General features: G+C 40.1%; 59 protein-coding genes and 2 riboswitches (2 of these 61 only partly in view). Of the genes, 22 read left to right on the top strand and 37 right to left on the bottom strand.

Annotated elements, in window-relative coordinates:
- The 4 genes from rocF to pruA all read right to left on the bottom strand — a co-directional run.
- Window positions 1–635 carry the 5' portion of an arginase gene (rocF, locus tag CR194_RS18145; protein WP_233254422.1) on the bottom strand. It extends 235 nt beyond the left edge of the window, so 635 of the gene's 870 nt are visible here — the first part of the coding sequence; the start codon lies at window positions 633–635; its stop codon lies off the left edge, out of view.
- A 123-nt stretch (window positions 636–758) separates the two neighbouring features.
- Window positions 759–1,670, bottom strand: a complete 912-nt coding sequence (locus CR194_RS18140; protein ID WP_332888683.1) for a proline dehydrogenase — start codon at window positions 1,668–1,670, stop codon at window positions 759–761.
- Window positions 1,671–1,865: 195 nt separating this feature from the next.
- Window positions 1,866–3,056, bottom strand: a complete 1,191-nt coding sequence (locus CR194_RS18135; protein WP_110611679.1) for an ornithine--oxo-acid transaminase — start codon at window positions 3,054–3,056, stop codon at window positions 1,866–1,868.
- Between the two features lie 31 nt (window positions 3,057–3,087).
- A complete protein-coding gene (pruA, locus tag CR194_RS18130; RefSeq protein ID WP_110611677.1) occupies window positions 3,088–4,638 on the bottom strand; it encodes an L-glutamate gamma-semialdehyde dehydrogenase in 1,551 nt (516 codons plus the stop codon).
- 229 nt (window positions 4,639–4,867) lie between these two features.
- Here pruA and CR194_RS18120 point away from each other — a divergent pair, with 229 nt between their 5' ends.
- Window positions 4,868–6,274 carry a sigma-54 interaction domain-containing protein gene (locus tag CR194_RS18120; protein ID WP_269845730.1) on the top strand — a complete coding sequence of 469 codons (1,407 nt, stop codon included), beginning with the start codon at window positions 4,868–4,870 and terminating at the stop codon, window positions 6,272–6,274.
- 215 nt (window positions 6,275–6,489) lie between these two features.
- Here the strand turns inward: CR194_RS18120 and CR194_RS18115 are convergent, their stop codons facing one another.
- The 3 genes from CR194_RS18115 to CR194_RS18105 form a co-directional block, all read right to left on the bottom strand.
- Window positions 6,490–7,806, bottom strand: a complete 1,317-nt coding sequence (locus CR194_RS18115) for a hypothetical protein (RefSeq protein WP_110611673.1) — start codon at window positions 7,804–7,806, stop codon at window positions 6,490–6,492.
- Window positions 7,803–8,351, bottom strand: a complete 549-nt coding sequence (gene sigX / locus CR194_RS18110) for an RNA polymerase sigma factor SigX (protein ID WP_110611671.1) — start codon at window positions 8,349–8,351, stop codon at window positions 7,803–7,805. Before sigX ends, CR194_RS18115 begins: the two co-directional genes overlap by 4 nt.
- Before the next feature lie 318 nt (window positions 8,352–8,669).
- A complete protein-coding gene (locus tag CR194_RS18105; protein ID WP_110611669.1) occupies window positions 8,670–9,245 on the bottom strand; it encodes a GbsR/MarR family transcriptional regulator in 576 nt (191 codons plus the stop codon).
- A 316-nt stretch (window positions 9,246–9,561) separates the two neighbouring features.
- On the opposite strand from CR194_RS18105, the gene CR194_RS18100 reads away from it, so the two are divergent.
- The 6 genes from CR194_RS18100 (at window position 9,562) to thiO (ending at window position 15,805) form a co-directional block, all read left to right on the top strand.
- Complete coding sequence (locus CR194_RS18100; protein WP_110611667.1) at window positions 9,562–10,761, top strand: quaternary amine ABC transporter ATP-binding protein; 1,200 nt, start codon at window positions 9,562–9,564, stop codon at window positions 10,759–10,761.
- A complete protein-coding gene (locus CR194_RS18095; RefSeq protein WP_110611665.1) occupies window positions 10,754–11,593 on the top strand; it encodes an ABC transporter permease in 840 nt (279 codons plus the stop codon). The genes CR194_RS18100 and CR194_RS18095 overlap by 8 nt, the downstream gene beginning before the upstream one ends.
- Window positions 11,594–11,667: 74 nt before the next feature.
- Window positions 11,668–12,612, top strand: coding sequence for a glycine betaine ABC transporter substrate-binding protein (locus CR194_RS18090; RefSeq protein ID WP_110611663.1), 945 nt, complete (start codon window positions 11,668–11,670; stop codon window positions 12,610–12,612).
- Between the two features lie 149 nt (window positions 12,613–12,761).
- Window positions 12,762–12,870, top strand: a riboswitch (TPP riboswitch).
- A gap of 143 nt (window positions 12,871–13,013) precedes the next feature.
- Window positions 13,014–13,838, top strand: coding sequence for a thiamine phosphate synthase (thiE, locus tag CR194_RS18085; protein WP_110611661.1), 825 nt, complete (start codon window positions 13,014–13,016; stop codon window positions 13,836–13,838).
- Window positions 13,839–13,842: 4 nt separating this feature from the next.
- Window positions 13,843–14,625 carry a thiazole synthase gene (locus CR194_RS18080; protein WP_110611659.1) on the top strand — a complete coding sequence of 261 codons (783 nt, stop codon included), beginning with the start codon at window positions 13,843–13,845 and terminating at the stop codon, window positions 14,623–14,625.
- 67 nt (window positions 14,626–14,692) lie between these two features.
- Window positions 14,693–15,805 carry a glycine oxidase ThiO gene (gene thiO / locus CR194_RS18075; RefSeq protein ID WP_110611658.1) on the top strand — a complete coding sequence of 371 codons (1,113 nt, stop codon included), beginning with the start codon at window positions 14,693–14,695 and terminating at the stop codon, window positions 15,803–15,805.
- 152 nt (window positions 15,806–15,957) lie between these two features.
- Here the strand turns inward: thiO and CR194_RS18070 are convergent, their stop codons facing one another.
- Complete coding sequence (locus CR194_RS18070) at window positions 15,958–17,085, bottom strand: DUF4097 family beta strand repeat-containing protein (protein WP_110611656.1); 1,128 nt, start codon at window positions 17,083–17,085, stop codon at window positions 15,958–15,960.
- Window positions 17,086–17,196: 111 nt separating this feature from the next.
- Window positions 17,197–17,850, bottom strand: coding sequence for a hypothetical protein (locus CR194_RS18065; RefSeq protein ID WP_199228201.1), 654 nt, complete (start codon window positions 17,848–17,850; stop codon window positions 17,197–17,199).
- A gap of 249 nt (window positions 17,851–18,099) precedes the next feature.
- Between CR194_RS18065 and CR194_RS18060 the strand changes: the two genes are divergently transcribed.
- Both CR194_RS18060 and CR194_RS18055 read left to right on the top strand, forming a co-directional pair.
- The gene (locus CR194_RS18060) at window positions 18,100–18,939 is read left to right on the top strand and encodes a GerMN domain-containing protein (RefSeq protein ID WP_158282309.1); all 840 of its coding nucleotides are present in this window, start codon (window positions 18,100–18,102) and stop codon (window positions 18,937–18,939) included.
- 259 nt (window positions 18,940–19,198) lie between these two features.
- Window positions 19,199–19,756, top strand: coding sequence for a flavin reductase family protein (locus CR194_RS18055; protein ID WP_110611652.1), 558 nt, complete (start codon window positions 19,199–19,201; stop codon window positions 19,754–19,756).
- Between the two features lie 57 nt (window positions 19,757–19,813).
- Here CR194_RS18055 and CR194_RS18050 read toward each other — a convergent pair whose 3' ends face one another.
- The 3 genes from CR194_RS18050 to CR194_RS18040 all read right to left on the bottom strand — a co-directional run bounded on the left by CR194_RS18050 (window position 19,814) and on the right by CR194_RS18040 (window position 23,126).
- Window positions 19,814–21,961 (bottom strand): heavy metal translocating P-type ATPase, encoded by a 2,148-nt coding sequence (locus tag CR194_RS18050; RefSeq protein ID WP_110611650.1) that lies wholly within the window; start codon window positions 21,959–21,961, stop codon window positions 19,814–19,816.
- Complete coding sequence (locus CR194_RS18045) at window positions 21,933–22,298, bottom strand: ArsR/SmtB family transcription factor (RefSeq protein ID WP_110611648.1); 366 nt, start codon at window positions 22,296–22,298, stop codon at window positions 21,933–21,935. The genes CR194_RS18050 and CR194_RS18045 overlap by 29 nt, the downstream gene beginning before the upstream one ends.
- Before the next feature lie 210 nt (window positions 22,299–22,508).
- Window positions 22,509–23,126: a hypothetical protein gene (locus CR194_RS18040; protein ID WP_110611645.1), complete on the bottom strand. Its 618-nt coding sequence runs from the start codon at window positions 23,124–23,126 to the stop codon at window positions 22,509–22,511.
- A 117-nt stretch (window positions 23,127–23,243) separates the two neighbouring features.
- Here CR194_RS18040 and CR194_RS18035 point away from each other — a divergent pair, with 117 nt between their 5' ends.
- Entirely contained in the window at window positions 23,244–24,155 is a 912-nt protein-coding gene (locus CR194_RS18035) for a DUF2628 domain-containing protein (RefSeq protein WP_110611644.1), read from the top strand.
- 43 nt (window positions 24,156–24,198) lie between these two features.
- On the opposite strand, the gene csaA is transcribed toward CR194_RS18035, so the two are convergent.
- Window positions 24,199–24,531 carry a chaperone CsaA gene (gene csaA, locus CR194_RS18030; protein WP_110611642.1) on the bottom strand — a complete coding sequence of 111 codons (333 nt, stop codon included), beginning with the start codon at window positions 24,529–24,531 and terminating at the stop codon, window positions 24,199–24,201.
- A 156-nt stretch (window positions 24,532–24,687) separates the two neighbouring features.
- Between csaA and CR194_RS18025 the strand changes: the two genes are divergently transcribed.
- Both CR194_RS18025 and CR194_RS18020 read left to right on the top strand, forming a co-directional pair.
- Window positions 24,688–25,251, top strand: a complete 564-nt coding sequence (locus CR194_RS18025; protein WP_110611640.1) for an NADPH-dependent FMN reductase — start codon at window positions 24,688–24,690, stop codon at window positions 25,249–25,251.
- Between the two features lie 171 nt (window positions 25,252–25,422).
- The gene (locus CR194_RS18020; protein WP_110611768.1) at window positions 25,423–27,366 is read left to right on the top strand and encodes a BCCT family transporter; all 1,944 of its coding nucleotides are present in this window, start codon (window positions 25,423–25,425) and stop codon (window positions 27,364–27,366) included.
- Window positions 27,367–27,531: 165 nt separating this feature from the next.
- Here CR194_RS18020 and crcB read toward each other — a convergent pair whose 3' ends face one another.
- Together crcB and CR194_RS18010 are read right to left on the bottom strand one after the other, a co-directional pair.
- Window positions 27,532–27,912, bottom strand: a complete 381-nt coding sequence (gene crcB, locus CR194_RS18015; protein WP_110611633.1) for a fluoride efflux transporter CrcB — start codon at window positions 27,910–27,912, stop codon at window positions 27,532–27,534.
- A complete protein-coding gene (locus tag CR194_RS18010; RefSeq protein ID WP_110611631.1) occupies window positions 27,909–28,316 on the bottom strand; it encodes a fluoride efflux transporter FluC in 408 nt (135 codons plus the stop codon). The genes crcB and CR194_RS18010 overlap by 4 nt, the downstream gene beginning before the upstream one ends.
- A 218-nt stretch (window positions 28,317–28,534) precedes the next feature.
- Window positions 28,535–28,622: riboswitch (cyclic di-GMP riboswitch) on the top strand.
- A 145-nt stretch (window positions 28,623–28,767) separates the two neighbouring features.
- Between CR194_RS18010 and CR194_RS18005 the strand changes: the two genes are divergently transcribed.
- Window positions 28,768–28,998, top strand: coding sequence for a hypothetical protein (locus CR194_RS18005; RefSeq protein WP_110611629.1), 231 nt, complete (start codon window positions 28,768–28,770; stop codon window positions 28,996–28,998).
- Between the two features lie 123 nt (window positions 28,999–29,121).
- Here CR194_RS18005 and CR194_RS18000 read toward each other — a convergent pair whose 3' ends face one another.
- The 8 genes from CR194_RS18000 to CR194_RS17965 form a co-directional block, all read right to left on the bottom strand.
- Window positions 29,122–30,537, bottom strand: a complete 1,416-nt coding sequence (locus CR194_RS18000) for a sucrose-specific PTS transporter subunit IIBC (protein ID WP_110611628.1) — start codon at window positions 30,535–30,537, stop codon at window positions 29,122–29,124.
- Between the two features lie 131 nt (window positions 30,538–30,668).
- Complete coding sequence (locus CR194_RS17995) at window positions 30,669–31,661, bottom strand: LacI family DNA-binding transcriptional regulator (protein WP_110611626.1); 993 nt, start codon at window positions 31,659–31,661, stop codon at window positions 30,669–30,671.
- A 271-nt stretch (window positions 31,662–31,932) separates the two neighbouring features.
- Complete coding sequence (gene cspD, locus CR194_RS17990) at window positions 31,933–32,133, bottom strand: cold-shock protein CspD (protein ID WP_233254418.1); 201 nt, start codon at window positions 32,131–32,133, stop codon at window positions 31,933–31,935.
- Window positions 32,134–32,327: 194 nt separating this feature from the next.
- Entirely contained in the window at window positions 32,328–32,786 is a 459-nt protein-coding gene (locus tag CR194_RS17985) for a hypothetical protein (RefSeq protein WP_110611622.1), read from the bottom strand.
- Between the two features lie 144 nt (window positions 32,787–32,930).
- Window positions 32,931–33,668, bottom strand: a complete 738-nt coding sequence (nagB, locus tag CR194_RS17980; protein WP_110611620.1) for a glucosamine-6-phosphate deaminase — start codon at window positions 33,666–33,668, stop codon at window positions 32,931–32,933.
- Between the two features lie 14 nt (window positions 33,669–33,682).
- Entirely contained in the window at window positions 33,683–34,843 is a 1,161-nt protein-coding gene (gene nagA / locus CR194_RS17975) for an N-acetylglucosamine-6-phosphate deacetylase (protein WP_110611618.1), read from the bottom strand.
- Window positions 34,844–34,867: 24 nt separating this feature from the next.
- Window positions 34,868–35,599 carry an SIS domain-containing protein gene (locus CR194_RS17970; RefSeq protein WP_110611616.1) on the bottom strand — a complete coding sequence of 244 codons (732 nt, stop codon included), beginning with the start codon at window positions 35,597–35,599 and terminating at the stop codon, window positions 34,868–34,870.
- Between the two features lie 94 nt (window positions 35,600–35,693).
- Window positions 35,694–36,482, bottom strand: coding sequence for an HAD family hydrolase (locus CR194_RS17965; RefSeq protein WP_110611614.1), 789 nt, complete (start codon window positions 36,480–36,482; stop codon window positions 35,694–35,696).
- A gap of 430 nt (window positions 36,483–36,912) precedes the next feature.
- On the opposite strand from CR194_RS17965, the gene CR194_RS17960 reads away from it, so the two are divergent.
- The gene (locus tag CR194_RS17960) at window positions 36,913–38,376 is read left to right on the top strand and encodes a SulP family inorganic anion transporter (protein ID WP_110611612.1); all 1,464 of its coding nucleotides are present in this window, start codon (window positions 36,913–36,915) and stop codon (window positions 38,374–38,376) included.
- A gap of 17 nt (window positions 38,377–38,393) precedes the next feature.
- Window positions 38,394–38,819, top strand: coding sequence for a universal stress protein (locus CR194_RS17955; RefSeq protein ID WP_110611610.1), 426 nt, complete (start codon window positions 38,394–38,396; stop codon window positions 38,817–38,819).
- Window positions 38,820–38,973: 154 nt separating this feature from the next.
- Here CR194_RS17955 and CR194_RS17950 read toward each other — a convergent pair whose 3' ends face one another.
- From CR194_RS17950 to CR194_RS17930, 5 genes are all read right to left on the bottom strand, one after another.
- Window positions 38,974–40,377 (bottom strand): MATE family efflux transporter, encoded by a 1,404-nt coding sequence (locus CR194_RS17950; protein WP_110611608.1) that lies wholly within the window; start codon window positions 40,375–40,377, stop codon window positions 38,974–38,976.
- Window positions 40,378–40,379: 2 nt separating this feature from the next.
- On the bottom strand, window positions 40,380–40,856 hold the full coding sequence (locus CR194_RS17945) for a MarR family winged helix-turn-helix transcriptional regulator (protein ID WP_110611606.1): 477 nt from the start codon (window positions 40,854–40,856) through the stop codon (window positions 40,380–40,382).
- A gap of 211 nt (window positions 40,857–41,067) precedes the next feature.
- Window positions 41,068–41,406, bottom strand: a complete 339-nt coding sequence (locus tag CR194_RS17940) for a hypothetical protein (RefSeq protein ID WP_110611603.1) — start codon at window positions 41,404–41,406, stop codon at window positions 41,068–41,070.
- Window positions 41,407–41,621: 215 nt separating this feature from the next.
- Window positions 41,622–43,088 (bottom strand): catalase, encoded by a 1,467-nt coding sequence (locus CR194_RS17935; RefSeq protein ID WP_110611601.1) that lies wholly within the window; start codon window positions 43,086–43,088, stop codon window positions 41,622–41,624.
- Window positions 43,089–43,765: 677 nt separating this feature from the next.
- Window positions 43,766–44,389 (bottom strand): YczE/YyaS/YitT family protein, encoded by a 624-nt coding sequence (locus CR194_RS17930; protein ID WP_110611599.1) that lies wholly within the window; start codon window positions 44,387–44,389, stop codon window positions 43,766–43,768.
- 194 nt (window positions 44,390–44,583) lie between these two features.
- On the opposite strand from CR194_RS17930, the gene CR194_RS17925 reads away from it, so the two are divergent.
- Entirely contained in the window at window positions 44,584–44,967 is a 384-nt protein-coding gene (locus CR194_RS17925; protein ID WP_110611597.1) for a hypothetical protein, read from the top strand.
- Between the two features lie 60 nt (window positions 44,968–45,027).
- Here CR194_RS17925 and CR194_RS17920 read toward each other — a convergent pair whose 3' ends face one another.
- The 5 genes from CR194_RS17920 to CR194_RS17900 all read right to left on the bottom strand — a co-directional run bounded on the left by CR194_RS17920 (window position 45,028) and on the right by CR194_RS17900 (window position 50,955).
- On the bottom strand, window positions 45,028–45,789 hold the full coding sequence (locus tag CR194_RS17920) for a PAS domain-containing protein (protein WP_110611595.1): 762 nt from the start codon (window positions 45,787–45,789) through the stop codon (window positions 45,028–45,030).
- Window positions 45,790–45,984: 195 nt separating this feature from the next.
- A complete protein-coding gene (locus tag CR194_RS17915; protein WP_110611593.1) occupies window positions 45,985–47,205 on the bottom strand; it encodes an ROK family transcriptional regulator in 1,221 nt (406 codons plus the stop codon).
- 29 nt (window positions 47,206–47,234) lie between these two features.
- Window positions 47,235–48,752, bottom strand: a complete 1,518-nt coding sequence (gene galT, locus CR194_RS17910; protein WP_110611591.1) for a UDP-glucose--hexose-1-phosphate uridylyltransferase — start codon at window positions 48,750–48,752, stop codon at window positions 47,235–47,237.
- A 19-nt stretch (window positions 48,753–48,771) separates the two neighbouring features.
- Window positions 48,772–49,761: a UDP-glucose 4-epimerase GalE gene (gene galE / locus CR194_RS17905; protein ID WP_110611589.1), complete on the bottom strand. Its 990-nt coding sequence runs from the start codon at window positions 49,759–49,761 to the stop codon at window positions 48,772–48,774.
- A 6-nt stretch (window positions 49,762–49,767) separates the two neighbouring features.
- Complete coding sequence (locus CR194_RS17900) at window positions 49,768–50,955, bottom strand: galactokinase (protein WP_110611587.1); 1,188 nt, start codon at window positions 50,953–50,955, stop codon at window positions 49,768–49,770.
- 441 nt (window positions 50,956–51,396) lie between these two features.
- On the opposite strand from CR194_RS17900, the gene CR194_RS17895 reads away from it, so the two are divergent.
- From CR194_RS17895 to CR194_RS17880, 4 genes are all read left to right on the top strand, one after another.
- On the top strand, window positions 51,397–51,864 hold the full coding sequence (locus tag CR194_RS17895; RefSeq protein WP_110611585.1) for a metal-dependent hydrolase: 468 nt from the start codon (window positions 51,397–51,399) through the stop codon (window positions 51,862–51,864).
- Between the two features lie 87 nt (window positions 51,865–51,951).
- Window positions 51,952–52,389, top strand: coding sequence for a MarR family winged helix-turn-helix transcriptional regulator (locus CR194_RS17890; protein ID WP_110611583.1), 438 nt, complete (start codon window positions 51,952–51,954; stop codon window positions 52,387–52,389).
- Window positions 52,390–52,483: 94 nt separating this feature from the next.
- Window positions 52,484–53,110: an FMN-dependent NADH-azoreductase gene (locus CR194_RS17885; protein ID WP_110611582.1), complete on the top strand. Its 627-nt coding sequence runs from the start codon at window positions 52,484–52,486 to the stop codon at window positions 53,108–53,110.
- Between the two features lie 27 nt (window positions 53,111–53,137).
- Window positions 53,138–54,007, top strand: a complete 870-nt coding sequence (locus CR194_RS17880) for a pirin family protein (protein WP_233254413.1) — start codon at window positions 53,138–53,140, stop codon at window positions 54,005–54,007.
- Between the two features lie 43 nt (window positions 54,008–54,050).
- Here CR194_RS17880 and CR194_RS17875 read toward each other — a convergent pair whose 3' ends face one another.
- Window positions 54,051–54,566: a hypothetical protein gene (locus tag CR194_RS17875; RefSeq protein ID WP_110611580.1), complete on the bottom strand. Its 516-nt coding sequence runs from the start codon at window positions 54,564–54,566 to the stop codon at window positions 54,051–54,053.
- Between the two features lie 250 nt (window positions 54,567–54,816).
- Here CR194_RS17875 and CR194_RS17870 point away from each other — a divergent pair, with 250 nt between their 5' ends.
- Window positions 54,817–55,248 carry a ferritin-like domain-containing protein gene (locus tag CR194_RS17870; RefSeq protein ID WP_110611764.1) on the top strand — a complete coding sequence of 144 codons (432 nt, stop codon included), beginning with the start codon at window positions 54,817–54,819 and terminating at the stop codon, window positions 55,246–55,248.
- 317 nt (window positions 55,249–55,565) lie between these two features.
- Window positions 55,566–56,039 (top strand): GNAT family N-acetyltransferase, encoded by a 474-nt coding sequence (locus tag CR194_RS17865; RefSeq protein WP_110611578.1) that lies wholly within the window; start codon window positions 55,566–55,568, stop codon window positions 56,037–56,039.
- Between the two features lie 89 nt (window positions 56,040–56,128).
- On the opposite strand, the gene arsD is transcribed toward CR194_RS17865, so the two are convergent.
- From arsD to murB, 3 genes are all read right to left on the bottom strand, one after another.
- The gene (gene arsD, locus CR194_RS17860; RefSeq protein ID WP_110611576.1) at window positions 56,129–56,491 is read right to left on the bottom strand and encodes an arsenite efflux transporter metallochaperone ArsD; all 363 of its coding nucleotides are present in this window, start codon (window positions 56,489–56,491) and stop codon (window positions 56,129–56,131) included.
- A 19-nt stretch (window positions 56,492–56,510) separates the two neighbouring features.
- The gene (locus CR194_RS17855) at window positions 56,511–56,873 is read right to left on the bottom strand and encodes an ArsR/SmtB family transcription factor (RefSeq protein ID WP_110611574.1); all 363 of its coding nucleotides are present in this window, start codon (window positions 56,871–56,873) and stop codon (window positions 56,511–56,513) included.
- A gap of 463 nt (window positions 56,874–57,336) precedes the next feature.
- Window positions 57,337–57,671: the final stretch of a UDP-N-acetylmuramate dehydrogenase gene (gene murB / locus CR194_RS17850; protein ID WP_110611572.1), read on the bottom strand. 589 nt of this gene lie beyond the right edge of the window; 335 of the gene's 924 nt are visible here — the last part of the coding sequence; the start codon falls outside the window, past its right edge; it ends in the stop codon at window positions 57,337–57,339.

Genomic DNA, 57,671 nt, shown 5'->3' with positions numbered 1-57,671 from the left:
TGAACGCCATCAGTATTTTTAGATACATGTTCAATGGCTTCTTCCATGACTTGGCTCATCCCCATACGATCTATCTCGTGCATCGTATAGACTTTGATTCCTTTTTCTTTAATCAGCTTACGTTCGCCTTCATCTAATGAACGGGCACCTACAATGACGATGTTTTCAGGTTTAATTTTCGGAGCATATCCGCCAATTTCCGTTAAACTTGGGTGTCCTATTCCTAGACTAACTGATAAAGGCATCCCATGAATGTTCCCTGAAGGAGACGTTTCACCTGTGTTTAAATCGCCGTGTGCATCGTACCATATCACACCGAGGTTCTCGTACTTATCGGCAACGCCAGCAAGAGTACCAATAGCAATACTATGGTCACCGCCAAGGACTAGTGGGAAGTTACCCTCGTTCATTACATCTGTAAGACCATCTGCAAGGTCTTGATTCGCCTTAACAACAACGTCCAAATCTTTTAAATTATCTTCATTTTTCACGTCTAACTCAGACGGCCGTCCAATTTCGATATCACCGCGATCTTCTACTTCATAACCAATATTTTTCAGGCGTTCTACAACTCCAGCATAGCGAATAACACTTGGGCCCATATCTACTCCACGACGAGTTTGACCTAAGTCCATAGGAACGCCAATAATTGATATTTTTTTATTCAATGACTCCACCTCAACCTTTTTCTAAAAGTTTATGACTATCTAATCTTTGCATCATATGAAGCTTTTGACAAGCTTTCTTGCTAGATCGAATTATTTAGAGAGAAGCCCGCGCAAGGCAAATGTGACATTTTGAGGGCGTTCCGCAAGCCGGCGCATGAAATAACCATACCAGTCTTCTCCAAAGGGAATGTAGACTCTCATTTTATATCCCTCTTTAGCAATTTCTGTTTGAAGCTCACTTCTAAACCCATACAGCATTTGAAATTCAAATTTATCTTTTGTAATATTATGCTCTTTAGCAAACGCTTTCACTTCATCTATGATTCGGTGGTCGTGAGTGGCTACCGCCGCATAACTGCCATTTAGCATATGGGATTTTATAATATTTAAATAATTCCGGTCAACTTCTTCTTGTTTTTGATAGGCGACCTCTGGAGATTCCTTATACGCCCCTTTGATCAATCGCAAGTTTACTCCTTCAAGTTGACGAATATCCTTTTCAGCCCTGTATAAATAACCTTGAATAGCTGTTCCCACCCGGTCAAAGCGCTGCCGTAATTCATGCAAAAGTTCCAAGGTTGCGTCTAAATGAGAATAATCCTCCATATCAATCCGGACGAAATTATCATACTTTTCAGCTGTCTCTAGAATGCGCACCATATTATCACGACATAAGTTACGATCCACATCTAGACCAAGCTGAGTCAACTTCAAAGATAAATTACAATCCACTTTCGCTTCAGCAATAGCGTCCAACGTTCTAATGCAGAAATCTGCTGACTCTATTGCCTCATCACGACTATAAACGAACTCTCCTAAATGATCCACGGTACCACTAAGTCCTTGTTCGTTTAATTGTCGCACTGTTTCCATCGCTTCATCAATTGTTTCACCAGCGATAACCGACTTAGCGCCAAGCTTAGGTCCCCATTTTGTTGCTTTTGCTTTCACAAATTTATTTTGGGATAAAAACAGGAAAAAATTTCTTGTGATCATCTCCATTCAACCCCTTTCTTTTTCATGACGCGGCTACGCAGCTCCCCTTCACCTTCGAGTCATGTTTAGTACAAAGCTTTCGCTTTTTCTTCGATTCTCTAAAAAACGAAAAGAGGATTCCCCGTATAAAACGAAGTCTCCTCTTTCCTCGAGATGTCTTCTCTTTACAGGGTACATTCTAATGATGCTGAGAAGGATTCTTTATGAAAGAACGCTTTTTATTTGTTCGATGGCCCAGTCTAAATCTTCTTGTGAAATAACTAATGGCGGAGCAAATCGAATCACATTTTCATGAGTTTCTTTACATAATAAGCCCTTTTTCTTTAATTCTTCACAGTATGATCTTGCTGGCTCTGTCAATTCGACACCAATAAACAAGCCTCTTCCTCTTACTTCTTTAATCTTAGGATTATCAATTTTCTTAAGCTGATCCGATAAATATTGACCCATTTTCAACGATCTTTCTACTAGCTTTTCGTCTTCAATGACGTCTAAAGCTGCCATGGACACTGCACAAGATAACGGATTCCCTCCAAATGTGGAGCCATGAGAGCCTGGTTCAAAAACACCTAGAATCTCTTCATTTGCACAGACGACAGAAATCGGCATCACTCCGCCACCAAGTGCTTTTCCAAGAATAAGCATATCTGGTTCTACATTCTCCCAATCACATGCGAACATTTTTCCTGACCTTGCTAGACCACATTGAATTTCGTCAGCGACATATAAGACATTGTTTTCTTTACAAATGTCATACGCTTCTTTTAAAAATCCTTCGGGAGGAAGGTTAATCCCTGCTTCTCCTTGAATCGGCTCAAATAGAAACGCCGCTGTATTAGGAGTTATTGCTGCTTTCAGTGCTTCGGCGTCCCCAAATGGAATCACTTTAATCCCTGGAAGCATCGGTCCGAAATCATTTTTATATGCGTCATTGGATGATAAAGACACGGCTGTCATTGTTCTACCATGGAAGTTCTCTTCGCATACAATGATCTCAGCACGATCTTTCTCAACTCCTTTAACACGATAGGCCCAGCGGCGAACAGCTTTTACAGCTGTCTCAACCGCTTCAGCACCTGTATTCATGGGAAGGACCATATCTTTGTTTGTCAGTTTTGAAACTTTTTCATAAAAAGGTCCAAGCTGATCATTATGAAAAGCACGAGATGTCAAGGTAATCCGATCAGCCTGATTTTTTAAAGCTTCTATGATTTTAGGATGACGATGGCCTTGGTTAACCGCTGAATACGCACTTAGCATATCGATATACCGGTTTCCTTCAGGATCTTCCACCCATACTCCTTCAGCTTTAGCAATAACAATTGGAAGAGGATTGTAGTTACGTGCCCCGTACTTCTCAGTTACATCAATAATTTCTGCTGTTTTAGTCATGAAGTAGCTCCCTTCTGTGAGTCACACCGGATTAGTACATATCGGAAACGGTTTTAGGCTGCAAGAAGTGAAGCAAGTAATCTGGTCCACCTGCTTTTGAATCTGTTCCAGACATATTGAATCCACCAAATGGATGGTAGCCTACGATTGCCGCAGTGCATCCTCGGTTAAAGTAAAGGTTTCCTACGTGGAAGTCTTCTCGAGCTTGCTCTAAATGATCACGATTATTGGAAATGACCGCTCCTGTTAACCCGTATTCTGTGTTATTTGCAATCTCAATTAATTCATCAAAGTCTTTTGCTTTAGAAAAAGCTACGACTGGACCGAAAATTTCTTCCTGCATAATGCGAGCTTTCGGATCTACGTCAGCAAATACGGTTGGTTGAACGAAATACCCCTCTGAGTTATCGCCTTCACCACCGGTCATCAATTTGCCTTCTTTTTTACCTATTTCAACGTAATCAAGGACTTTATCGAATGCCGCTTGGTCGTTTACAGGACCCATGAAGTTTGAATTATCTTTGTATGTTGGACCAACTGTTAATTCTTTTGTTTGTGCAACGACCTTTTCGAGAACTTCGTCATAAACATCTTGGTGAATGACCGCTCTTGAACAAGCAGAGCACTTCTGTCCAGAGAATCCGAACGCAGAATAGACGATGGATTCTGCAGCTAAATCTAAATCTGCATCATTGTCGACAATGATCGTATCTTTACCGCCCATTTCAGAAATCATGCGCTTCATCCAAATTTGCCCTTCTTGGACTTTCGCAGCTCTTTCGGCAATATGAAGACCGACGGCTTTTGAACCAGTGAAATTGATGAAACGAGTTCTTGGGTGATCAACAACGTAGTCTCCCATCTCTGCACTGCTTCCTGGAATATAGTTAACAACGCCTTTAGGAAGACCCGCTTCCAATAAGACTTCCATAAATTTGTAAGCAATAACTGGTGTTGTTTTTGCTGGCTTTAGAACAATCGTATTACCTGCAACCATAGGGCCTACTGTCGTTCCAGCCATGATCGCGAATGCAAAGTTCCAAGGTGAAATTGTTACCCCTACGCCTAATGGGATATAGTTAAAACGGTTGAATTCACCGTCTCTTGAATTGATCTCAATGCCGTCTTTTAAACGAAGCATTTGTCGTGCATAGTATTCAAGGAAATCAATTGCTTCAGCTGTGTCTGCATCCGCTTCTTTCCATGGCTTTCCTGCTTCATAAGTGAGCCATGCAGAGAACTCATGTTTTCTGCGGCGAATCATTGCTGAGGCGCGAAACAAAATATTTGCTCGTGCAGCTGGATCCCACTTTTTCCACGTTTTAAATGCTTCGTCTGCCGCTTGCATTGCTTTCTCTGCAAGTTCTTGACTACATTTCGATACGTACCCGACAATCTCTTTCTTATTAGCAGGGTTTTCCGAAACTGTTTTATCATCTGTAAAAACTTTTTCTCCATTAATAATGAGAGGGTACTCTTGTCCCAATTGACCCTTCACATAGTCCAATGCTTCTTGATACTCTTTACGGTTCTCTTCCACCGTAAAATCAGTAAACGGTTCATGTCTGTAAGGTACTACCATGGATTGATACACTCCTTTAAATCTTGTTTATTTTTTAAATATTTCTACACTATAGTTAGTATGCAATAACCATGCCAAAAATCCAATCCTACAAGAAAGCCCTTTCAATAATTTGAATTGACTGAAATTTTTGCACTGAAAAATATTTTTGCGCCAAATAGCAAAAAATATTTGCAGTCTATATTGAAAATTGAGTAAACTAACAGTAGGTTGAGAGGAGGGAATTCCATTGTCCCACATTACAAGCATCCCCCATTTACCGGAAATCTACCGTCAGCTTCTTGATGCTGTAGATGTAGGTATACATGCGATTAATAGTGAAGGGGAGTCTATTATTTATAATCGTAAGATGTCTGAAATTGAGGATATGGCAAGAGAAGACGTCCTTTACAAAAATATCACGGATATTTTCCTATTCACCTCCGAAGAAGAGAGCAGGTTGCTCAAAGCATTGAGTGATGGTTCTGTTCATCACAATGCTAAACAGACTTATTTTAATTTCAAGGGGCAAGAGATTACAACAGTCAACGATACCTTTCCTCTGTTCGATAAAGGAAAAAGAATCGGTGCCGTTGAAATTGCGAAAGATATTACGAAGTTAGAACGCCTTACAAGGGCTAACTCACGAGATAAGCAAGAAGCCAGATTCACCTTTGATCAAATAATTGGTGAAACTTTCGCCATTCAAGAAGTGATCGACAATGCGAAACGAGCAACTCGGACAGCCTCTTCCGTACTTATCTATGGAGAAACCGGTACTGGGAAAGAATTATTTGCCCAAAGCATACACAATGGCAGCGAAAGAGCTTCTAGACCTTTTATCAGCCAAAACTGTGCCGCATTACCTGATTCTTTAATAGAAGGAATATTATTTGGCTCGGTGAAAGGTGCCTTCACAGGGGCTACTGATCATCCTGGTTTGTTTGAGCAAGCAGACGGTGGAACATTGATGCTAGACGAAATTAACTCACTTAGTACATCTCTTCAAGCTAAGCTATTGCGAGCACTTCAAGAAAAGTCAATTCGACGCATCGGCGATACGAAAAATCGTTCCGTAGATGTCCGAATCATTGCCACCGTGAATGAAGATCCAATAGTGTCATTAGAAAAGAATCATTTAAGAGAGGACCTTTACTACAGGCTGAGCGTGGTATCTATTGTGGTTCCTCCCCTCCGCCAAAGAAAAGAAGATATTTTTATATTATCCGATCATTTCATTAAAAAGTATAATGAACGTTTCCAATTGAATGTGCCAAGAATAGCCGACGAAGTTCAACACCTTTTCCAAAAGTATGATTGGCCTGGAAACGTGCGTGAGCTTGAACATATGATAGAAGGAGCGATGAATTTAATTCATTTCGATGAAGAAATTGATTATAGTCATCTCCCGATCCATGTACGAACAAAATTCCCAGTTCACAATCCGGTTGCACATAAACCTGAATCGCTGGTCATACCGCTTTCTCCACCTGCGAAAACGCTGCAAACCTATATGAATGAAGTAGAGAAAATATACTTGGAAGAAATGCTCCAACGCCACAAGGGGAATGTCACTCAAGCAGCCGTTGAATTGGGGATCAGTAGACAAAGTTTGCAATATCGGATGAAAAAATTTGAAATGGATAGCAAGAGATAAATTTTCGAACAGTGATGGTGCCCCAAAAGTAGAATCTTTTGGGGCACCTTCTAATTTAGCAATTCTGTTTTCGTCCTGATCCGGCGGGTCATGCTACGTAGGTGCTATCCATCTCAACCGCAAGAACCGTCCCCCTGGTTACACCCTAGGTTACAAAAAAAGGTGTCTCCATCAAGGCTGCTTATGTTGACAACCTTATGGGGCACCTTCTCTTTTTATTCATCCATTTCTCTTGCTAAATCTATCTCTAAAACGTCTCCAGTTTCTTCATTTATTATCTGCATTGAGTCCAGCGTAAAGGGTTCTGCTGTTAACTTTAGCGCTTCAATGAAGAGAAACCATTTTTCTTCATCCACAAGTCCATCATCTTCTGAGTTAGTGTAATACACTTCAGCTGTATCTCCTGGGATTTGAACATTTGTAATCATCACTGTTGAAGGGATAGCCGACTCATACCACCCTGCTTCAACGTCTGGTGAAGTCATTCTCATAACCGTTTGGGCAAAAGTTAGCGGCGTGCCACTCTCGTCCCTTGTTTCCTCCCCTGCCAGCCTCGCACTAACAAGATAATGTTCCTCATTATCCGATGAAGAGGTCACATAATAGCCTCGGTTCAATTCAGATAGAGTGATTGTCTCTACTTCTCCTTCTTGACCAAACATCATCCCAGGTTCCCCTTCAACCATGAATGTCACTTTTTCAAAACCGTATATTGGAAAGAGTTCTAGAAAGACGTCTTGTAAAATGCGTGACTCTGTACTGGAAAGCGATTCTAGGCCATGACCTTCTAAGAAATCAAGAATAACCTCTTTTCCTTCAACTCTCACTTCTTGAATATCACCTAAATATTGACCAGACGTTGGATCACTTTCAACAATGGAAGTAAAGAGAACTTCTTCCATCGGTTTCTCGTCTAAAGATTCCTGTACCTGAATCAGCACATATTCGGTTACCGATTCACCGAGATCGATCGTTTGGCTCTTAGCCGTATAGTATGATTCAGCATAGGTAATTTGCTGTTGCGATTCTTCACTTGTTTCGGTTTCTAGTTCCTCTTCAGTATTTACGCCTATATCTGCTTCAACTTCATTATTACTATCATTACCACTATCATCTTCGGTCATCACCTCGTCGTTATCCGACTCATTATTATAGCTCTCAATTTCCGACGTTTCATTCTCTTCAACCTCAGAAACTTCAGATTCTGCATCATTAGATTCTTCTTCAAATTCAGCATTATCAACCACATCTGTATCCATATCCATACTGGAATTATCATCGGATGAAAACTGTGTACTGTTATTGAAAAAAGGAGGAACGATCAGCATGATTAAGAAGATTGCAGCAGCCGCTGCCATAGCCGGGAAAACCCATGGGCGCTTTTGTTTAGGGGTATATCTAGTAGGCGCCTCTTGTTGTGATCTTTTTTCTATCGCCTTGAATAAGTCATCCTTTGATTGCTTATCTTTAATCGGAGGAAGCTTCGTTAACGTTTTTTCTATTTTAGATTCATCCCATTTTTCATCACTCATTTGCTTACCTCCTTTTCAAGAAAGACTGCTTCGGCCTTTTCTAAGTGTTTTTTCAACATTTTAATCGCCCTATGCTGAGTTGTTTTCACTTTGCTTTCTGTCCACCCTAAAATATCTGCCGTTTCAGAAATAGAAAGGGCTTGAACATAGCGAAGAAGAACGACTTGTTGTTGATCTTCACTGCACTTCTCTAGCATTTTATAAATTTGTTGTACCTCGTCTTTTTGGATGACGATTTCTTCGGGCAGAGGGTTTTTATCTTCCACCTCAAATTCCCTTTCACTCCATTCGTACTCTTTTCCTTCGGCTTTCCGTTTCTTTCGGGTTTGTTTTCTTATCCAATCAATCGCCACATGCTTTGCGACAGAATAGAGCCACGTCTTCTCCGTGCTTTTTCCCTCAAAAGTGTCAAAGGAGTCTAAAACTTTAATGTATACTTCTTGAACTAGTTCTTCTGCCACTTCTCGACTGCGAACTAGATAGAAAAGGTATTGGAACAATTGGTGATGGTACGTATTATATAATCGTTCAAACTCCTCTTTCACGCTATTCACTCCCTAGCTATCCATTTTGTCGTCCTTTCTTGACTATTGTTACAAGAAAGGACAGTTAATTTCATGGTTAACTGTCCTTTACCACTCATTTATTTAGTGAGAGCCCATACCCAATAGCCACTTGCAGCAACAAAACCTAAGATTAATAAGAGGACAGCCACTTGCCAATTTTTTAATTTCATCCTTTTTCACCTTCTATGCCTTTTTCTGTTTGTTCAATAATTATATCAAAAAAGTCATCCATCTGAATGAGTTGGATGACTTTTTCATGGACGACCTTGAAAATAAGAGAAGTTAGGGCAAGTTTCTCTATGAGGAATGTTTATTATTTTGGGCAGATTTTTTAGGGACGATCTCGAATATTTCACCGGTCTCAAACAGAGCAATCACTTCATTCAGCCACTCATAATAAGCCTCCGCCTCTGTTAATTTATCTAAGTCACGGTCTACTTTTCGCTTGATTTCTTCTGCCTCTGTCTCTTTATATAATTCTGTCATCATTTCTTTTGTTTCTTTGATGGCCCCCATATTTAATTCCGTTGCATTTCTCCATCTATTTATAAACACATTGGAAAAAGATTTATACCAATCCTTCTCAGTTTTATATAAGTCTTTGCGAACTCCTTTTTCCCAAACACGTTCAACCATATCTGCATTGGAAAGAGCCCTTATTCCTGTACTCATACTTGTTTTACTCATACCTAATGCTTCACTCATATCATCTAAATTCATAGGTTCCTCGGAAAAAAATACCGTTCCATATAAACGTCCTATAGAAGAAGTAATGTTATATAAATGAATGTTTTTTGCAATTTCTGATATAAATCTATTTCGTGCTTTCTCTAATTTCTCTAGATCCAAACTAAGTTCCTCTTGGTTTCCCATGAGTTGCCTCCCTCTTCATTTAAAGTACCTCTGTAAAAGAGTAGCAAACTATCGTCAATGAAGAAAAGAGTGATATCACCTATCTATCTGTAGCAAAGAAGAGAAAGACTATGTTATAAGGATGTCACGTCTGTACAGTTTTTTCTGTACGAACTTATCAAACTAAACGATAAATATATACTGATTGATATAAATTAGTTAAACAGTTATAGTAATTAAGGTCGAATATTAAGTGAAATTGTCGTAAAAGCTAAAGAAATGCCAGACAAATGTATTATTACTTTTCTATTTATCTTAAAAATTGAGGTGGCAAGTTGTGGCTAACATTAAAGTAGAGGGTCTAACCAAGATTTTCGGTAAAAAACCGAGTCAAGGAATGAAGCTCTTAAAACAAGGCAAATCAAAAGACGAAATTCTAAATGAAACAGGGTTGACCGTGGGAGTCAATCAAGCTTCTTTTGAAGTTCAAGATTCAGAAATCTTTGTCATCATGGGTTTATCAGGCAGTGGTAAGTCCACTCTGGTACGGTTATTAAATCGCTTAATCGAACCAACAGCTGGTAAGGTTTGGATTGACGGCGAAAACTTGGCTGAAATGAATGACAAGGATTTGCGAGAAGTCAGACGAAAGAAAATGAGTATGGTATTCCAAAAATTCGGCTTATTCCCGTTCCGAACGATTATCGAGAATGTGGAATACGGATTGGAAATTCAAGGAATCGATCCATCGGCACGTAAAAAGAAAGCCATGGAGTCATTGGAATTAGTTGGATTAAAGGGCTATGAAAATCAATTGCCTGATCAACTTTCAGGCGGGATGCAACAGCGTGTTGGTCTAGCCCGTGCGCTTGCGAACGATCCTAGCGTTCTCCTTATGGATGAAGCTTTCTCAGCTCTCGATCCATTGATTCGTAAAGACATGCAGGACGAACTTCTTGATTTGCAAGTCAAAATGCAAAAGACAATTATTTTCATTACGCATGATCTGGATGAAGCACTTCGTATCGGTGATCGAATTACGATCATGAAAGACGGAGAAATTGTCCAAGTCGGCACACCTGAAGAAATCTTAGTTCACCCTGCAGACGATTATGTTGAGCGCTTTGTTGAGGACGTGGATCGCTCTAAAATCTTGACAGCAGGTCATATTATGAAACGTCCAGAAACAGTAAACATAGAAAAACATGGTCCACGCGTAGCATTAGAGAGAATGCGTGAAGAAGGTTTATCCACGATTCTAGTGGTTGATAACCAGCGAAACTTAAAAGGGTATGTTTCTGCCGACGATGCTTCAATGGCGCTGAAAAATGATGTTAACTCATTACAAAGCCTCTTGAAAAATGACATACCTAAAGTAGACAAAGAAACACCGATGCAGGAAATTTTCGCTATTATTCATGATATTCAAACTCCCGTTGCCGTGGTAGAAAATGACCGTTTAGTGGGCATTATAGTCCGTGGCGCGCTTATCGCAGCACTTGCTCAAGATAGTGAGGTGAAAACAGAAAATGCTTAACTTTATGCCGCAAATACCGATTGCCCAATGGACCACTGATTTCGTAGGGTGGTTAACTAGTACATTTTCTTTTTTGTTCAACCCGATTAAAGATCATTTCGGAAGTTTCATGGCATGGACGGCCAATACGATCTATAGCATCCCACCTGTAATTATTATTCTTTTAGTTGCCGGGCTCGCTTTTTTCATTACCGGCAAAAAATTCGGACTAGCCGCCTTCTCCATCGTGGGACTTTGGCTTATTTACAATCAAGGATTATGGGAAGAATTGACTTTCACATTTACTTTAGTCATGTTAGCTAGTGTGTTATCAATTCTGATTGGTGTCCCAGTTGGAATACTCATGTCGAAAAGTAAAACAGCAGATGCCCTTTTAAGACCGGTACTTGATTTTATGCAAACCATGCCAGCATTCGTATACTTAATTCCGGCTGTTGCCTTCTTTGGTATCGGAATGGTTCCTGGGGTTTTTGCATCTCTCATTTTTGCAACTCCTCCGACCGTCCGATTAACAAACTTAGGCATTCGTCAAGTTCCAACAGAACTGGTCGAAGCGTCAGACGCCTTTGGAAGCACGGGCCAACAGAAATTATTTAAAGTTGAACTGCCGATGGCTAGAACGACCATTATGGCTGGGATCAACCAAACCGTCATGCTTGCTCTTTCCATGGTCGTCATTGCATCTATGATTGGGGCGCCTGGGTTAGGTAGAGAAGTTCTATCAGCTCTCCAACGTGCCCAAGTTGGACCAGGCTTTGTAGCAGGTTTAGGTATTGTGATCCTCGCGATCATCATTGACCGCTTAACACAAAGTGTTAATGATAAGAAATAAGCTTAGGTGGTACCTTTTCAGGAAAATTGAAAAGTCCATATAAATTAATTAGAAATAAGGGGGATTTATTCGTTATGATCAAACTTAACTGGAAACGTCTTAGTTTAGCAGCAGGACTTTCATTGCCTTTGCTCGCAGCTGGGTGTGGAAACAACGATAACAATGAAAGCACGAACGAAGGAAATAACAACAATGCAAATGAAGAAAATGCTGGTGGCGATTCAGCAGCTGGTGAAGGTGGAGAAATTGAATTAGTATATGTTGAGTGGGATTCTGAGATTGCATCCACTAATGTCATAGCTAAAGTACTTGAAGACCAAGGTTTCGACGTAACTATTACTCCGATTGATAATGCTGTTATGTGGCAATCCGTTGCCAACGGTGAAACTGACGGTATGGTTGCTGCATGGTTACCTGCTACTCACGGTGATTTGATGGAAGAATACGAAGACAGCTTAGTTGATCTAGGTGAGAACTTAGAAGGTGCTCAAGTTGGCCTTGTTGTTCCTGAATACATGGATGCAACTACAATTGATGATTTAGCTGATTATGGAGATGAGTTGAACAACTCAATTACTGGCATCGAGCCTGGTGCGGGTGTTGTTCAAGCTGCAGAAGAAGCAACTGAAGTTTATGAAGGAATCAACGGCTGGGACGTCCAAACATCTTCAAGTGGTGCCATGGCAACAGCATTAGGTGAAGCGTACAACAACGAAGAACCAATTGTTGTTACAGGATGGACACCTCATTGGAAATTCGCTTCTTATGATTTGAAGTATTTAGAAGATCCTGAAGGCACATTTGGTGAAGCAGAAGTGATTAAAACAATGGTTCGTGAAGGTCTAGAAGAAGATATGCCAAACGCATATAAGATTTTGGATCAATTTAACTGGACTCCTGAAGATATGGAGAGCGTCATGCTTGATATACAAGAAGGTGCCTCCGCAGAAGAAGCTGCAGCAACATGGGTTGACGAAAATGAAGATGCAGTATCAGAGTGGACTGAAGGGTTAGAATAAACTCATTTAGCTAAAGGTTTAAAATTAGAACGGCGAAGGGGTCATCCCTTCGTCGTTTTTTTGAGCTATTTAGTCAAATTTTATAGACTCTTGGCTATCTATCATTCAAATTATCGTTTACAATGGTAATTAAGGGAAAAATTAACATACTTGATGACTAGGGGTGTTTAGATTCATAAACTGAGAAAAAGGTGATTGCCTTTTACCCTTGAACCTGATCTGGCCCATACCAGCGGAGGAAAGTCGATGCAATATAAAGCTATTGTAGCCGTATTCCATTTACTATGGGGATACGGCTTTCGTTTTCTTAATTAATCTTTAGTCATCTACATTGTAGAAATCATCTTTGGTTATCATTCACAACGACCCTTTAACAGCGCAAAAATAAAAAGGAGGAAACGATGAAGAATTTTCATTTATATGCCATTACCGGAGAAGAATTTCATCCTAGAAAAGATGTCATCGATGTCATGGAAGAAGCCCTTCAAGGGGGTGCAGATATCATACAACTAAGAGATAAAACGAGCAAGAAACCCGATGTTCTTAAAAAGGCCCTGGCTCTCCGAGAGCTTACGTTGAAATATGACGTACCTTTAATCATTAATGATCACATAGATATTGCTCTTCAAGTTGGTGCAGACGGTGTACACCTCGGTCAAGACGATTTGTCTCTCGAAGAAGCCCGACGATTGATGGGGCCAGATAAAATTATTGGAATCTCTACCCATCATATTCAAGAAGCTCGAGCTGCTCAAGAAGGCGGGGCTGACTATATTGGTGTTGGTCCCATTTTTCCAACGAAAAGCAAAAAAGATGTCGTTGCACCGGTTACAACAAATTACATCAAGGAGGTCGCAGCAGAAATAACCATTCCTTTTGTAGCGATCGGTGGAATTAAACTGCACAACGTAGATGAAGTTCTATCTGCTGGTGCGACTAGAGTCTGTATGATTAGTGAGATTGTTGGCTCTGAAAATGTTCAGCAAGTCTGCTCTCAATTTCGGGAAAAGTTAAAACCTTATCAACCTGTAAACCTAATCGTCAATGGGGAAAATCACGAACTTCACGTCCAATCTATACAGGAACTCGTCTTACATTTTAAATTGAAACCGAACCTTATTATCGCTGAAGTGGATGGAGAAATTGTAGACAGAGACAGTTGGTCCCATACGCCGGTGAAAGATGGAACGAAAATTGAACTAGTCGAATTTATCGCTGGAGGGTGATCATTTGAATAAGCGGAATCTAATCATCGCGGGTAAGGAACTCTCTTCTCGTTTTTTTCTTGGAACGGGGCGTTATCCAAACCCTTACGTTCAAAATGAAGCCATTCGAGTATCAGAGACAGCCGTGCTCACATTCGCTATAAGACGAGCAAATCTGGAATCTCCAGGAGAAGATGCTATCCTTCAACATTTGGATGCAGATCATTCGTTCACTTACCTTCCTAACACTTCAGGAGCCAAAACAGCTGACGAAGCTGTCCGAATTGCAAGGCTTGCTAAAGCATCGGGTCTTAGCGATTGGATTAAAGTAGAAATCAGTTCGAATGAAAAGACTCTCCTTCCCGATCCTATTGAAACATTGAAAGCAACGGAAATACTCGTTAATGAAGGATTTATCGTTCTGCCTTATACTTCAGACGATCCTATCCTATGCAAGAAGTTAGAACAAGCAGGAGCCTCAGCAGTCATGCCGGGAGGGTCTCCTATTGGAACAGGGCTAGGGATTTTAAACCCTTATAACTTATCATTAATCATCGAAGAAGCCGAAGTTCCCATTATCGTAGATGCAGGGTTAGGTTCTGCTATGGATGTCACTCAAGCAATGGAACTCGGCGCAGATGGAGTTCTAATGAACACCCCTGTAGCAAAAGCAAAAGATCCAGTGAAGATGGCTTCGGCAATGAAACTTGCGATTGAAGCTGGACGGCTGTCCTACGAAGCAGGACGCATTCCTAAGAAACGGTACGCCACAGCCTCTAGCGGGCTCCCCTCTTCTATTTCTTACTAATTCCCTAGGCGGGAGAAATCGAATCGGAAGGTTATCTCCTTCTATTATATGGGAGGGATTTACAACGATGAAAGAGCACATACTGATTCTTGGCGGGGGTGTGATTGGATTAGCCTCTGCCTTTTCCTTAATACGACGAGGATTTGAAGTAACAATTCTTGAAAAAAACACATGTGGAGGTCAGGCATCGGGGGCTGCAGCGGGAATGCTCGCTCCATATTCAGAGATTATGGAGGATCCAGATCCTTTTTTCACGTTCTGTCTTGATAGTTTGCGGATGTTTCGCGACTGGCAGCAAGAAATCAAGAAAGCTTCAGGCGTTGATTTTGAATACACTGAAAGTGGAAGTATCTATGGAGTTTATCACGACTCAGACATCCTTTCTCTTGAAACTAGGATCGCTTGGCAGAAAACGTTTGGTTCTGAAGCCCAGATTTTAGACGGGAGCAGATTAAAGTCTCTAGAACCGGCTATTTCAGATGAAGTGGTCGCAGCTATTTATTCAAATGAAGAAAGTCACGTATTCGCTCCCGATTATGTACATGCATTGAAGGTCGCATGTGAAAAACTTGGGGTTAACATTTATGAAAACTTAGGGGATATTAAGGTGGAAAGCTGGCAGTCCGCTCCAATTCTGCAATCCCCCAGTGGACAAACTTTTACAGGAGATAAACTTGTCATCTGTTCTGGAGCTTGGTCTCAAGAACTTGAAACCATTTTCCATATCCGTATTCCTGTGTTTCCTATAAGAGGACAAATCTGCGCTTATGAATTGGGGGATGAACAGGTGAACCATATTTTGACGAGCAGCCAAGGGTATCTTGTTCCAAAGTCCAATGGCACACTTGTAAATGGGGCGTCAGAAGATATTGCAGGATTTTCTACGACCGTCACCGAAAAAGGAATATCCAGACTGGTCAATTGGAACAAACGAATGTTACCGTTCCTTAGTAATAAGTCACCCTTTCACACTTGGGCAGGTCTTCGGCCGGCTACTCAAGATGGTTTTCCTTTACTTGGATCACTTGAAGGGGCGCCGCATATTATTTTCGCTACCGGACACTACCGTAATGGTATTTTATTAAGTCCTAAAACGGGAGAAACTGTCGCCGATTTAATCTCAGGCATTCCATTAGATCCTGGTACTCGCCTCGCTTTTCAACCAGAAAGATTTAATTAATTTCTCTATTCAATTTAGGTACCTAAAATGACCGCTCGTATAACCCACTTAGTCATATTAGGAAGAGGGTACCGCAAAAATTCTCTTTTGCGGTACCCTCAGTATTTTCTATAAAGTACAGCAGATAGAATCTGCTCTTTGATATTGCCTACTTAATTCAGAAAAGAAACGCGAATCATGCCGTTTGTGCCTTTGGCATTTATGTCATAAGTTCCATCGTTATGGACGGCTGACCCTTCATTATACATCCTCATGAAATTTTCTTCTTTTTCCCGAACCCAGTCGAGGTCTCCGTCCACAGTACCATTTGTCGTTTCTCCAGTCACTGTCACGTCACTGTCTTCAGGAACCCTTATAGTAATGTTCCCGTTCGTAGTCTCTAACTCCCAGTTACCACCAACCTTCTTACTTTCTACTTCCACCGTTCCATTTGTTGTTTTTAACCGAGTGTCTCCGCTTAAATTCTCTGCTAATACACGGCCATTGGTGGTGATCCCTTCTGTCGTACCTTCGATATTTCGAACTGAAATGATACCGTTCGTATTCTGAACGGAAACGTCTCCTGTAATGGTTTCAATATCAGCTCGACCATTGGTTGTACTTACTTGAATATCATTCAGCATATCATTCACTTCAACTGACCCATTTGTCACTTGCACATCTAATGGACGATTCTCTGGAATTTCAATGGTAAAGTCTGCACTTAAATGATTCCTAGAAAATAAAGAAAAGCTAGGGTTTTCTACTTCATAATGAAAGGTATTCTCAGTCATTTCCATTTCCCGCGCTTTCTCAAATGCTTTCTGAACTTCAGATTCGCTCTTTTCATTTGATTTCACTGTTCCAGTTAGCTTTACTTTGTTCCCTTTTCCACCTACAATTTTCAAATTGGCTGAAGGAAGAGAGAACTGAATACTTTGCACATCGTTCGCCAATTCGTAAGTTTCTTCTATTTGAATACTCGTTTTATTCGGTTCCCAACCATACAATGAAAAGCCTTGAACCACACCGCCATGAGTGTGAATATATTGGGCTCCAGAACTAGCTACTAATGCGATGACTAAAACGACCATAGCCCCTTTATCAAATTGAATAGTTGTCCCTGGTTCTCGTGATCGGTAAAAAAGGATGACCTCAACAATTATAGCAATAAACAAGATGGATCCTACGTAACCAAACATCTGCACGAATTCAACTGAAGTCCATTGATTAGCTAAAAAAATTCCGCCCATGAGCAAGAACAATAATCCTAATGACTTTCTGCCAATCCTGTTCATCATTTCCCCCTCCTCCTCCTTTTATTTTAAGCAAAGCAACCATAAAGCAGAACGACCTAAAGATATATCTTTTTTAAGACTTAGGGCGTATGATCGAAGCTATTGAAAAAATCTCTAGCTGAAATAACTCTTTTTCTTTTGTTTGGCTTTTTCTGTCCATTTTTCCACGACGGTTAATGATCCAATAAAACCAAATATATAACTCAACAATACTCCGTGCATAATCACTCCGAAAATGGTTAGTAAAGTAATTATTACGGTGCCAGTTGTCGTTTGCGGGTTAATGGTTGAGTACCCGAAAAAAACAAGAGAGGCCAAACCACCCCAGAAAGCATCTAAATATGTATCAAGGCGCGGTTCAAATAGATAAAGAGGAATAATGCTTATGAACAGGACAAGGAAAATGCTTGGAATGATATAAGAAAAACGCTGTTTACGAATTTTTTCGATAAAAGGTTTTGTATAATATTTCGTGATCACCTTTAATCTCATGAAATGTAAAATTCTTGCCACTCGGGCCATTTGGAACACAGCGTCTAATGGAATCACGGCAACAACAATAAATGGATTGCTTTTTATAAACTGCCATTTATTATTTGTATTAAAGATTCTATATATAAAATCGATAAAGAAAATAAACCATGTTCCCCAAACAACGACAGAATCGTACCTCGTCTCATACCAAATCGTCGCAACCGCAACAAATGCGAGAAAGACCATAAATGTTTCATATATGATTTCTACTACACTCTTATTTTGCCATGCCACTGCTTTCCACCACCTTCTTCATGCCAACTATCCTATTCTATAATGACTGTGCTTCTCTGTGATCCTTATCTCTATTTTACTACAGAGCATGATGCACCAGCATGACTCTATCTACATCCTCTTAAATATACATAATTCGACAAAATTCGCTTCCAAATTTCCAACAATCTTTAAAAATGGTGTAACTTTCTTATTTACTTATCGACAAACACTATGAACTTATTATTAATATGAAAGTAGGGAATGATCATGAAAAAAGTAAAAGGGCTGACTCTTAGCCTCGGCTTATTAATGATTTTGGCAGCTTGCGGACAAGGAGAGACGAACTCAGAAGATGCTAATAATAATGTGTCCGGCACGGACGGATCTGCTAATGAAACAGAATTGAACGAAAATGACGAATTGAATGAGAATGAGAATGAAAATGGGAACGAAGATGAAGAAGCTAATGAAAGCACCCCGGCGAACGAGAACAACATGAATGAAGATGTTGAGGAACATCAAGTAAACAATGAAGAAGAGAACTCAGTTGAAAACAACCTTAATGAATCGATGAACGATGAAGGTAATTATGAAGAAGAAATTGACAACGAAGAAAACAATGCTAAAGAAGAAGATGAGATTGCAAACGAAGAAAACACAGCAGTAGAAGATGATGAAGCTACGATGATTGATTCCGTTACTCTTTATTTCTCTGACGATCAGTTATTAAACACCTATCGTGTTCAGTCCGATGTCTCTGTTACTGACGATGAGTCAGGAGCCATGCAAGCAATGGAACTTTGGGCAGCGGGGCCTACACACGACGGTTTATACTCTTTGCTACCTCAAGAGGCGAGTGTAGAGTTTGTTAAATTTCACGGGGACACTGCCCATGTTTCCTTTTCAGAGGATCTGAATGAAGCAAATCTTGGCTCAAGTGGAGAGTTAATGTTTACAGAACAAGTGGCTTTGATGATGGAACAATTCGGATTTGATCAAACTCAAATTCTCATTGTAGGCAACGAAGTCGGTGAATTCCTCGGTCACATGGATTTATCTGACCCAATCACAGCTGGAAATCCAGAAGATTACGAGTGGATGGAGTAAAAAAGACTACACGAGGGTGTCCCAAAAGTAAAATTTTTTGGGGCACCCTTTAATTTAGCAATTCTATTTCCTCTTGATTCCTCTAAGCTTCGTCCTGATCCCTTGGGTCATGCTGCTTAGGTGCTGCGCATCTCAACCGCAAGAACCGTCCCCATGGTTATTTTTAGAACTATACGTGAAATATCCACCTAAAATGTGCATCTATGGTCCATCTCCTTTATACTATAAGTGGATTGCTACTAATAGGAGGAATGACACTATGTTAGAAAGCACAACGAAAACGGTTATGCACTGTTATCCAGGATTGATTGCTCTTGTTACAGCCAAAAGCGACGACAAGCAAAACATCATGGCTGCAGGCTGGCACTCTTACATCTCATATGACCCGGCTATTTATGGTGTAGCCGTTGCAAAAGAACGATTTACCCATCATCTAATTCAGGAGAGTGGTAAATTCGCGATTAATTTCGTTCCAGCTGAATATGCCCATTGGATTGAAGCGTCTGGAAAGAAGTCCGGTGCAGATGGAGATAAATTCACTCGCATGTTTGCTAAATGGAAAGAGGGAGAAACCACCGGAGCTCCTATTCTGCAAAACGCTTATGTAGCGTATGAATGTGAAGTGATTGATACGAATACTTATGGTGACCATGACTGGATTGTAGGCAAAATCACCCGTTTTCATAAAGACAATGAAAAATTTGGAGAAGACGGCTTGCCTGACTTTAGTAAACTTCAATTACCGCTGTTTCTCGGTAGATCAAAGTACTTGATTGCAGATCACGCAACAACGATGAAAGAGATTCATATTGACTAAATGACAAATAACCCCCTTCCATCATCAAATGAGAGGGGGTTATTTGTCATTTAGAAGCTAAAGTTTCTGTTTGTTTTTCATCCTAATTAATCGCAAACTATTTATCGTCACAAGCAGGGTAGCTCCCATATCAGCAAGAATGGCTATCCATAGTGTGAGCAGACCAAAAGGAACCAAGATTAATGCTAATGCCTTTAAACCTAGAGCGAAAACGATGTTTTGTTTAATAATCTTTAAAGTCTTCCTGCTTAGTTCAATTAAATAAGGTAGTTTGGGAAGTTCATCTCCCATTAACACCACATCCGCTGTTTCAAGCGCCGTATCCGTCCCTCCTCCACCCATGGCAATGCCTAAATCGGCTCTCGCTAGAGCTGGAGCATCATTGATTCCATCGCCTACCATCGCTACCTTGTGACCGCTCCTTCTCAATCTCTCAATCTGTTCCAATTTATCCTCTGGTAGAAGACCTGACCTTACTTCTGTCACTCCAGCCTCTTTACCAATTGCTTGAGCTGTGTAATGTTGATCTCCTGTGAGCATAACCAACTGCTTCATTCCTAGCTTTTCCAACCGAGTTAAGGACATCTTCGCTTCCTCGCGCACTTCATCTCGTAAAGCCAATACACCTAATAATTCATTTTCATTTCCTACGAGTACCACGGTCTTTCCTTGTTGTTGAAGATTCACAATTAGACTATTCGTTTTAGGCGATAAAATCGAAGAATAGTATTCTTTCACGTATGATGGGCTCGCCACATAAAAAAGTTGACCATGACTGGTTGCTGATACACCTTTTCCTGTTAGGGATTTATGGTCAGTCATATCAAATTCAGCTTTACAGGTTCCTAATGCACTAGCGTAATTGACCAATGTTTTTGCTAGAGGATGACTAGAATATTTTTCTAGCTCGTAAACATACACTAGTAAACTTTGTTGAGAGACAGAAGGGTCTGGAATTACATCAGTGACCATCGGCACCCCTTTTGTAAGCGTACCGGTTTTGTCGAATGCGATCGTATTGATCCGTCCCGCTTCTTCTAAATGTATTCCACCTTTAATGAGAACTCCTTGCTTTGCGCTGTTTCCAATCGCGGTCACGATCGCAACCGGGGTAGAGATCACTAGGGCGCAGGGGCATCCTACCACTAGCGTTGCTAAGCCTAAATAAATCCATTGATCCCATGGTGCTCCGGTGATAAGCGGTGGTCCAACCATAATAAATAAGGCTAGAATCATAATTGCTGGCGTATAGTAAGCTGCAAATTTATCAATAAATTGTTGAGCTGGTGCCTTTTCCCCTTGAGCTTCCTCCACTAGATGAATGATTTGCGCAAGCGTGGTGTCTTTCACATGTTTCGTCACGTTCACATATAAAACACCTTCTTCATTCAACGTTCCAGCGAACACTTCATCGTGACATTTTTTGCCTACGGGTACACTCTCACCTGTGATCGCAGCTTGATTAACAGAAGAGATTCCACTCATCACAACTCCATCCAACGGAATTTTCTCTCCAGGTCGGATAATGATTGTTTCCTCTAGCTTCACCTCTTCCACAGGAACTTGAATCTCCTGACTATTTCGAAGGACCATTGCATGTTTAGATCCTTTTTCAACTAAAGACCTTATCGATTTTCTGGCCCGATCCATAGAATACGTTTCAAGTGCTTCGCTAATGGCGAAAAGGACAACGACCAATGCCCCTTCTCCCCATTCACCAATGATAACTGCCCCGATAATGGCAATCGTCATCAACGTTTTCATATCAAAAACAAGCTGAAAGAGATTTTTAACTCCTTGATAGAATAAGCCATATCCACCGATTAGCATTGCCGCTAAAAACAAGGTTATCGTGACCGCATGGTGCTCCCCGTTCGCTAAGTAGCTCAGCCATCCGATCATAACTAAAATAATAGAAATACTTACTTCAATCCATTGCCTTTTTTTCCAAAAAGGCAGGTCTATTTCCAAGTCGCTATTTTCATCTCGAACTTTCAGGTGATCAAAAGCTCCTGCTTTTTCTATTTCTTTTATCGACGCTTCCCCTTGAATCGTCAATTTTTCCGCAGCAAAATTAACTTGGGCGTCGCTTACACTAGATAACTCTTTTACATTCCGCTCGAACCGAGCAGCACAGCTAGCTCAGGTTAAGCCATCTATTCTAAATACCTGCTCCTTAGTCATTCGCTTTTCCTTCTTTTTGATGCTCGAAAGCTATCTGAATGAGTTCTGTTATATGATGATCATCCAACCTATAGAAAGCTAATTTCCCTTCTTTTCTATACTGAGCGACTCCTTGTTTTTTCAATGTCCGCAGGTGATGTGAAGCCGTAGCGGTGGATGAGCCGATGACATTAGCCACATCGCAGACACAAAGCTCCTCTACCTTCGTCAATGCATAGGCAATTTTCAATCTGGTTTCGTCCGCCAGTACCTTGAAGATGCGACTTGTATCACGCACTGTGTCATCGTTAATTCGTTCTTTTAGTGAAGATACTTTTTGTTCGTCATAGCAATATATTTCACAGGTATCTCTACTCATGTATCCTTGCCTCCTTCACCCTTCATTCAAACTAGTATTTGAATATAGTTTACTTCATCTATACAGATTATTCAAATGTTTGTTTGAATGTTACCTCGTGAAGAGCCTAATTCTCTGTGGGCTAAAGCGACGAACTGATAGAAGTACCTAGTTAGCTTCGTGCCCCCTTTCATTTTCGTCAGCTGCGCAGTGCTATCAGAAAAAACAATCTTATGGGCGAATCATCCGTTGCAATAGTTCCATCATTTCTTCTTCATTATCTTTATAAGCTTCTCGTTTCACATGAAGATCGTAATAGACTCCATTGTTGATCCAGTTAGCACGCCATTCGTTATCGTAGCGTAACACCATCACATCTTCTTCATCAATCTTCCAATGTTCAACCTCATCATATTCCATGAGAACATGGGTAAATCCATTTGAGCTGAGGGATAAATTGGCATAATGATCGTAATACGTATGGTAAAAAAGCTGACGATGAGTCTCTTCATTTAAAGCCTGATTTTGATTGTATTCTTCTAGATGCTCTTTTGAAACTTCGTTGGAAGATGCTCGTCTCCCGAATGTGAAACTGTAGCGGTAAGGTGTTTCAGAGTATCTATGATCTTCCGGGTTATTTGCATCTCTGTAGGAAAGCTGAACATCGGAAGAGATCCCGGCCACCTCCCAGTCCTCAGGATAATCAAAACCTCCATATCGAAATGTCTCACTTATATAGTTGTATGGAAATTCCTGGTCATTTCCTCCTATTAATTCTTTATCATTTGAACCACATGCAGCCAGCATTAACACGGCAAGTAAGCTAAATGTGCACAGTTTATCCTTCACGAGACCACTCCCTTGTAAACTACACTCATTTTACCAAAAAAGGTCTGAGACTTTTTCATTGAAGTCTACAAATGGTAAGATAAACTCTAATAAAGTGTAACGAAGGAGTAAACATCTATGAACTCTCACCACTCAAATAAGTCCAAGATGCTGTTATCAATTTCAAATCCAATCATTCAGAAGATCGTGGGTGAAAATAGTAGTTACTACCACGAGAAATGGACAAAACATCAAGATCCGCTGACCTATAGCGGATGGAATTGGGCTGCTTTTTTCTTCACTCCGTTCTGGCTTGCCTATAGACATATGTACCTGTGGGTCATCGTATTCTTCTTACTTTATTTAACTGGTATTATATTAGTTGCGTTCTTTCCTGCCGTCATTCACATGGGCTTTCTCCCTGCCCCATCGTTATGGATATGGCAATTAACATATCCTATCCTAGTCAACATCTTCTTTGGAGCTAAAGGAAACGCTTTTTATTCTCAAAGGGTAGCTAAGTTAGCTTTATTTTATGAGGGAAAGCTTCAAAAACCTATGGCTCCCCTCTTCACTCGGACAGGGCGGTCATGGATCAGTGCCATCATCGTTCCTGCTGTGATATGGATATTCTTATTTATTCCTTACCAAACCGTGGAATCTTGGACGTTCAATCCGTCTTTAGCACCTGGGGTTTATGTCTATTCAGATGATTCCCCCACACCGACAGGCATACTAGATGTGGAAGAAACACCATCTTTTCAAAAGTATGAAGCTAGAATAAACTTTCTTTATTACGGGGAAGAGCCTGTTGGTGATCGGTCTTTCATGATTAAACTATTCTATAAAGAATCACCTGAGACGGATGATTGGGCATTAGAGCGAGAAAGAAGTTATGGGATCTTCTCTTCTAACCGCGTCACTTTAGGTCTGATTGATGCAGAAGATCCAGCCTCCAAAACGGGAGAGTACCTGCTGGAAATTTATATCGATGACCAATTGCAAGCAGAAGAAAAATTTGAGATTACAGCTCCAAATCAACCTCAATAAGAGACAGGGAATCAAGCCTCCCTGTCTCTTATTATAAAAGAAACTAACTGATCTTCGTGCCATTAGGGACTTCTTCTTGTACATTTAGCAAGACGACGTCCCCTTTTTCAGGAACACCTCCCATAACCAGGACTTCAGATGTAAATCCTGCGATTTTCATGGGAGGAAAATTAACTACTGCTGCTACTTGTCTTCCAATTAGACCTTCTGGCTCATACCGTTTTGTAATTTGGGCGCTGGATTGCTTTACACCTATTTCTTCACCAAAGTCCACTTTCAGTTTGATTGCTGGGACTCTCGCCTTTGGAAGAAATTCTGCTTCCAACACTGTGCCGATCCTCATATCAATTTTTTGAAAATCATCAAACGTTGCCATCTCGTCACCTCATAGTATGAATATATGTTCATCATTAACTTATCTTCCCTACATTTATTCTCCATAACCTGGAATTCTCCTTTAATCTCTCTTACGGTTTTTGATACAATTGATTTAACATTCTAGATTAACTACATCATTACGGAGGGTATTCTAATGACGAAACAACATTCCATCATACTTATTAACGGAAGTATGAATGAACATTCTTTAACGAAAAAGTTATTACAAAACATTGCTGATAAACTGAAAAATCAGGCGAATGTATCAATCATCGATGTTCGTGAACTCCAGCTTCCTGTCTATGATCCGGGCATGGAACCACCAGATGCCGTGCTCAAGTTATCCAAAGAACTAAAAAATGCTGATGGGGTTATTGCCGCCTCACCTGAATACCATGGTTCTTTTACAGGATCGATGAAAAACTTGCTCGATTTCTTTGGGGCGCAGGAGTTTGAACAGAAGCCCATAGGGTTAGCCACCGTTACAGGTGGCATGAAATCCGGAACGAATACACTGAATCATTTACGCCTCGTCTTCCGTAATCTCCACGGCAATGTAATTCCCGCGCAATTTGCCATAAGCCAAAAAGAAACCACGGCAAGTCTGAAACTGGATGAAGAAACCGACCTTCGCCTAGTGAAATTCGTTCAAAGTTTTGAAGATGAGGTTACGAAACAACATTTATTTAACGAACATCGTCGTACGGAGCCGTCGTAATAAAACGAACAGTTATCAACAGTTCTTTGAAAAGTGGTTTCATAAGGTAGACAAACGGGGAATTTAAACTTATCATTGCATGTAGTCTTTTTTCTGAAAAATGAAAGAATGGCTGTATTTTTTTACTATAAGAGAGGGGGAGAACATCCGACATAACGGATGACTATGTCTATGAGAAAATACGAATACGAAACAAAAAAACCTAATATTGTCTTTTATATTTCTGCTCCCTTAGTTGCCTTATTCGTTCTATGGGGAGGCATTGGACCAGACACGTTAGCCAGCGTATCTGAATCAGCGTTAGGATTTACGTTAAACACCTTTGGCTGGTTTTACATGCTTTCTACAGCCTTTTTTATTGCATTTGTCCTCTTTTTAGCTATTAGTCCTTTTGGAAAGTTGAGATTGGGAAAGGCAGATGAGAAACCTGAATATAAGTTCTTCACCTGGCTAGGAATGCTCTTCTCGGCCGGGATAGGTGTCGGTTTCGTGTTTTGGGGGGTCGCCGAACCTGTCCTTTATTTCTTTGATCCACACCCTGATTTTGTAGACGCATCAGAAGGCGTCAGGGCTGCGGCTGGGCTTCGATACGGTGTGTTCCATTGGGCATTACACCCATGGGCTATCTTTTCATTAGTTGCCCTTACCTTAGCTTACGTCCAATTTAGAAAAGACCAACCTGCATTAATCAGTTCGGCTTTCCAACCGATTTTAGGTGACAAAGCACGAGGTCCATTTGGTAAAGGGATCGATACCCTCGCTGTATTAGCTACATCTACAGGGGTAGCGACGACATTTGGGTTAAGTGCGATGCAAATTACTGGTGGTCTATCATATCTGGTTGAGTGGATTCCAAATACTGCTGCTACACAGCTTACGATCATTGCGATCGTTACCGTATTGTTTATTTTCTCCGCTGCAACCGGGGTTAATAAAGGAATCAAAATACTAAGTACGATTAACTTAACGATTGCTGCAATTTTATTAGTTTTTGTTATTGTGATGGGACCTACCCTATTCATTGCACAAAATTTCGTCACAACTATCGGTGATTACATAGCGAACGTGACAAGAATGAGCTTAGACTTAAATCCTTTCGGCGACGGCGAATGGCTTGGAAATAATACAATCTTCTTCTGGGCTTGGCACATTTCATGGGCACCGTTCATGGGGATCTTTATCGCTCGAATTTCTCGCGGACGAACGATTCGGGAATTCGTTGCCGGTGTGTTAATTGTTCCATCCGTTTTAGCGGCACTTTGGTTCACAGCTTTTGGAGGAACTGCCTTAGATATGATTCTCGGCGGTAACGAACAAATTGGTGATTTAGTGATGGATGAAGTTGAAGTGGCACTGTTTGCTACTCTGGGTAATTTACCACTCAGTATGATTATGAGTGTCCTTGCTGTGATATTGATTGTGATTTTCTTTATCACGTCCGCTGACTCCGCATCATACGTCTTAGGGGCGATGACTAGTAGCGGAAGTTTGAACCCTAAACTTTCCATTAAAGTCATTTGGGGATTCCTGATTGCCGGAACGGCTGCTGTTCTGTTGTTAAGTGGCGGCTTAGAGGGTCTTCAAACCGCTTCCATTGTTGCTGCTCTGCCCTTTGCCATCATTATGGTGGTGATGATCTTCTCATTATTAATCATGATGGGTAAAGATTTAAAAGCAGACAAACTACGCACCACGAAACGTGAACGAAGAAAAGTAAAAGATGAAGTTTACGGTGGTATGAAAGAAAATATATACGAAGACTTCAAAGACGAAGCCTATGAAGAAATAAAAGAAGACGTCTATGAACAAATGAAAGATGAAGTTTATGAAGACTTCAAAGGTGAAGCTCAAGATCATATTAAAGATGAAGTATATGAGCAAGTGAAAGATGAAGTATACGACGACTTTAAAGAAGAAGCCTACAAAGATATTAAGAGTGAAGTATACGAACAGGTAAAAGACGAAGTGTATGATGATATCAAGAAAGAAATCTATGAAGAATTTAAAGAGAAAATTTATGAAGATTTAAGAGATGATATCGGAAATCAATTAAACGGAGACTTGGAAGCAAGAGATCAAGATGAGAAGAAATCCGATACTGATAAAGACAAATAATATTTGTTAAAACCCGCCCTTATCGTATTCAACGAAAGGGCGGGTTTTTCTTTTGGAAGGATTTTATTTTTCTACTAGGAAGATATATGAATAAACGACGTTATTGAATAGAAAATGAGTTAAGTCAGAAAAAAACATACTTAAAAGTACCTAAACTTATTCTCTCTACAAACGAAATAAAAACATTCCGATTAGAAAAGCGGCTAGACTACCACCTATCGATAACCCCACATATTGGACTAGCCCCGTCCATTTCTGTTTCTGTAGTAAAGCTGATGCCTCTATACTAAATGTAGAGAACGTAGTAAACGCTCCAAAGAATCCAATTCCAATCAACAAAAATAGCGGGTCCTCATAAACCATAAAAGGCACTTCATTGTAAATCATACCGAAAAAAAGCCCTAATCCAAAGGATCCTAATACATTTACATACAACATCGCTGTTGGAATGAAGCGCTGTTTCGTTTTTGTTTTGATCCACAAGCCAAGTAAATATCTACAGATGGCACCTGTCCCCCCGCCTAAAGCAACATAAAGGATACTCATACTCCTTCACCTTCTTTCAACTTTCCTTTCGCTATCTTCTGTCCCATGATCATTCCGAAAAGAGCTAAAGTGACCCCTCCCACTAAGGAGATTAACAAGTATAATCCGGAATACAGCATCGACAATTCTCCAGCAAGCAATACAGAGTCAGCAGCTAAGGTGGACATCGTTGTGAACCCACCACAAAAGCCGACTCCTAAACCCTCTTTTAATAGAGGCGGAATCATCTTCACCATGACCCATCCTGTTAATATGCCTAGTAATAAACTTCCTACTAAGTTTTCAATGACCGTTCCAAGTGGAAAGAGCAACGTCATCGTTTGTAAATTGATCAAATACCTAAGTAACGTCCCTGCAATCCCACCAATAAAGATCGCTATGATTGTCCATAAATGTCGATTCATTTTTATCACCTTTTCGACTCCATTAATGTCGTTCGCTCTCTAAGTAAAATACCTTAAATCATCCATTATTACATCATAAATAGAGGAAAATATGAGCATACAAGCAATTTCCACTATTTGCACAAGTTAATTGAATCTTTCTATTTTTTTAAAATAAAAGGTAAAATATAAATATGTATATGCAATATTTTCACAAAAATCGTTGTAACTTCGTCAACTGTCGACAATGGCAAATCTATTGAAAAATAGAGATGCAAAGCTACGGGTCTAAGGGAGAACGGCTTCTATGATCGCCGGGTTACCGAAGCAGAGAACCTGCTTCTATACGAACAATAAATAAGAGGCGGTGTTTGCTTTGACAGAATCCCTTGTATTTCAAGGCAAAAGGGACTAGCTTCCTGCTGAATATATTAAAGTAAAACAAGGTCAAAAGAAACAGGCAAACAATCAGTTGGCAGAGAAAGATATTTACGATCAGCTAGAAAAGATGAATATTACTACCGGTATCCACCATGACCGAATCAGCCACATTCGTCGTGGCGGAAGCAAGGTTACCATTGAAATAAAGGAAGTCATGGCTGATGTGGTCATTAAAGTTGGTGACAGGATGCATACGTTTAAAAAAGACCAATATGGTATTCGAGCTCATTTAGACAAAAATGAATCGTTAATTTTAATCTAAGATAGACTGCTTTCACCTTTCTAGTTTAGTTTAAAGGGCTATTGTCCAAAAGAAAAAAACGAGGTCAGGATTCTCATCCTACCTCGTTTTTATATGTTGAGAGATTCTAGACCCGTTTTGGACTTATTTACCATCCATTTCTTCTTTCATTTTATCAGAAAAACCAAACATCCAAGTAAGGATAAATGCCACACTTATTGCAATCACGTTTGTAATAACATAGAGAGCAAGGCTTGGTAAGTCGTAAATGTATAGCAGTGAACCTGGAATCACCGTTATAGCCATCCCCGAAGCCTGGAGGTTGAACAAGGCTGCAAAGAAACCACCTGCGGCACCACCGATAAGACCCATAACAAACGGCTTAATGTAACGTAAGTTGACCCCGAAAATAGCTGGTTCAGTAATACCTAAGAAGGCTGACACTGAAGAAGGTAACGCTAACGCCTTTAGCTTCTTAGATGAAGTCTTAAGTCCAACAGCTAATGCTGCCCCACCTTGTGCGGCAATACCCGCAGTAATTAGAGCGTTAAATGGATTCAAGTCGTTTTCTGCTAACAATTGAATCTCGAATAAATTGAAAATGTGATGTACTCCGGTGATAACGATCACTTGGTGAAGTCCACCCACGATAAGTCCGCTTATACCTAGAGGTAATTCAAGCACGACTCGTGTTCCTGCCATAATCCAAGTCTCAACGAGTGAGAAGATTGGACCCACGAGGAACAATGCAGCAGTAATCATGATTAGTAACGTTAAGAACGGTGTTAAAATGAGATCTAATGATTCAGGCACCCTTTGACGAAGCCACTTTTCAAGCTTTGCACCAAGAAAACCTGCAATAAATGCTGGTAATACGGAACCTTGGTAGCCAACAACAGGAATAAAGCCAAGAAAAAATAATGGATCTGCATCGCCTGAACCTACTGCGTATGCATTTGGCAATGCTGGATTTACAAGCATTAAACCTAAGACAATCCCGATGACAGGACTACCGCCAAATACCCTAAAGGCTGACCAAGCAATCAATGCAGGTAGAAAGGCAAAGGCCGTATCCGTTAGAACTTCTGTATAAAGAAGAAAATTATCCGAAATCGAATCTGGAGTGGCCCCAAATAAAGCTAACAGTTCTGGCTGTGTAATGAGACCACGAAGCCCCATAAATAGACCAGTTGCAACAAGCACTGGAATAATCGGTACGAAAATATCACCAAACGTTCTCAACAACCGTTGAATCGAATTTCCTTGCTTTTTTGTTTCTTCTTTTTGCTCAGATTTAGTCGATTCTGGTGCACCAAGAGCAATCACTTGTTCATGAATTCGGTTTACAGTTCCGGTACCAAAAATGACTTGGAATTGACCGGCATTGTAGAAAGCCCCTTTAACCTTGTCTAAATCCTCAACCCTTTTCTGATCAATCTTTTCTTTGTCTTTTACCATGACTCGTAATCTTGTGGCACAATGGGCCACGGAGTCAATGTTTTCCTGTCCACCAATAGCTTCAATTAGTTCTTCCGCTATTTTCCGGTTTTCATCTGACATGGTAAACGCCCCTTTCATTCTCTTTCATTATGTCCTGCTTCTGTAAAACCATGCAATAAGTCCACCTGATCATGTAATCGATTCCATATGTTCCAATAAAGAGGAAATCGCTTATGTAATCGATTCCACAACTATGATAAACTATCTCTCAAAATAAGTCCATAGCTCATCAACAATTTTTTAGGCTTTTCTTCTTTTTTCACTAATTGTTCAATCATGAGGTTTGCTGTTTCTATACCCGCTTTTTCGTTATAATAATCAACTGTAGTCAACGATGGTGATACATATTTAGATAAATCTGAAGCGCCTATACCTACCACAGATATTTGTTTCGGGATATCTATATTTTTCTCTTTAATAACTTGCATGGCCCCTATCGCCAAACGGTCTGTTACGGCAAAAATCGCAGTCGGGCTCTGTGGTGATTCTTCCAAGATGGTTTTCATCGCTTGCCCACCGGAATGAATATCAAACACCCCTTCTTGGATCCAAGCTGAATAAACGTCTAAGTTATAAGCCTTCATGGCATCTAAGAAAGCCCGCTTCCTTTCAAACCCTACTGCTCGATCCGTTTCACTCACCCCTATAAAGCCAATCCGTTTATGTCCCTTTTCAATAAGTAAAGATGTCACATCATAAGCAGCATGATAATCATCGTACACAACAGAGGAAATACCAGGGACCTCTTGACCTAAAGCGACCACAGGCACATTCATTTCTTGAATCGTTTTAATTAATTGAGTTTCTATATTTGTAGCAACTAAAATGATTCCGTCTACTCTTCGGCTTTGTAATAAGCGTAAATGTTCAATCTCCTTTTCCACATTTAAATTCGCGTTAGCAAGCAAGATATGATACCCATGCTCACTTAATTTCTTATCGATCCCATCAACAACCCTACTGGCTGTCTCCGTACTGATTTTAGGTAGAATGACGCCAATAACTTTCGTTTGCTTTGTTCTGAGAGACTTGGCTTGTTCGCTTGGCACATAGCCTGTGCTTTCAATAATCTCCTGAACCTTTCGTTTTGCACTCTCACTTACATAACCCGAATTATTTAATACACGGGAAACAGTCGTTCTTGAGACACCAGATAAATTCGCTATATCATTAATTGTGACCATTCTTCTCACCTCTTTACATTCTCACTCATACTATGGTTCTTTTCCCTCTTTTTATCAATAGTCAAAACGAAGATTCGGAAATTTTTCATTTTTATCCATATATAATTGACTGTATCTCTGTAGTATGACCTCTTTTACGCCCCTCTTCACCATAACCTCTAATTTTTCACTTTATCAACTACCTGTCTTGAACATGTGAATTTCACACAACAAAAAAACCTGTTCCAAAAAGGAACAGGTTTTGATCATTATTATAGTTATCCTTAACGGATTATAGCTTTACTACGTTAGAAGCTTGTGGTCCACGGTCGCCTTCGACGATTTCGAATTCAACATCTTGACCTTCTTCTAGAGTTTTGAAACCTTCACCCTCAATAGCGGAGAAATGAACGAATACGTCGTCCCCATCTTCACGCTCGATGAAACCAAAACCTTTTTCTGCATTAAACCATTTTACTTTGCCTGTCATAATTAACGGCCTCCTTCAATTGAATCTTTGAATAACGTAAAAACTTTTCGTGCCTTGCAAAAAATACTTTTTGGAGGCGAAAAAATGTTTTTCGAATTCAAATCATTTTACTGATTAATCGTATCATAATCTTATATATGAATCAACATCTCTCCTGATAAAATTGTTGAATTATGGAAAATAATCACATGTCCTGCCTACTGTGATCCGTTTCCTTGAACCTCTACTTTTTGCATTTTTTCATGTGAATACTCTGACACGGTCTCGTTGCTTTCACTTTGATCATTTGTGAAAAAGTAATGGGCTGTCATGTGAATATCAAAAATTCCTGGTTCGACTTCTAATTCAACAGTTTCCCCGTCATGCTGGCCATCTGTTTCTAACAGTATATCTTGTTGTACGTTTCCAGGATCCCCTTCATACTCATATAGAATCTCCCCATCTTGTTCAATTTTATTGATCCATGCAATCTGGCTTCCGTATTCAAATACAGCCTCTTCCTCACCCTCATAATCAACGTATGGAGTTAAAGACATAACGCCTCCAGCGTAAACAGTATCAATATCCAAATCCACATCGTCATGCCCTACAGCTTCTCCACACGAACGGAAAGTAATGACCGACAAACTGATCAGAACCAACGTCATAAGTTTCATACCTATTCCCCCGCGATCACTACAAATTATGGAAACTATCTACTTATTCTACTATAATTATGGTGAATTTTTCTAGGGGAAATCTCCTTTGAATACATTCAACATTAAAACGTTCTGCATCATAGGTGAAGAAAGTGTTGCCCCCTATTTAAGACTGGTGACAAGTGATAAAGCCTGTTCATCAGCTATGATTGTTAAATCAGAATGTTTTTGCAAAACGGTAGCCGGGCAACTTTCCGAGACTTCACCTTCAATAAGTTCTTGAATCGCTTCGGCTTTATCTAATCCAGAGGCTAATAACAAAATGCCTTTACTTTCAATGATCGTTTGTATCCCCATAGTAATGGCTTGTCTAGGCACCATTTCTTCATCAGAGAAATACCTGGCGTTTGCTTCGATCGTGGATGGAGCTAATTCGACTACTTGAGTTCTTCCAGAAAAAGAACTTCCCGGTTCGTTAAACCCGATGTGACCATTGTTCCCGATCCCTAATAGCTGCAAGTCCACACCTCCCAGTTCATGAATTAACGCTTCATAACGTAAACACTCAAGTTGAACATCCTCTGCATCACCATTAGGAAGGTGGGTTTGGCTTTTCGGAATGTTTATATGTTTGAATAACACATCATCCATATACCGATGATAGCTGTTTGGATCGTCTGCTGAAAGACCAATATATTCGTCAAGATTCACTGTATGGATGTTTGAAAAGGATGCTTTTCCTTTGTTTATTTTTTTAATTAAACGTTTGTATAAACCTACGGGAGTTCCTCCAGTAGCTAAACCAAGCACGTTTACGTTTGATTCGTTTATCTTATCTACAACTAATTGTGAGGCCTTTTCACTCATATCTTCATAGTCCCGAGCTCTTATTACGTTCATCTTGATCACCCTCCTTATCCAAACACCTTATCTCCTCTTGCGTAAGTTTGCAGTACTTCAAAGCTCTCTGATACGATGCAAAAATCAGCATCTTTCCCATTCTCTAAGCTGCCTTTACGATCAAGGATCCCTAACTGTTTAGCAGGATTGATCGTCGCCATTTTCACAGCTTCGTGCAAAGAACACCCGGAATATTCGATCATATTCTTAACAGCATCATTCATTTTCAAAACACTGCCAGCAAGAGTTCCATCTTTCAATACCGCTCGATCTTCAGTGACATAAACAGTCTGACCACCTAAACTAAACTCGCCCTCCTTCAAACCTTTTGCTCTCATAGCATCAGTAATTAAAATGATTCGGTCCGCTCCCATCGTTTGATAAGCGAGCTTTACCATTGGTGGAGAAATATGAATGCCATCAACGATCATCTCTGACATGAGTTCGTCGTGAAGCAAAGCACCTCCAGCTACACCAAGATCTCGGTGATGAGCTCCCTTCATCCCATTAAACAAGTGAGTCACGTGATTGAATCCATCCTCTATTCCTTGCACCACTTGTTCATAGGAGGCATCAGAATGGCCTATAGAGGGAATGACTCTCTGATTTTTCAGCTCTGCGACAAGTTTACCGTCAGGATCCTCTTCCGGAGCCATTGTTACAAGCTTGATGTTCTTGCCACTAGCTTTCTGAAATTTGTTAAACAAAGACACATCTGCTGAGCGAATAAATTCAAGGGGCTGTGCTCCTGCTCTTTTCTTTGAAATAAACGGTCCTTCCAAGTGAACACCAAGCATTTCACATCCGCTAGAATCTTGATCCAAGCTGGACTTAACCGTCTGCAAGGCCTGAAGTATCTCCTCTTCGGATTGAGTAATCGTCGTTGCCAAAAATGAAGTCGTTCCTTCTTGAGGCAAGGCCTTCTTCATCGTCTGAAGCGATTGTAAAGTCCCATCCATCACATCGGCTCCTTTTACTCCATGGATATGGATGTCAATAAATCCTGGAACAATATAGACTGGAGATGGAAATGTCACCATTTCATCTACGATATGTTCACTATTAAAAGATTCTACAATTGAAACAATTCGTCCCTTCTTTATTTCTAATAAAGGATTATTTACCGTTTCAATCCCACTAAACAATGTTGCATTTTCAAATAAATAAGTAGTCATGTGAGTTCCTCCTTGCAAAGATTCCTATAACATTGGGATTCTATTTCGATAGCGATCAATCAGTTTCTCGTTATGGTCATCAGCCCCATCTATATTCCCACTTAATAACACAGGAGGTTCTACTCCCCATTCTGCAAGGAATTGAACAGTTTCCGCCATAATAGCATTGATCACGCACGTTCCAATAACAGTGGATGTTGGTGCGAACGGCACTTTTACCTTATCGTGATTTAATACAGCGTCCCCTTTGACACTTAAGTTATCGATCGTTACATCTGCAACTTCAAAGAGTCTCCTCCCAGAATGATGTCTGGATTCCTGGCTTTGAGAGTAAGAGAGGGATGTCATAGCTACGACAAATGCACCTTTGTCTTTAGCGTACTGCGCCACTTCAATAGGGACGGGGTTTCTTCCTGAAGTAGATGATACAAACAACACATCATTAGGCTGGATGTCTAATGTCTGTACGAAAGCAGCAGCATACTCGTTAGATCTCTCAAATTGAGAAGACCGCACAGCTCCCCGGTGCAACATGAGATCTTCTTCTAAAATGGGTTTAATGGGCACAAGCCCTCCAGCTCGGTAGAACACTTCTTCTCCAAACAAATGGGAATGTCCCGCGCCAAACAGTTGAATAATACCGTCTTTCTGAAGTGCCCTTGCTGTTTTCTCAGCTACTTGTTGCAACGTCCACATTTGATTTTGTTGAATCGTTTCTAGTAATTCATGTATTTTAGTAAAATATTGATCGATCATTGCCATATCTCCTCTACTCGTTCAGTATATACAGTTTACCAAGTTTATGTTTAGTTGTCTATACCAGTAAAGCGAATAAGAAAAACATTCTCAATTAAGCTGAGAACGTTTTTATCAATTGTTGTTCTATATAATAAGCAAGACCATCTTCTTCAGAATCTCCCGTCACGTAATCGGCAACTTGCTTTAACTGGGCCACTCCATTTCCCATAGCAACTCCTGTACCGATGGATTGAATCATTTCAATATCGTTCGGTCCGTCTCCAAAAGCAATAGCTTCTTCTTTCTTGATTCCGTATGTGTTCAAAATATATTCAATGGCAGACCATTTCGAAACTCCCTTGCTAACAATTTCAAATCCGTCCTCCCATTCGATCACTTCTGCTTCATGCTTAAAGTAATGAGCAAATGGAGCGCTCCTTCTCCCGGTACGGACACTGTATTTAAGTACAACTTGTGGATACTCTTTCATTAAGCTTCCTATATAATAAGGTTCTTTCATGCTTTCTTCCATCCAACTTTGAACTGTCTCATCGATTTTTTTACAATAAAGTCCCTCTGGTGCATGAATGATCACGTTGCAAGGATCGTCATGTGTTACTCGATGAAAAAGATTTGTATTAATATGAACAGGTCGAACGACGAGGGGATCCAAAGAAAATGAGTCATAAATCGCAGCCCCATTCAAACAAATCATCGGTGTTGTTAATTTCAATTGTTGATGATAAGGAAAGGTGATGTCCTTTTGTCTCCCTGTTGCTAAGAAAACCATTACCCCTTGTTGCTTTAATTGTTGGATCGCTTGATAATTTCTATTGGTTATTTGATTATCTTCTGTTAATAATGTTCCATCCATATCAATAAATGCTGCTCTAATAGTCATTGTTCTCCTCCTGAAAAACTTAGTTTGATCTCTATTATTTATTTTAGAACAAAACTATTAAGCTACCTTTATGATAGTGTGATATTCATATGAATTTAGTAAATTATTTGTAAATGTTGCCTTATAAATTACATTTAACTCAGCGCTGTAGTGAATTGGCTCCAAGCATTGGCGAATTAATTTTTCGCAGTTTAAAAATATGTAGTTTTGTTTCATTCAAATTAGGGTAAAATTGTGTCTTTTTTGTGAAAACTGAATGATATTCAAGTATTTAGGATTTATAGGTAGGATAAATAAGATGACGCACGCTTACATAACATTTTCCTTTTTAAATTAAACCTGTTACACTTCCTTTGTTCTTGCCGGACCGAGCTTCTTACGGAGAAGCTCTAATATTTTGAAATCTATTCATATAGAAAGAGGTGCACGTGTGAATTACGTAGAAAAATTGAAAAAAGAATGGTTAGGAAATGTCAGAGGTGACGTCCTAGCTGGTATTGTTGTGGCGTTAGCATTGATCCCTGAAGCAATTGCCTTCTCGATTATTGCTGGGGTAGATCCAATGGTGGGATTATACGCTGCCTTTTGTATCGCTGTCGTTATTGCTTTTATCGGAGGAAGACCGGGAATGATCTCAGGGGCTACAGGGGCTATGGCATTGTTAATGATCACATTAGTCGCGGATCACGGCTTAGAGTACTTGTTGGCAGCAACCATTTTAACTGGAATTATTCAGTTACTCTTTGGTATTTTTAAACTGTCAAGCTTTATGAAATTCGTACCAAGATCCGTTATGATTGGATTCGTCAATGCCTTAGCTATTTTGATTTTCACTTCTCAATTACAACACTTTGTCGGAGAAACGTGGATTATGTATTCGTTAGTAGCTCTTACGTTAGCTATTATCTACATCCTTCCTCGTTTTACGAAGGCCGTTCCTTCAACACTCGTGGCAATTATTGTTGTGACTGCTATCGCCATTACTATGAATTTCGGGGTTCGAACTGTGGGAGATATGGGCGCACTTACTCAAGCATTACCTGTATTTGCATTACCAAATATTCCTTTGAACTTTGAAACGCTCATGATTATTCTTCCATATTCAGTCGCTTTAGCTATTGTTGGTTTGTTAGAAACACTGTTAACAGCTTCAATTGTCGATGATATGACTGACACAGATAGCAATAAAAATAAAGAGTCTCGCGGTCAAGGAATAGCTAACATGATCACAGGTTGCTTTGGGGGTATGGCCGGTTGTGCTATGATTGGACAATCCGTCATAAATGTAAAATCAGGTGGTAATGGTCGATTATCTTCTCTCGTAGCAGGCATTTTCTTAATGTTTTTAATCATAGTCTTAGGTGGATTAGTTGTACAAATTCCTATGGCTGCCCTCGCTGGTGTGATGATCATGGTATCAATCGGTACCTTCGACTGGTCATCATTACGAAACATTCATCGCATACCTCGTACCGATGCGATTGTTATGGTAGTAACTGTCGGGACTGTGGTATATACTCACGACTTATCTATCGGTGTCTTAACTGGTGTTGTCTTAAGTGCTATATTCTTCGCTTGGAAAGTTTCGAAAGTTCGAGTTGAGAAATATCTGAATGATAAAGGTGATGTGCGAACTTACGAAATTCACGGTCAACTATTTTTTGCATCTGTCACAGACTTTTTAGATCAGGTCAATTATGATGAATCTGTTCATAAAGTTGTCTTAGATATTTCAGATGCTCATTTATGGGATGACTCTGCTATCGGAGCAATCGATAAAATTGAGCATAAGTTTGATCAACGGAACGTGAAGGTTGAACTCAAAGGAATGAATAAAGAGAGTACTGATTTAATGGATCGGATTGGCGGCTTGAGTAAAGCTTCTGGTCACTAATCGTTTGGGGGAAAGATATGTTTAAACATTTATTATTAGCGATAGACGGATCTGATCATTCAAAACGAGCAGCACAAAAGGCCATTGATTTAGCAACCTTAGAAGGTAATGGAACAATTGAAATCCTTTATGTTGTAGCAGGCAATAAGTCAAAGTCTGATGTTCTGCAATACGGTGATTCTGATTCAGCTTCAAGAAAAAGAAAGCTTATGCTTACTCCGTTTGAAGAGATGATTGCTCAAGCTGGAATAAAGTATGAAACAACTGTTTTACACGGAAGTAATAGTGCCGCCGAATCAATTATAGACCATGCGAACAAGAATGACTTTGATGCTTTAGTAATTGGGAGCCGTGGACTAGGTACTGTGCAAACCATGGTACTAGGAAGCGTCAGCCACAAGGTCATGAAGCATGTAAAAATGCCTGTACTCATGGTTAAATAACCTTAAGCCAGCTCGGCAAGTTAACCGAGCTGGCTTTTCTTTATGTTGATTAGTACATCTACTAGTCTGAATTTCCCTACTTGCTCAATTTTCGTGTTTATTTCACACTTTGTCACACGAATTTCAGCATCGAAGCAGTTAATTAGACCACTAATTAAGAAGATGCCGGTTGCTCTTCTATTCTTAATCCACCAGATCCTCCTGATGAATCTTTACCTGTAAAAAATAATTTCCGATCCTTGTACATGAAAAACACCGATAAGCTAAATGATAGAATATCCGCTACAGGAAAAGCGATCCAAACGCCCCACACACCAAAAAATTGCGGTAATATCAACACTAATGGAATGAGAAATAATACTTGCCGGGACATAGACAAGATCAAAGCAGGTTTCGCTTTACCTAAAGCTTGATAAAGTCCGCCACTTACCACTTGCACCCCAATCAAGAATGCCATCGCGAACATGATTCGCATTCCATCTGACCCTGCGGCAATGACATCAGGGTCTGGTGTGAACACCCTCATAAACACTCCTGGGAAAGCCATGATTACCACAAATACTAGAATTGAAAAAGCAGTTACCACCTTAAGTCCAAGAATGATCGTTTCACGCATACGATCGAATTGTTGCGCTCCATAATTGTAACCTATAATTGGTTGCATTCCTTGAAGAATCCCCATCATTGGCATGAGGGCGAACATGGCTATCCTCTGCACCACCCCAAATACCCCAACGTAAAATTCTCCTCCGTAGCTAATCAGCATTGCATTTATCGCCACCATCATGATACTTCCCGATACCTGACGAACAAAAGCCGGTAGCCCAATAATAACTACTTCTTTTACAATGGCAAACTGAGGCATCATTTCCGAGATTCTTATTTTAAGTGAACTCTTTCCCGCTAAATAGTAGTGCAGGATGATTAATGAAATACTAGCTTGCGAGATCACCGTCGCAACAGCCGCACCTTGCACACCCATATCTAGTAAAACGATGAAGACAGGATCCAATAGGATATTTAATACAGACGGGATGATCATCGTCATCATCGCAAAACGGGCATTTCCTTCTGAACGAATAATCGCGTTCGTTGTAAAGGAAAAAGTGAAAAAGATCGTCGCTAACGTGATCGGAAAGATATAGTCTAAAGCATAAGGCAAAATATCCGGTGTCGCCCCAAATAACCGGAGCAACGGTTCTAACACAGTAAACGAAGCGATGACGCCGATGAAACTAAACACGACGATGAGTGAAATGATATTGCTAAAAACACGATTCGCTTCCTTTTCTCGTTTTTCACCCAATCTTCTTGATATAATCGATGACCCACCAATTCCTAACGCAGCTGCAAGAGCCATCATAATAATCATAATCGGGAAGGCAAAGGTTACACCTGCTACGCCATCAATCCCGACAAAATAGGAAATGAAGATGGTGTCCACGACATTGTATAAAGCCATAACGATCATACCAATGATAGCTGGAATGGACAGTTTCTTAAGCAGTTTTGGAATCGATTCTGATCCTAACTGAGTACTTTGTTCTTTTTGGTTCATGGTTAACGGCCTTCTTTCTTTTCATCAGTCGACCCTGGCTCCATCTCTTCTTTTTGCTGCAAATTACTTTGCATCCGCTTGAGCCAACTAATCATCAGACCTTTTTCTTCTTCAGTGAAGTTTGCCATTAAGTCATCATCCAATTTATGAAGCTCAGACCACAATTTATGACCTAAATCTACACCTGCTTGAGTCAAACTAATCACTTTCGTACGTCGGTCTTTTCTGCTCGCGCGTCTCTTGATCAGCGCGTTTTTTAATAGCGATTCAATTATCCCATTCATTGTAGAGGCTTGAACGTATAGTTTTTTTTGTAGCTCCGACTGCATTAAATCACCGTGACGTTCCAACATATAGATGACTCTTCCTTGTGCTCTAGTTATGCCATAATTGGACAATTCCAAGTTGTGCCTATTGTTTACGAGATGAGTGACTACACTCATTTGATAAGCAGTAAATTTCTCTATATCTCTGTCCAATTAGTTAGCCCCCTAAGTATTTAATGTTTATAATATATCAATATTACTAAGTAAAATCAATATTAATGATTGAATAAACCATTATTTTAATTAGCCTCCTAACATTACGTTTCACGAAATATGTCATATGTAGAATTGCCCCCTGCGAGCGAATGCTTACCAAACAAAAAAACCTTACCACTAAGGTAAGATCTATTTGCTACTTATTCGGTTAATGACAATAGGCCAATCCGTATTTATCGAATGTTCCTGTAACGTCAATAGTGAAATCTATATCTGTTTGTTCTTCATTTAAAATGACTGCAACTTGATATTCGTCATCCAAATGCTGATCAATTAGTGAAATGGCATAGCTTCCGTATTCTTTTTCAAGACTTGTTGAATCAACCCGAATCAAGTCTTCATCTAGCTCATGAAGGTCTGAAATCAACGTAATTGCCTCTTTTTTTGCATGTTTCTCTAATTCATCTTCAATACCGTAAACATAGATCCCCGCCACTACGGTAAAAAAGAATATAGTAACTATACCCACTACTAACTTTTTTTTCACCCTTCACACCTCATTTATAAGGTTCTTTTCATTATTATAAGGGATAAACCTTGTCCATGTCATTAATTCCGAGTAAATTTATAAGATAAATAATTGATTGTGACCTTTTTGTTGGTGTTTTTTTCTGATTTGGAAACGCAAGAACCGTCCCCCTGGTTACCCAAAAGAAAAGAAGCTGGGATCACTTGATCCCAGCTTCTTTAGATTATTCACCTTTATTTATGGCTATGAGCTGCTTCAAGATAAGATTGGATATCCACCTTTAGCTCATCTGCTAATTTTTTACCTAGTTCTTCGTCGGCTCGGTAGAAGTTGCAAACGACTCTCATAACCGTTTCTTCTTTGACCTCTTGTAAATCAGAAGTGATATTCTTAATCACGGCAGCTTGCTCCTCAGGAGAGTAGTTGCGCCATACTCGACCTGCTTGACCGAAATCGTTCTTTTTCTCAATTGGCTGACGTCCAGCAACACCTTGGACTGGAGCTTGATGATCGCTTTGCGAATCATCTTCTTTAGGTGTATGTTCATAACGATTTGGCTCGTAGTTTATTCGATCATTTTGCTGGTTAATCGGCATGAACCCATCCCTTTGATTGTTGTTTACCTGTGCAAAGGGGCAATTGATTGGCAGTTGTAAATAATTAGCACCGACACGATATCTCTGCGTGTCAGAGTAGGAGAATAAGCGTCCTTGCAACATCTTATCTTCAGACGGTTCAATACCAGGTACGAGGACTCCAGGATTGAAGCCGACAGATTCCGTTTCAGCAAATACGTTATCGACATTTCTGTTTAAAGTCATTGTTCCTACATGGTGGTAAGGAAAATCTTCTTCTAACCAATCTTTCGTTGCGTCAAGCGGGTTAAAGTCATATTCATCTAGATCTTCCGGTTGAAGGAATTGCACGTAGAGGTCCCATTCTGGGAAGTTTCCGCTGTCAATCGCTTCATAAATGTCCGCCGTCGCATGGTTAAAGTCTTCTCCTTGAATTTTCCCTGCTTCCTCTTCAGAAAGATTTTGAATCCCTTCCTTAGGTACCCATCGTAGTTTCACATATACATAGTTTCCATGTGCATTAACCCACTTAAAAGCGTGTACACTGGATCCTCGCATGAAACGGTATCCTTTAGGGATCCCTTCATCAGAGAATAGATGGAGCATCATATTTGTGGATTCCGGCGTAAGAGACATGAAGTCCCAGTAACGGTCCGGATTCTGCATATTTGTTTTTGGATCTGGTTTTAATGAATGAATGACATCAGGGAATTTCATTGCGTCGCGAATGAAAAACACTGGCAAGTTGTTTCCTACAAAGTCATAATTTCCTTCTTCAGTATAGAATTTAACAGAAAATCCTCGTGGATCTCGAAGTGTTTCTGGAGAGTGAAGACCATGAATAACTGTTGAGAAACGTGTGAATATAGGCGTTTCTTGCCCTTCTTCTTGCAAGAATTTCGCTTTCGTATATCGTTTCATACTATTTGCTACTTTAAATGTTCCGTGAGCTCCGAAACCTCTTGCGTGAACAACCCTTTCAGGTACACGTTCACGGTCAAAGTGAGCTAATTTTTCGATTAGTTGATAGTCTTCAAGTAATGTTGGACCATTCTCACCTGCTGTTCTGGAATTTTGATTGTCATGAATAGGTACACCTTGATTCGTTGATAATTTTTTACTCATGCCGTTACATTCCTCCTTGTATCTTAGTCAATCGATTAACGAAGGACCTGAGTCTCAGCTCATGTCCTATTATACCTTTTTATTTTAAATAATTACAAATAAGAAACATTTTTAATTAACGTGAAATGAACAAACTCTATTACAATAGGTTTTAAAGGTTATATCCCGTCATTACGAACGTCATCATTATCATTTATAAACTCATATTATCACTGTGCAAAGTTTGTTAAATATAAGAAAAGTCGGTATATAAATATAATTTCCCTCTAATGTAATTAGTAAACACGTTTACTAATACAAACAACATTTGACTTAATCAAGTAATTGAGTTATAGTAGTTCACGTGCTCCATTTCAGCACGATCGTTTTTGATCGATTAAACATGTAAGTAATAGAGAACACCGAAACTTACATTTACAACTTTTTATAAAGATCTGGAATCCTGTTAAAACTTCGAGTATGCCTTATTTAAACTGGCGCGGTCTCGGAGCCGCAAGGATGAAAGAGAGGTAGGGCTTTCATTATCTAAGCAATATTAAGTCTATTGCAGGTATTTACCGCGGCAATTTATAATCGATAAGAAATCATAACGATCACACATGTATAAGTGTCGTTAACTTATATAATTAACAAAAAGCAGGCTCCCATAGGGACGCCTGCTTTTTCAATGGTATGATTTAACTAGCTGTTTCATGACAAAGGCTTTTTCTAAACATTGTAACCGGCTTGTAGAACATTTGGATCAACGGCCCGATTCCAAATGCAACGAGCACCGTCCCTAACCCAATTGGTCCTCCAATGAAAAAGGCAACGATTAGGATCGTCACTTCCAAGAATGTCTTAGAAAACGAAAGACTTTTCCCTGTTAACTTATGAAACACCATCATGGAATGGTCAATAGGATTTCGAGCGAAATTAGATTGTAAGTAACATGAAATTCCTGCCGCAGCACTTAATACCCCTGTGATGAGCATCGCTAAACGAATCATCACTGAAGCTATAGCTAATTCCGGAAATGCAACTAGTAACCAAAAATCAACCATACTGCCAATGAGAAACATCGTAATTAAAGCTGCGAAATCCGGTTTTGTTTTTAACAGAAGACCGTTTACTATAATGAGCAAAAAGCCGACGATAAACGTCCAACTCCCCACTGTAAGTCCGATATTAACTGAAAGAGCGACAAATAGCGCATCCCAAGGTCCTGCTCCCAGTCCCGCTAAAATAATCATACTAATTCCAAATGACAGGAGAACGAGACCAATTAAATAAAACAAGCCAATAATCAATCTATTTTTCATCACTTGCACCTTCTCTACTCTAAAACTTTTTTGCTTTAGCAAAATTTAATCTTACCATCTTTTCGATGAACTGACTAGATGAATGATGATTTCTCCACCTTGAAAATATGAGCGAATATAGTCGAAATTGTTGTGGTGAAAATGGTAAACTACTAAAAGAACTAAGCGAATGATTTGAAGGAGCGATTGAATTCATGTCACATAGTAAAAAGTTATTAATTGCCTCTGCCGCGTTCGGTGTCATCGGTGTGATGATGGGAGCTCATATGGCAGGCGCCGGATCTTATGCGCTACGTCCCGTTCATGCACATGTCCTTGTAGTGGGGTGGTTATCCCTCTTCTCTTGGAGTATATTCTACAAAGTTTATCGGCCTACTGACGGCCTACTGACGAAACTCCACGTGTTGACAGCACTCGTCGGAGCCATTGGATTAAATTTCGGGATGTACATTTTCATGTTAGATACGATTCCTTTACCAGATGTATTCTCCCTAATATTTTACATTGTTAGTGGATCGATATTAGCTATGAGCTACGTTCTGTTTTTTGTTCTAGCTATAAAGCAGCCTGACGATTGAAATGGTTCACAGAAAGGAAGCGCCCCAGCTGTTGGGACGCTTCCTTTTTGAACATATGAGTTACTCTAGAGCTTCGATCGCCTGTTTTACTGAACCATAAGTTGTAAAATTAGAAAAATCGATGTCTAGTCCTTGAGTTCGCATGGCAATCTTCGGAGTGACTCCTGTAATAATCAACTGAACACCTTTAAGCTTTAACAAATCATTCAATTGAAAAATACCGACTGTTGCCTGTTCATCCATGTTAGAAAAACCTGATAAATCCATAATTAATATTTCCACATCTTCTTTCGTTAACTCAGGAAGAATGCGCTCAATGATACTATCTACCCTATGTTCATCGACATTCCCTATTAAAGGAAGAACAGATACCCCTTTCTTAATCGGCACTAACGGCGTTGACAAAAGTTCGATTTCACGATTATATGTAGAAATCTTCTCTTCCGCCTGTTTAAAATCTGAAATATCTTTTTGAATCCCTACAATGTAGTATTGATCTTCTTCTTCAAGATAAATCGGATCAAGATGGAGCAAGTTCCAGAACGGATCCCCATTCTTTTTATAGTTTAAGATTTCAACTGATACAGGCTCGAATTTCTCGACAGCCTGCCTGATTTTGTCGACTGCTGCTGGGTCTGTTTTCTCCCCTTGCATAAAACGACAGTTGTGCCCAATGACTTCTTCTTGCGAGTATCCCGTTAAACTAGTAAACCCTTGGTTTGCATAAATGACCGGATTATCAGGAAGATTCGGATCTGTAATGATGAAAACTAGTTGAGTTTTCTCAAGCACCTTATCTTTAAGCTTTTGGATGTGAGGCAACACCCTCCACTCCTTTCTCGTTTCTCATGATGTACTTTCTTCTTACTCCATATCATAACTGAATGAAATAGGTTTAGAAAGGGTGGATTAAATGACTCATTCAAGAAAATTCGTATATTGGTCTGGCAGCAACAAAAAATCCCAACATTCTAGAGTGGGCACCTCACGTACTTGGGATCTCTCAATTGGCCACTTTTATGTGTTGCCGTGTTCGTGGGTGAATAATTCTGATAAGACAAGCGTACAGGCACCGATTAGGGAACCTTCTTCACCTAAATCGGAAAGGACAATTCTCGTCTTTTGAGCCTCGAAGCTTAGTGCTCTCGTTTCAATCGTTTCGGTAATTGGTCCCATTAAGAACGAACCTGCCTTTGAAACCCCTCCGCCAACGATGATCATACTAGGATTCAAGAAATGAATTACGTTCAGGATACCAAGCCCTAAGTATTCACCTGTTTCTCGCAAAATTTCTTTTGCGACAACGTCTCCTTTTAAAGCCGCCTCATAAATCACTTGACCCTCTATTTCACGGTTCCCTATTTTTGTTAATTCGGTTTCTACACCTTCTTCAATTTTCTTGCTCGCACGTTCCTTCAAAGCTTGTCCAGAGGCAAGCGTTTGGAAGCACCCTTTGTTCCCGCAAGAACATGTGGGACCATTTAAATCAATGATTGTATGCCCCACTTCTCCTGCCAAACTATTATTTCCGTGAAACAGACGGTTGTTGAGAACAATCCCGCCGCCTATCCCTTCTCCAACATTTAAGCAAACGAAATGATCTGTTTCTTTTCCAGCTCCAAACCACTTTTCTCCCAATGCCAATGCTTTCGCGTCATTTTCCACTCGCACAGGAAGATTAAATTCCTCTTCAATGACGTCCTTTACCGGAACCTTCTCCAGCTTCAATGTAGGGCCATGAATCGCGATGCCTTTTTCATGATCGACAATCCCGTGCATAGCGATACCAATCCCTATGAGCTTATCTCTGCCTTCGCTCACCTCTTCAAGAAAAGAGTGCAAGATTTTTTTCAAAAAAAGGAGAAATTCCTCTTCATTTAATGCCTTCGAAACGGGCATGGGTTCCACTTTCCGCTTTGAGACTTCCCCATTGAGATTCGTTACAGCAAGTCGAACCTTATTAACTCCAACATCCACACCTACAATGTAGCGACTATTGGAATTAATCGTTAAAATAATCGGCTTTCGTCCACCATTTGACTTTCCAGACCGACTCTCTAATACAAGCTCCGCATCAATCAGTTCATTGACAATATTCGTCACCGTAGGGGGCGTCAATTTTGTTTTCTTCGCTATCTCCGATCGGGAAATGGCTCCGTGAATTCGAATCGTATTCAAGACCACCGACCGGTTCAGCGACTTCATTAGTTGAAAGCTGCCAGTTATGGGAGATGCCATTGATTCACCTCTTTCCTTTCCCTAAACAATTATTTCAGTGTTTCAAGAAATCGGAGGAAGGCCCGTTGACCGTCAGCATCACGCTTAAATACACCTGCATGAGATAAAATCTTTGAAAAAATTTGGCCCACTTCTTGGTGTAAGATCTCTTCTGCATTCTCCGCATGAAAATCTGGATAACGTTCCTTCACATCCATTGCCCAGTCATGATGTTTCGCAATTTCTTCGTTCATCGCAATTTCTTTTTGAGGCTGATCGGTCAGCATCGCTTTCGCCAATTGATTCAGTTCTTCCTTTAATCTTCCAGGTAAAACAGCTAAACCCATGACTTCTATCAGACCAATATTTTCTTTTTTAATATGATGGACCTCTTTATGAGGATGATAAATACCCATTGGATGCTCCTCAGACGTGAGGTTATTTCGTAACACTAAATCAAGCTCAAATTTCCCCGACCTAAAGCGAGCAATTGGTGTAACCGTGTGATGGGGGGTATCTCCACTATAGGGAATGATTCCGACTGATTTATCTTCGTAGTTTTGCCATTTTTTCCGAATCATTTCTGAGGCCTGAACCACTTGGTCTTTGTTTGTTCCTTTCACGCGGACAACGGACATGGGCCATTTCACTTTACTCACTGTAACATCTCCGAACTGATCAAGGACTTCCTCTTCTTCCTCGGCAGCTCTAGCCATCGGAAATTCATATTTACCTGCTTGATAGTGATCGTGGCTGAGAATGGATCCCCCGACAATCGGTAAGTCTGCATTAGAACCTATAAAATAATGTGGATACTGTTCCACAAAGTCAAGTAGGCGCTGGAATGTACGCACTGTTATTTTCATAGGCTCATGTTTAGCCGATAGCACAATGGCATGTTCATGATAATAAACGTAAGGAGAAAACTGCAGATGCCACTCTTCTTCGTTTAATTCCACAGGAATTGTTCGCAAATTTTGTCTAGCGGGATGATTTAATCTGCCCGCATACCCTACGTTTTCTTTACAAAGAAGGCATAACGGATAGTTCGCCGTGGCGACATTTTTTGCTGCGGCAATTTCTTTTGGATCCTTCTCTGGCTTAGACAAATTAATCGTGATGTCCAAGTCACCATATTCTGTAGGCGTCTTCCAATTCATGTTCTTCGCAATTCGATTTCTTCTTATATAATGGACATCTTGGTTCCATTCGTAAAACCAAGCCGTTGCTGCTTCTACCCTGTCTGCATGCTGAATCTCTCTGAAATCTCTCGTAACTTCGGATGGTCGCTTCGTAAATACCGCCATCAACTTCGTATCTAATAAATCCCGCTCCGTCACAGTGTTATGAGAAAGAAGCTCATTCTTATGAGCCCAATCCAATACTTCATCCAGTATTTCATGAAGGGGTCTGCCCTCGAAAGCTTCCTCATGAACAGAATGCTCTGACTCATCAAGATTTAATATTTCCATGAGTTGATTTTTACAAAAGATCGCATCGTCCACTTCTATCAATTGTTGATCCAAAGCATAATGAACCAATTCATTTAATCGTTGATCGATCGCCATTTTCTCATCTCCTCTATCCTTAGGATTTGTAACCCTCTGGGTGTCGTTGGTGCCACTTCCACGCTGTTTCAATGATAGATTCAAGGTCTGGATACTTAGGCTCCCAACCAAGGGTTGTTTTTGCTTTTTCAGAAGAAGCAACAAGTGTAGCCGGGTCTCCTCCTCTTCTTGCAGCGATCTCTCTAGGAATTTCCTTACCTGTTACTTTTTCAACGGCATCGACCACTTCTTTCACGCTGAAACCGCTCTCATTACCTAAATTAAACACGTCAGAATCTCCACCATCACGAAGATACGTTAAGGCAAGTAAATGGGCTTGAATTAAGTCTTTTACATGAATGTAATCTCGGATGCACGTGCCGTCAGGAGTATTGTAATCATCCCCGAAAATCATGATTTTGTCTCTCTGCCCAAGGGCCACTTGCAATACGATCGGAATTAAATGAGTTTCCGGTTGGTGATCTTCACCTATATCAATTGTAGGGTGAGCCCCAGCCACATTAAAATACCTCAGTGCTACATACTTCATTCCGTAAGCATTGGCACACCATTTCAACATTTTTTCGATAGCGAGTTTGGTTTCGCCGTAAGGGTTTGTTGGAGCAGTGACTTCTGTTTCTTTTATCGGTACATTCTCTGGTTCACCGTATGTGGCAGCCGTTGAAGAAAATACGATATGTTCCACCTTGTATTGTTCCATTTTTTTCAGCAGACAGAGGGCTCCGTAAACGTTATTGTCGTAATATTCAAGAGGTTTCTCTACACTTACACCTACTAAAGAATCGGCAGCAAAATGAATCACTGAATCCACCTGATGATTAGTGAATACACGATCTAACACTTTCTCATCTCGAAGATCGCCTTCATAGAAAGTCGCTTCCTTTGAAACTGCCGAACGATGTCCTGTCTGCAAATTATCAATGACGATAACGTCCTCTTTCTTCTCTATTAATTCCGCCACCGCATGACTGCCAATATAGCCTGCTCCTCCACAAATTAAAACGGTCATATCATGTCACACTCCTTCTTTATGTTCATTAGTTATTTCACGAGTGCCTTCGCCAATATCAACGACGTAAAACTCTGGTTCAATACCTGTTCGCTGTTTATACGTTTCAGCCATTCGACTGAGCGTGTCGTCTAACCCGTCTTCATTAATCAGGTTCACGGTACAACCGCCAAATCCTGCACCGGTCATTCTGGCTCCCAGTACGGTTGGTTCAGCCCAGGCTGATTCCACTAACGCATCTAAATGTTCTCCAGTCACTTCGTAATCATCCCTAAGGGAGCGATGGGACTCGTTCATTAATTCACCAAATGCAACCAAATCTCCTTGCTGAAGCTTCTGCTGTGCATTGAGAGTACGAGCGTTTTCATCCACCGCATGTTTCGCTCGACGTTTAGCCGTGTCATTTGAGATCATCGATTGATACTGCTCAAATTGAGCCGGAGTCATGTCGCATAGGTTATGAATTGAGACCGTTTTTTGCAAATCAGTCAATGCCGCTTCGCACTCGCTTCGTCGTTCATTATACTTGGAGTCGGCTAAACCCCGTCGCTTATTCGTATTGGCCAGTACAAGCTTAACCCCCTCAAGCTCTACAGGTGCGTAACTGTATTCCAACGTATTACAATCCAGTAAGATTGCATGATTTTTCTTACCCATGCCAATAGCAAACTGATCCATAATTCCGCAATTCACACCAATATACTCATTTTCTGCCCGTTGACATAACTGGACCATCGGAATTCGCTCCATGTGAAAGTCATTTAGTGCGTCCCACGCAATAGCCATGGCTAGTTCAATAGAAGCCGAAGATGAAAGCCCTGCTCCATTGGGAATGTTCCCGAAGAAGTATGCATCAAAGCCTTTCGCACCCTCTAATCCCTGTTCTTGAAACATGTGAATAACACCCTTTGGATAGTTTGCCCAATCATGTTCTTCTTTGAATTCCAACTGGTCTAAAGATGCCTCAATCACGCCTAGTTCAGGGAAATTCTCTGAGTAAAAACGAAGCTTCCGGTCTTGTCTCGGAACAATCGTCACATATGTCCCTACACTTAATGCACAAGGGAAAACATAACCTCCATTGTAGTCGGTGTGCTCCCCTATTAAATTCACTCTTCCCGGCGACAAGAATGTCCGCGGTATTTCATTCGTTTCAAATACCTTCTGAAATGATTTTTCTAATTTGTTCAGCATCAAGCCCACACTCGCTTTCTTGTTTAAATTAATCGATTGATTTAATTAAGATAATTATTAAATGATATATACGTGGTTTTTCTCTCTTAATTTGTAGTATACATGATTAAAATCGCAAATGAAATCTTTTTTAATTAATTTAATTAATGTTTTAGATGAGAAGTTATATCTATTATTTTCTCCAATAAAGGTCTCTACTCTAATGTACTATCTTGTAAAAGGAAGCTTTGCGCTCCCTTTCTACGGATGAGAAGACGGGGCTCCTTTTGGTTTCACTCCCTATTTTTTAAATAATAAGATCTGGGTTATGACTGCTAAAATAGGAAGTTCTAATCCACCCTTTCCCTTTATAAGCTTTACCTTTTCACCTTTAAATGACCATTCCCTTGTCTATAAAATTTTGATAAACTAATGTTCGATATCTTTTAGAAGGGAAACAACATGAGATACTACACCCATATCACTACCTCACTTTCAAGCGTCATCTTATTAGGGGAATGGCTCCCAGTAGATGTGTCTGTAACATCCACAGTAGCCGTTTCCGGTCTCATACTTGGATCGGTTCTCCCTGATCTCGACGAGTCTAGATCGTGGATTGGCCGAAGGATACCCGTTCTTTCAACGATAATCAAAGCGTTATTCGGTCACCGAAGCATTACTCATTCAGGTCTAATTTTGACTCTCACGATCGCAGCTATGTTTCATTTTTCCCACGAGTTCATACTTGGATTGTTATTAGGGATCGCTTTGCACATTATCGCCGACTTCTTTTCTGTAGGCGGAATTCCCCTCCTATACCCTTTATCAAAAAAACGGTCTCAAGTGGCCCTCTACCGAACAGGCACTTGGACAGAAATGTTGATTTTCATCGGGGGACTAAGTGTTATCTTTTATTATCTATTTCAGTGAAGCATTGTTTTTGACATGGTGCTTCACATGCTTTATACTTTCTTTTTGTAAGTGATTTTAGGATTTATAAGTAAATGAGGGATTGGTTTGAACTTAACATTCCAAGATTATATTAGTATCAAAATCCATCAGACGGATTTAAGTCTCACAAACTATATTAAGTCAAAATTGGAGCCTTTCAATCTCGCGCCCGAGCAAAATCTCATTATGATGTTGCTATGGGAACAGGATGGCTTGACTCAAAACCAACTGGTAACCAAGCTCAATAAGGATAAAACAAATGTTGCGCGAATGGCGTGGAACCTTGAAAAAAAAGGCTTTATTGTTCGTAGTCATTGTCCGGCTGATCGCCGAGCTATGAAATTGTTCCTGACTGATTTCGGGACGGAATTGGGCGAGCAAGTGATTCCAATTGCCGAAGAATTTGATCAAACCGTTTGTAAAGGATTAACAGAAGGTGAACTAGCGGAATTAGATCGCTTGTTATCAAAAATCAATCTGAATGTTACTCACTCATTATCCTAATTTGATCATTACCATTTAGTTGCTATAACAACTTTGCGCTTGAACAGTTGCTATAACAACCAAAATAACTATATTTATTTGGAGGTTTTTTACTATGGCAAACGTATTATTTATTAAAGCAAACTCTAGACCGGCAGATCAATCTGTTAGTGTGCAACTTTACAACACATTTTTAGAGAACTACAAGGAGACTCATCCAGAAGATCAAATTACTGAACTTGATCTCTTTGAAGAAAATTTATCTTATTACGGAAATGAAAAAATCACCAGCATGTTCAAATCCGGTCAAGGTATGCCGTTAACTGACTCAGAGCAAGAAGAAGCTGCTCATGTAACAAAGTACTTGGATCAATTCTTAGCAGCAGATAAAGTCGTCTTTGCGTTTCCTTTATGGAATTTCACCGTACCCGCTGTGTTACACACGTATTTTGATTACCTTGCCCAAGCAGGCAAAGTGTTCAAATACACTGAAAACGGTCCTGTAGGATTACTCAATGGTAAAAAAGTGGCGATCGTTAACGCACGCGGTGGTATTTATTCTGAAGGCCCTGCTCAACAAAACGAGATGGCTGTGAACTACGTAACAAATATGCTTAACTTCTGGGGAATTCAAGATATTGAAACAGTGATTGTAGAAGGTCATAATCAATTCCCAGATAAAGCAGAAGACATCATTAAAGAAGGTATTCAAGAAACTGCTGCAGTAGCCCAAGGATTTTAAATCTGATTCAATAAGGTGGCTAAAAACATGACTCAACGAAAAACAGAAATGTTTCAGCGAGAAGTGAAGGATTCTTGGTACGTAAACTATAACCAACTTGGTTACCCTCACGTTCAGCAAGGGTGGGTCTTACCACCTGATCGTCATAAAGATTTCGATCCTTTTATTGTTATGGCGGATGATTGGTTTAAACGAGGAACGTTCTCAGATCATCCCCATCGAGGATTTCAAACGATTACGTATGTCGTCGATGGGAGACTTGAGCACACCGATAACCACGGAGGTCACTCCATCTTGGAAGCTGGAGATGTACAGTATATGAACGCAGGATCCGGCGCTCGACATGCCGAAGAAGCGGTCGATGATGACTTGATTCACACACATCAATTGTGGCTGAATCTACCGAAACACTTAAAAAATACGACAGGATCTTATCAAAACGTCTTTGTAGAAGAAGCTCCGGTCGCCCCTTTTGAACACGGATCTCTTAAAGTTTACGCCGGTCAGATCGCAGGCACAACTGGTCCAATGAAGAGCCTTGTTCCAATCATCATGACCGAGCTATCCTTTAAAGAGCCAGGAGTTTATTCCTATATCATTCCTGAAAATCACAATGCCTTTTTATTTGTCCGTTCTGGCGAAGTGGAAATTGGTCACGATCGTACTACGTTAACGAAAACAGGCGTGGCAACAATCACTTATCCTGCTAATGGAACAGAGGCAGAAAGTGAACTTGTGATTAAAGCGAATGAGCGATCAAAAGTTCTTCTCTATTCAGGCGTCCCACTAAAGGAAAACGTGGTGACTGGCGGACCTTTTGTCATGAACTCAGAAGAAGAAATTCGCCAAGCATTCAGCGACTTCCGTAATGGAAAGTTCGGCCCTCCAGTTAAATAAACTTGTAAACCAGCAGGATGATATCTTGCTGGTTTTTACACCTTCACCCAAATAACAATTTAAACAGCCCCATGCTAAATAAAATGCAAAATGGTAGAAGCTCTCCCATTTGCTGAAACTTGTATAAAGACATTCTATAGGATATAAACAAACCTAATAAAAAGAACAGGCCAAACTGCGCTCCCGCTATGAGCGGAAAATATCGACCAAGGGATTCAAATCCTGCTGATAAACCAAACCCTACGTTATCTACATTGATAATAATAAAGAGCTTCAAAGCGATCGCTCTTTTAAACAAACCTTTTCCATCAATTAAATGATACAAGCTAAGAATAAGCAAAAAAATTCCGGATATTTTGTTAAACAAATGAAAAGGGATGACATCTTCCAAGGCTGAGCCAACTTGATAAAAGGCCCACAATATCAGACCTGTACCGATCGTTAGTAGGAGAAAGTGTCCCAGGGGGAAATACAACCTGCGGAAACCGATGAGCCAACCCCATATAAATCCGTCAAAACTAATAAAAAGAATCATAAATAATGCCGAAAGAAATTGCATCCTGATCACCTGCCTTCTGTTTTTATATCTATGCCCGTCTTCAATAAATTATCAGAGCTTGCTCAGAAATAGAATCAGCCCCCTCTAAAGTGCAATGCGAAATATATTTACATGGTGCAAATGGTGTTAAATCCCAAAAATGATAAATTTACCAAAAATAATATGATCTCATGTTTAATTTCTTCTGTAAGGGGAAACTAAAAAAGTGGGTACAAGAATATTTCTTCAAAAAGGAAGGGATGATCTAGAAATGGACGGAAAAATGAAAGAATTAGTTGATGGACTTAATGAAGATTTAGCAAATGAGTATGCAGCAGTAATTATGTACACTTACAATGCAGCAGTGGTTTCTGGTCTGTACCGGCAAGTATTAAAACCATTCTTTGAAGGGGAAGTCGTTGACGAAACAGGTCACGCTCTCTACTTATCAGAAAAAATCAAAACACTAGGCGGAACACCTACAACGACGCCAGCACCTGTTAAGCAATTAACGGATGTGAAAGATATGCTTGTTGAAGCGAAACAAGCTGAAATCGATACGATCGAACGCTATGAACAACGTAAAGAGCAAGCTGAATCTCTAGGTCTAACTGAACTAGTAGTAAAACTGGAAGATTTCATTGCTGACGAAACCGGACATAAAGAAGAAATGGAACGTCTGTTAGACGATCCACGCTTATAATTCATTATGAAGAAAAAGCTATTTCCTTAAATGGAAATAGCTTTTTCAAATTATTTGGTCGTCTATTTTATTTTGCTATGAACCGATTTGTGGCGATCTCCCGCTTTTTTGTTGCATTCCTCTCTAGATTTGCGGCGCTTTTCCACTTTTTTGTAGCACTCCTCTCCTGAATTAAAGCGATCCGAACGACAGGTGCTTACATCGTCATTTTTTACCAATAGTCATCCTACGTTAGTAGTGAATGTCTTGGTCACGTATCTATATCTTCCAGTATATGTTACGGTGGCTGTAAGGCAGAAATTGAAAGGAGCTCATTTATGGAGCTAATTCTTCACACGAATCGTCTTAACCTAGCTGCCTGCTCTCACCACCTTTTTCCCCTGATGCAAAAGGAACTTTATGATACTCACCCTCATATAACCGCTCACCTTGACCAGCTTGAGAAAAACCCTACTCTCTATGGATGGGGTCCGTGGCTGATCCTTCAAGCTAATCACCAACATATTGTCGGAGATATCGGATTTAAAGGAAAACCCGATCATCGCGATTCTTTGGAAGTTGGATATGGAATTCGTCCACAATACCAAAACAATGGTTTTGCAACAGAGGCCCTAGAAGGTTTAATTGACTGGGCTTTCAATCAAAAACACGTTCGATCCGTTACCGCTCAATGCCGTCATGATAACTACTCATCAATTAGAGTATTAGAAAAAGTCCACATGCTCCCAATGAAAGAAGAGTTTCAGATGATTCACTGGTGTCGCAAAGCAAATATTCTATTAAAAAAATAATAACCGTCCCCTCATGAAAGGGACGGTTATTTAATACAATATCTTTATTGATTCCGTATAGTTTGTGAACGCTTCGGAAATTTTAAAAGCTATTTTAAAGTAATATTTAATTTCTTCTTCGGCTCTTTTACTTTAACCATTTCTTTATCGAACCCAAGCCAGTCTGCAAATTCGTCGACACTTGGATAGCGCTCATTAAAAGCAAGCTGCCCATCTACCACAACTGCAGGAAGGGCATCCGGTCCTTCGCTTCCCAACAATTCATTGACTTGTTTATTATTAGCAAATTGATCTGGCTCTTGAGCTAAGTTATAACGCAACACATCGTATCCTTGATTCACAAGTTGGAGATGAAGTCTTGATATTCGAGTTAATTCAGGGTCTACACTTGGGCCGCATACCCCTGTGGGACAACATAAGGCAGGATCAAAGATTTCAATTTTTTTGTTCATGAATCATCATCCTTTTCGTCTATTTAGTAGGAATCGTTGTGCAAAAGACTCGTCTCCCATTTGAATTAAGTCCATCTACTTCATGTTTCATCGATGGCAACTCAGCTAAAATTTTGTTCAATAATTCTAGATGAGTATACTCTTCATTCAGTCTGTAAAATTTCCATTGGCCTTGACTACGGATCTGGATAATTGACGCTTGGCGAAGTTTTTTCAAATGCTGACTTACTGCCGGTTGACTCATATTAAGCAAATCAATCAGATTACAGACGCAAAGCTCTTCTTCATATAGATATAATAGAATTTTCAGTCGGTTTTCATCATTCATCATTTTAAATAAAAGAGCCTGTTCCACTAATGAGTGTTTTTTCGTCGTTTCCATCTAACTCCACCTCCTTGTATGAACGGTTATATAATAAATCAGTTATATAATTAGTTGTTTATATTTTAACAGGTTCCGCCCATAGGATCAATCGGTGAGAAGACTTAATTTTTTTCTAGAAGTATACTGAATCTATTTAAGATCTCCTTGGAAGAATCTCGTTTATACGAGAAACAAGCGTCACCGAGCAGAATAGAAAACTCCTTAATGCTGGAATATAAAAATTAATCAAGGAAGTACCTCAAGAATAGTTGCGAAATTCGTCGAATATTGTTAAATGAACGAATACATCCGCTATACGATATAACTCCCACTCTATACGATGTAACGTCGTTTCTATATGAATTAAATGCCTTTCTATACGGTGCAACTACTCCTCCCACCTTATCGACAGCACAAAAATTTATAGTTTCAAAACATGAAAAACTGGCCCCCTTTAAAGAGAACCAGCTTACAAACAGTATTAATCATTACGTAAATCTTCACCGACGATTTTGGCTTCCAATTCTAATTCTACGCCAAAATTATCTTTCACTGTTTTTCGAACCATATCGATTGTAGCAATATAGTCTGTGGCGGTAGCATCGTTTTTATTTACTATAAAGCCTGCGTGTTTCGTGGATACTTCTGCCCCACCGACTCCTTTTCCTTGCAGTCCACTGTCTTGAATCAGCTTTCCTGCGAAGTATCCTGGTGGTCGCTTGAAGACACTTCCTACTGATGGATATTCTAAAGGTTGCTTTGATTCCCTTTGAAACGTAAGATCATCCATTTTTTCTTTGATTTCTATTTGCTCAG

The organism is Salipaludibacillus keqinensis, from assembly GCF_003226325.1.
GTDB classification, from domain to species: Bacteria; Bacillota; Bacilli; order Bacillales; family Salisediminibacteriaceae; genus Salipaludibacillus; species Salipaludibacillus keqinensis.
This window is presented reverse-complemented; position numbering and strand designations above follow the sequence as displayed.

Bases quoted from the DNA above. Each gene is read 5' to 3' on its own strand.
- CR194_RS17900 (WP_110611587.1), bottom strand. From the start codon at position 50,955: ATGCTGAACAAATTAGAAAAATCATTTCAGAAGGTATTTGAAACGAAT.
- crcB (WP_110611633.1), bottom strand. From the start codon at position 27,912: ATGAGTATCCTTTATGTTGCTTTAGGCGGGGGGACAGGTGCCATCTGT.
- CR194_RS17965 (WP_110611614.1), bottom strand. From the start codon at position 36,482: ATGACTATTAGAGCAGCATTTATTGATATGGATGGAACATTATTAACA.
- CR194_RS18055 (WP_110611652.1), top strand. From the start codon at position 19,199: ATGTTAGAAAGCACAACGAAAACGGTTATGCACTGTTATCCAGGATTG.
- csaA (WP_110611642.1), bottom strand. From the start codon at position 24,531: ATGGCAACGTTTGATGATTTTCAAAAAATTGATATGAGGATCGGCACA.
- CR194_RS17880 (WP_233254413.1), top strand. From the start codon at position 53,138: ATGACTCAACGAAAAACAGAAATGTTTCAGCGAGAAGTGAAGGATTCT.
- CR194_RS17885 (WP_110611582.1), top strand. From the start codon at position 52,484: ATGGCAAACGTATTATTTATTAAAGCAAACTCTAGACCGGCAGATCAA.
- CR194_RS17925 (WP_110611597.1), top strand. From the start codon at position 44,584: ATGTCACATAGTAAAAAGTTATTAATTGCCTCTGCCGCGTTCGGTGTC.
- CR194_RS17865 (WP_110611578.1), top strand. From the start codon at position 55,566: ATGGAGCTAATTCTTCACACGAATCGTCTTAACCTAGCTGCCTGCTCT.
- galT (WP_110611591.1), bottom strand. From the start codon at position 48,752: ATGGCGATCGATCAACGATTAAATGAATTGGTTCATTATGCTTTGGAT.
- CR194_RS18035 (WP_110611644.1), top strand. From the start codon at position 23,244: ATGAACTCTCACCACTCAAATAAGTCCAAGATGCTGTTATCAATTTCA.
- nagB (WP_110611620.1), bottom strand. From the start codon at position 33,668: ATGAACGTAATAAGAGCTCGGGACTATGAAGATATGAGTGAAAAGGCC.
- CR194_RS18140 (WP_332888683.1), bottom strand. From the start codon at position 1,670: ATGGAGATGATCACAAGAAATTTTTTCCTGTTTTTATCCCAAAATAAA.
- CR194_RS17995 (WP_110611626.1), bottom strand. From the start codon at position 31,661: ATGGTCACAATTAATGATATAGCGAATTTATCTGGTGTCTCAAGAACG.
- CR194_RS18115 (WP_110611673.1), bottom strand. From the start codon at position 7,806: ATGAGTGATGAAAAATGGGATGAATCTAAAATAGAAAAAACGTTAACG.
- galE (WP_110611589.1), bottom strand. From the start codon at position 49,761: ATGACCGTTTTAATTTGTGGAGGAGCAGGCTATATTGGCAGTCATGCG.
- CR194_RS18020 (WP_110611768.1), top strand. From the start codon at position 25,423: ATGAGAAAATACGAATACGAAACAAAAAAACCTAATATTGTCTTTTAT.
- CR194_RS18105 (WP_110611669.1), bottom strand. From the start codon at position 9,245: ATGGGAAACCAAGAGGAACTTAGTTTGGATCTAGAGAAATTAGAGAAA.
- CR194_RS17970 (WP_110611616.1), bottom strand. From the start codon at position 35,599: ATGATCGATCAATATTTTACTAAAATACATGAATTACTAGAAACGATT.
- CR194_RS18010 (WP_110611631.1), bottom strand. From the start codon at position 28,316: ATGAATCGACATTTATGGACAATCATAGCGATCTTTATTGGTGGGATT.
- CR194_RS17935 (WP_110611601.1), bottom strand. From the start codon at position 43,088: ATGAGTAAAAAATTATCAACGAATCAAGGTGTACCTATTCATGACAAT.
- CR194_RS17955 (WP_110611610.1), top strand. From the start codon at position 38,394: ATGTTTAAACATTTATTATTAGCGATAGACGGATCTGATCATTCAAAA.
- CR194_RS17855 (WP_110611574.1), bottom strand. From the start codon at position 56,873: ATGGAAACGACGAAAAAACACTCATTAGTGGAACAGGCTCTTTTATTT.
- CR194_RS17875 (WP_110611580.1), bottom strand. From the start codon at position 54,566: ATGCAATTTCTTTCGGCATTATTTATGATTCTTTTTATTAGTTTTGAC.
- thiO (WP_110611658.1), top strand. From the start codon at position 14,693: ATGAAAGAGCACATACTGATTCTTGGCGGGGGTGTGATTGGATTAGCC.
- CR194_RS17870 (WP_110611764.1), top strand. From the start codon at position 54,817: ATGGACGGAAAAATGAAAGAATTAGTTGATGGACTTAATGAAGATTTA.
- thiE (WP_110611661.1), top strand. From the start codon at position 13,014: ATGAAGAATTTTCATTTATATGCCATTACCGGAGAAGAATTTCATCCT.
- arsD (WP_110611576.1), bottom strand. From the start codon at position 56,491: ATGAACAAAAAAATTGAAATCTTTGATCCTGCCTTATGTTGTCCCACA.
- CR194_RS17895 (WP_110611585.1), top strand. From the start codon at position 51,397: ATGAGATACTACACCCATATCACTACCTCACTTTCAAGCGTCATCTTA.
- CR194_RS17915 (WP_110611593.1), bottom strand. From the start codon at position 47,205: ATGGCATCTCCCATAACTGGCAGCTTTCAACTAATGAAGTCGCTGAAC.
- CR194_RS17930 (WP_110611599.1), bottom strand. From the start codon at position 44,389: ATGAAAAATAGATTGATTATTGGCTTGTTTTATTTAATTGGTCTCGTT.
- CR194_RS18090 (WP_110611663.1), top strand. From the start codon at position 11,668: ATGATCAAACTTAACTGGAAACGTCTTAGTTTAGCAGCAGGACTTTCA.
- CR194_RS18135 (WP_110611679.1), bottom strand. From the start codon at position 3,056: ATGACTAAAACAGCAGAAATTATTGATGTAACTGAGAAGTACGGGGCA.
- CR194_RS18060 (WP_158282309.1), top strand. From the start codon at position 18,100: ATGAAAAAAGTAAAAGGGCTGACTCTTAGCCTCGGCTTATTAATGATT.
- CR194_RS18045 (WP_110611648.1), bottom strand. From the start codon at position 22,298: ATGAGTAGAGATACCTGTGAAATATATTGCTATGACGAACAAAAAGTA.
- nagA (WP_110611618.1), bottom strand. From the start codon at position 34,843: ATGACTACTTATTTATTTGAAAATGCAACATTGTTTAGTGGGATTGAA.
- CR194_RS18070 (WP_110611656.1), bottom strand. From the start codon at position 17,085: ATGATGAACAGGATTGGCAGAAAGTCATTAGGATTATTGTTCTTGCTC.
- CR194_RS18025 (WP_110611640.1), top strand. From the start codon at position 24,688: ATGACGAAACAACATTCCATCATACTTATTAACGGAAGTATGAATGAA.
- CR194_RS17950 (WP_110611608.1), bottom strand. From the start codon at position 40,377: ATGAACCAAAAAGAACAAAGTACTCAGTTAGGATCAGAATCGATTCCA.
- pruA (WP_110611677.1), bottom strand. From the start codon at position 4,638: ATGGTAGTACCTTACAGACATGAACCGTTTACTGATTTTACGGTGGAA.
- CR194_RS18095 (WP_110611665.1), top strand. From the start codon at position 10,754: ATGCTTAACTTTATGCCGCAAATACCGATTGCCCAATGGACCACTGAT.
- CR194_RS18000 (WP_110611628.1), bottom strand. From the start codon at position 30,537: ATGTCAGATGAAAACCGGAAAATAGCGGAAGAACTAATTGAAGCTATT.
- CR194_RS17985 (WP_110611622.1), bottom strand. From the start codon at position 32,786: ATGAAACTTATGACGTTGGTTCTGATCAGTTTGTCGGTCATTACTTTC.